The sequence below is a fragment of the Alteromonas sp. ABH4_452 genome, from assembly GCF_056311825.1.
On the sequence record NZ_CM149973.1, the window covers coordinates 2,878,157 to 2,935,827 of the forward strand.

The following is a 57,671-nucleotide window of genomic DNA, read 5'->3' on the forward strand; positions in this document are numbered from 1 at the left end:
TGTGGCGCCTGTACTGTCCATATAGACGGCATGGCACAACGCTCTTGCGTATTGCCTGTGTCCGCAGTTCAAGGCAAAAAGATTACGACTATCGAAGGGTTGAGTGAAAACGGCGACCACCCAGTTCAAAAAGCATGGGTAGAACATAAAGTTCCGCAATGCGGATTCTGCCAGTGCGGACAAATTATGCAGGCAGCAAGCCTGTTATCCACCAACCCAACACCGAGCGACGAAGAAATTGTCCAGAATATGTCTGGCAACATCTGCCGTTGCGGCACCTACCCTCGCATTCACAAGGCTATAAAGTCAGCATCGAAGTCAATAAGTGGTAATGCTGGCGTTAGCTACTTTGACCCAAGCAAAGCGGGAGAAGAAGCATGAGTGAAAACACCTATTTCGATATGAATCGTCGCAGCTTTTTAAAATCGACAGCTGCGGCAGGCGCTCTAGTTCTTGGTACTTACTTTATGGGCGGTGCTCCTCGCGCTATGGCAGGCGTGTTGGCTCAGCCAGCAGAAAACGCAAAGCGCGCAAACCTGTTTATTGCACTTCGCCCAGATGGCATGGTTGAGGTAACCTGTCACCGCAGTGAAATGGGTCAGCAAATTCGTACCGCAATTGCTCAAATTGTGGCAGACGAAATGGAAGCGGCTTGGGATAAGGTTATTGTTATTCAGGGCAAAGGCGACCCTAAATACGGTGACCAAAACACCGATGGCTCGCGCAGTATCCGCTTTAATATGCAGCGCCTGCGTGAAATGGGCGCCAGCGTACGCTATATGATGCAACATGCTGCAGCCAAGCGTTGGGGTGTTGAACCTACTAGCTGTGTTGCCGAGCAACATGTGGTAACCCACACTTCAGGTAAAACCCTTGCCTATAAAGACTTAATTGATGATGCACTGACTATTACGCCGCCAGAAGCAGATAAGCTTACCCTTAAAGATAGAAAAGAATGGCGTTACATTAATACAGGTATGGCGCACATTGACCTCCAAGATATCGTTACCGGCAAAGCCACTTTTGCCGCCGATGTTCGTGAGCCTAAAGCGCTTGTTGCCATTATTGAGCGCCCGCCTGTAGTGGGTGGAAAGGTAAAAAGCTTTAATGCTGACAAAGCTAAAGCAGTAAACGGTGTCGTTGACGTTATAGAAATGCCTGCCCCTAAAGGTGCACCTCAGTTCCAGCCTAAAGGTGGTATTGCAATTATTGCAAACAACACATGGGCAGCGTGGCAAGGCCGCAAGGCACTAGAGGTAACTTGGGACGATGGTGCAAACGGCGACTATAATTCACAAAGCTTTAAAGAGCAGTTGCTTAACACGGTAAATGCGCCACAAGCCCTTGTTAGAGAAAAAGGCGACGCGGTAAGCGTTTTAGAAAAAGCCAGCGACAAGCTTATTGCTGACTACTACGTGCCCCATTTAGCACAAGCCCCCATGGAGCCGCCATGCGCGACTGCCATGTACTACAAAGACCGCGTTGACGTATGGGCTGCAACACAAAATCCACAGGCTGATATGGAAACTGTGGGCGCTATGGTGGGTATGGACAAAGAAAAAATCAATGTTCACGTAACCATGCTAGGCGGCGCATTTGGTCGTAAGTCTAAGCCTGATTTTTCTGCTGAAGCAGCATACCTTTCAATGAAGACGGGCAAACCAATTCGCGTTCAGTGGACCCGTGAAGACGACATTCAACACGGTTTCTATCATGCAGTGTCGGCCCAACATGTCGAAGCGGCGTTAGATGAAAATGGTAAAATTGACGCATACCTTCACAGAACTGCTTTTTCTCCTATTGCTTCAACCTTCCAAGAAGGTGCAAACGCACCGTTTAGCTTTGAGCTAGATTTGGGCTTTACTGACAACCCTATTCTAACGCCAAATATGAAGTTAGAGCGCGGTGAAGCACCCGCAAAAGCACGTATTGGATGGATGCGTTCTGTATCAAATATTTTCCACGCGTTTGCCGTTCAGTCGTTTATCAATGAAGCGGCACACAAGGCAGGGAAAGACGCTAAGGATTACCTTTTAGAGGTTATCGGTCCTGAAAGAGTTATTGATGTTACCGAGCAAAAAGCCGAATACAATAACTATTGGGGTGATAAATCTGTTTATCCACTGGATACAGGCCGGCTACGTAATGTTATTGAGAAAGTGGCAGACATGGCTGGTTGGGGTCGAGAGATGCCTAAAGGCCGCGGCCTTGGCATAGCAGCGCACCGCAGCTTCTTAACTTATGTAGCTACCGTGGTTGAAGTTGAAGTGTCTGACGCTGGCGATCTCAACGTGATCAAGTCATGGGTAGCGATTGACGCAGGTACTGTAGTTAACACCGATACGGTTAAGAACCAAACTCAAGGTGGCTCGGTTTACGGTATTACGACCGCTATCAGTGACGGTATTACCTTTGATAAAGGTCGCGTACAACAAAGTAACTTCCACAACTACCGTGTACCGCGTATGAGCGATTCACCGCTACAAGTAGACGTAGAAGTAATCGAAAGTGATGCACCGCCAGCTGGTGTGGGTGAACCTGCAACGCCGGTATATGCGCCAGCTTTGTGTAATGCTATTTTCGCTGCGTGTGGTAAGCGTATTCGTCAGTTGCCTATCGGTAACCAGCTAAAAGCTTAGAAACTTACCTTTACCGCAAAAGGCTTTTTGCGGTAAAGGTGAAGATTGATAGAAAAAAGGGTAATCACCAAATGATGTGATTACCCTTTTTTTGAAAGCAGAACTGAAAGTTTCACTGAAAGTTATCCTGAATGATTACAAAAGATAGAGCTATTCTTGTAATCAATCAACGCTAGTTCCACTTCTAATTTGAAAGGCAATACTTATTCGTAGTTGCGTTCCATCCACATCAGCTGCATCTTAAGTTCGTTAATTTCTTTTTGAGCTTGCGCCAACTGCTCCACTACTGAGCCAGCCTGCATAACATTTTCTTCGGAATTATTTACTGAAACCGCGCTGTCATTATGTGCCATGAGAATTCAACCAAGTTATTTATTAATGAAAGATTCAAAGTGAAAGTCACTTTGAAATATTACATTTTAAATTACATAAAGTCATGTAAACAATGTTCAAAAGCGCATACTTTTAGGAAATAACCATAGTTTTTTTGAGGAATGTGAAGCTGGCATAAATCTTACTTAAACCGACACGAACTGTTACAGTTGCCCAAACAAAAAAAGAGACCCAAAGGTCTCTTTTTAACTCTTATCTACTGAGCGCTACACTGGCAAGTCACCTTGCAAATATAGAACTCTGCGCTTGTATTTTAGCCATGCTTTTCAGCAAGGTATAGCCATGTCTCGACCACAGTATCAGGGTTAAGCGATACGGAATCGATACCCTCTTCTACTAACCAGGCGGCGAAATCTTCGTGGTCAGATGGGCCTTGACCACAAATGCCCACGTATTTACCGCGTTTCTTCGCAGCTTGGATTGCCATTGAAAGCAGTGCTTTCACCGCTTCGTCACGCTCGTCAAATAAGTGTGCAATAAGGCCGCTGTCGCGATCTAGTCCCAGCGTTAGCTGCGTTAAGTCATTAGAGCCAATTGAGAAACCGTCGAAGATATCCAGGAACTTATCAGCAAGCAATGCGTTTGATGGTAGTTCACACATCATAATAACGCGAAGGCCATTTTCACCTTTCTTAAGACCCTGCTCTTCAAGAAGCTCGATGACCTGACGGCCCTCTTCTAGGGTACGAACAAACGGGATCATGATTTCTACGTTGGTTAAGCCCATCTTGTTTCGAACGCGTTTAATCGCTTCACATTCGAGAGCAAAACAATCGCGGAAGTCTTCAGAAATATAGCGGCTTGCACCACGGAAGCCCAACATTGGGTTTTCTTCGTCTGGCTCGTATTGATAACCGCCTACCAAGTTGAAGTATTCGTTCGATTTGAAATCTGACATACGAACGATAACTTTCTCTGGTGAGAAAGCTGCACCAATGGTTGAAATACCTTCTACCAATTTCTCGATATAGTATTCGGTTGGTGATTCGTAACCTGCGATCATGTCGCTAATTTCTTCTTTCAGCTCTTCAGGCTGGCTGTCGAAATTAAGTAGTGCTTTAGGATGCACACCAATCATACGGTTTATAATGAATTCAAGGCGAGCAAGACCAACACCTGCGTTTGGCAAGCGAGCAAAGTCGAATGCGCGGTCTGGGTTACCCACGTTCATCATCACTTTAAGCGGAAGGTCAGGCATGGCATCAATACGTGATGTCACTACGTCGAACTCTAGTTCGTCGCCATAAATGAAGCCGGTGTCACCTTCAGCGCAAGACACAGTAATCTTGTCGCCATTTTTGATGCTTTCAGTCGCGTTACCACAGCCTACTACCGCAGGAATACCTAACTCACGAGCAATGATTGCCGCGTGACAAGTACGACCGCCACGGTTAGTAACAATGGCAGACGCCTTCTTCATGATAGGTTCCCAGTCAGGGTCTGTCATGTCAGTTACCAGAACATCACCCGCTCGGATTTTGTCCATCTCTTCAATTGAATCAAGTACTTTCGCTACACCAGCACCAATTTTGTGACCAATTGCGCGGCCTTCAACAACGATGTTGCTTTGGCCTTTTAGTTGGAAGCGCTCAATACTTTGTGAGTCTTCACGGCTGCGCACTGTTTCTGGGCGAGCCTGAACAATGTAAAGTTTGCCGTCTGCGCCGTCTTTGGCCCATTCAATGTCCATTGGGCGCTTGTAGTGCTGTTCAATAATTTGTGCCTGCTTAGCAAGCTCCATGACTTCATCGTCGGTTAATGAGAAAGTTTTGCTGTCGGCAGCATCAATATCAACAATAGATACCTGTTTACCGTGAGCTTCATCATCTGAATACACCATCTTAGTAAGCTTGCTGCCTAGGTTACGACGAACGATTGCAGGTAAGCCTTTGTCTAGCGTTGGTTTGTGAACATAGAATTCATCAGGGTTAACCGCACCCTGTACCACCATTTCGCCTAAACCGAATGAACTGGTGATGAATACAACGTCCTCAAAACCAGACTCTGTATCGATAGTAAACATAACGCCCGATGAAGCGATGTCACTGCGCACCATGCGCTGAATACCAGCAGATAGCGCTACACCTTTATGGTCGTAGCCCTGGTGAACACGATAAGAAATAGCGCGGTCGTTAAACAGTGATGCGAATACGTGCTTGATAGCCACCAGCACGGCTTCATAACCTTTAACGTTTAGGAAAGTTTCTTGCTGCCCTGCGAATGACGCGTCAGGCATATCTTCTGCGGTAGCCGAAGAACGCACTGCAAATGATGCTTCTTCACCTGCATCACCTTGAAGCGTGACAAAGGCAGTTTTGATTTCTTCTTCTAATTTGCCTTGAAATGGCGTGTCGATGATCCACTGACGAATGTTTTTACCCGCTTCGGTAAGTGCATTCACATCGTCTACGTCTAGCGAGTCTAAGACTTCGTGGATACGCGCTTCTAGGCCGCTTTGCTCTAGAAACTCATTAAATGCTTCGGCGGTGGTAGCAAAACCACCCGGCACCTGCACACCGGCGTTCGCCAGGTTTGAGATCATCTCGCCTAATGATGCATTTTTGCCGCCTACGCGACCCACATCATGCATGCCCAGTTCTTGATACCAAAGTACGTATTCTTGCACAGCCCAAGCCTCCAGCTTTTTTATGTGTAGGGTATGAGGTTAATTTCAGGTTTGTGCTTTTTATCACCTGAAACTCATCAAATTGTTGTCGATACGTGGCGAAAACCACTGTTAACGCTGTCCATTACGTTTGACAGCAAACCTTTGAAATTTGCCGTCATTCACAAGAACCGTGTAGCTTTTCGACGAAATCATCTTAGAATGGGGAAATTCAGAAAGTAAACCCTTTATTACTTTTGTAATAAAATTACACCAATGTTAAGGATATGTTGTGCGCACAGCTTTTTATATTTCAGATGGTACAGCCATCACCGCAGAGGTCTTTGGCCACGCCCTGCTTTCTCTGTTTCCCGTTTCTTTCAATCACAACACTATTCCTTTCGTTGAAACTGAGGAACAAGCTCACAAAGTTTTGCAGCAAATTTCTGAAAGTTTTCAAGACACCGGAGAAAGGCCGCTCGTTTTTTATACAATTGTGAATGTAGATATTCGCAAGATAATCTCTAAATCCGTAGGCATTAACTATAATTTTCTCGATCAATTTGTCGCGCCACTAGAAAAAGTATTGGGTGTTCCTTCAAAACCAGAAAAACATCGTACACATAGTATCCACGAAACCACCTACGACATTAGAATTGAAGCCGTGAACTACGCGTTGGCTAATGACGATGGTTCTAACCTAAAAGACTACGACGAAGCCGATATCATACTTACCGGGGTATCCCGTTCGGGTAAAACCCCCACAAGCCTTTATTTAGCGCTTCAATACGGAATAAAAGCAGCCAACTACCCTTTCACAGAGGAAGATATGGGCGACATGCTAAAGCTCCCTCCTGCTTTACGTAGATTTAAACATAAGCTTTTTGGGCTAACGATTGCAGCGGATAGACTCCATCAAATACGTTCAGAGCGCCGTGCAAACAGCAAATATGCATCGCTGCCACAATGTCGAATGGAGCTTCGTGAAGTAGAGAACTTATATAGAAAGGAAAAGATCCCGTTTTTGAATAGCACTAAGTATTCAATTGAAGAGATCTCAGCAAAAATACTGGCAGAGACGGGGCTCAAACGTCGTAAATACTAAGCGGGCTTTTAAATTATCAGTAACTTTGTACGAAGCTGCGGTATTTACCCGCTGTGTTTTATAGAGCGCTCTTTTATGTCGCGGCGGTGCCTTTAACTTTTGTAAAGCAACGGGGCACCACATGACCTAGATTCTGGTCTAGTTGAGGCTAACCAGGCAAAAGCGCCCCCTGTCTTTGAGGTATTGCGTGGCCTTTTATCATTTACTATTGAAGCGTCATTTTTTGTTGCTTTCTACCCATTCTTCAAGAGCTACACCTGGGTCTTCTTCACCTGCAACAGATGATGCATAAGGGCTCGCAGCTTCTGCATCCTGATGTGAAACGTCCGCTTTACTATCAGATTGGTTTTCTTCACCTGAAGACAACGTCGTTTTTTCTCGTGAACTTTTTTCTTTTGCTTTCATACCTCTTATCAACTCCTCTACATAAGATAAAAACTTTAAAACGGTAGCAACGGCTGTTGAATTAAGGACTCCCTCGGCCCCCCCGCAGCAGCAATATTAATGCTGCGATGGCAAAACCAGTCAACTATCCCTGCTGTGAACCACAGCGGAATAATGAAATACATCAATATTAGCTGTGTAACGTCATTCATGACAAAACCTTCCACAATAAGTCTAAGCATTTAAAATGTACGAGCTTAAAAACTCGACATCAGATAACGTTGTAACGTTGAAAACAGAAGATTAGATTAAGAATGGTTACCATTTTTTAATGTCTAATAGGTAACAGCTTGTCTTATTGAAAAAAGTTGAAGTTATGCAGTTGGCAGGTTTTAGCGCTTACTGATAGAAAATGACTATCACGGATAAACAGTTACAATTCATCAATTTATCGATATTGTAAACAAATCAATTGATACAATATAACATTACACATCGTCTTAGGAGAAATAACATGTTCACAGAAGAAATGGTTCATAGCGCACTACAAACTTGGTGCGACAATGTAGTAGCGGTAGGTAAAGTGCACGCTGAAGGTGGCGATGTAAAAGCATTCGCATCACAAGTGCTGTCAGATAACTACGACTACGATAATGGAAAAGTACTCTTTAAACCTACGCTTACTTTCGGCTCGCAAACATTTCGCCCAACTAAAGAAGGCGCTTTATCTTATTTCGTAGGCGGTAATAGCGACTATCCAAACGATAATGGCTTTAAATTAAAGCCATGGGTGAAGGTTTGGTACAGCAAAGAAGACTTTATCTTGAATGGTGAACTTGCCATTGTTCAGTGTAACGTACACTTTATCGGCGAAGACGACAGCCATATCTTCGTAAACAAGAGCTTTGTTTTCAAACAATGTGAAGACGGAAAAATTCGTATTATCCTTCATCAATCTTCTCTACCTTATCAGCCTTAAAAGGTGGTTGATACGCTTTAACTAATTAATAAAAAGTCATGGCTTAAAGGCAGCCATGACTTTTTATTTTCGGCTATCCATTAATTATCTGTTTTCGACGTGTCTCTGCCTAGTGCTTGTTTAAGCTCAGCTAAATAGTTTTCGAAAGGCTTCCACTGTCCCATTCCTGTTTTGTAAATAGGTTGGCGAACCTGCTCAGAGCTTGGGGTCTTTATCACCCGTTTGGTTTGGTGAAACGCTAAGCATGCTTCTTCAAAGTCTAATCCACAAAAATCTAGAATTCGTCTAACCTGCCCTTCCAAATCATCCAGAACATCTTCGTGCTGTACAGTAAGAATTTCCCCAGGCAATACACTATGCCAATGATCCATAAGCTGTTCATAAGCATTATAGTAACGGCCAATATCGTCAAGCGAATAGCTGAACTCTTGCCCCTCACCGAATAACTGTTTAAAGCCACTAAAACAGCAGTCCATTGGGTTTCTGCGTGCATCAATAATTTTGGCGTTAGGCAGTATCTTTTTAATTAAGCCTATGTGAATGAAGTTATTAGGCATTTTATCAATGAAAAATGCCGCGCCCTGTCTGTAAGCTTTCGTCTGCTGAATATATTGCTCACCTAGTTTTGACAGTGTTTCTTCATCTAATGCTGATACATTTAATGGGTAAGGCGTAGTCTGATGACTAAGTGACGACGCTATCCCTAATATGTCATGCAGTTCCATCGTACCGTCCACTTGAGAGTGCGACGCGAGGATTTGCTCCAGAAGGGTTGAACCAGCCCGAGGAAGGCCAACAATAAAAATAGGAGCGGACTCCTGGCAGCCTTGCGCTTTGTCAAAGCTTTCCTTTGTAAAAGCCTGCTGCTGAGCCTGTAATGCCTTCTCAGTTTTAGCAATATCAAACTGTAGCGTACGCCTTTTAAGACTGTTGCCCCGTGCGTAGTACTTAAACGCGCGGGAGGCATTTGCTCTGTCTTCAAATCCCTTTCCTAAAGCAAAGCAAATATGAGTTTCATCATCCAATTTTGTCGCATCAGCATCTACCAGCGCGACCATTTGCCTAAGCAGGTCATCACTAAACCGATAGGTTTTTGTGTTCGCTAAGCTCCAGTACGCATCGCCAAAGTCCTTTTCAAATACAATGGCTTTTTCATAGGCCTGTATCGCTTCGTCAATATCACCTTTAGCTTTTAGGGCATGCCCAAGTGCTACCCAAACTGCAGGCCTATCCTCGCTTTCTTTTAATAACTCTTTATAAAGGTCAATAGCTTGCTCTAACTCACCAATACCAACCAGCGCGTGCGCCAAGCCTACTTTTACAGTGAAGTTGTCTGGTGATTGTCTGAGTCGCTTGTTCGCAACAGCCGCGGCATCAGGAAATTTACCCAGTTTAGATAACAGGTTTTGGTAGGCCGCGGCAGCTCTGTCATTTTCAGGGTAGAGAGTTACACAGCTTTCTAATAGGAATTCAGCGTCGCTATATACTTTCAATTGAATCCCAATTTCGGCAAGTAACATCATTGCTTCAGGGTGATGCTCATGACTAGCTAGAAATTGTCGGCATACTTGTTCAGCTTTGTGCAATTGCCCTTCGTGCATTAGATCTGTCGCACCTAATAACGGCTTGGGCAAAGATGTTAGAAATGCAATTTGCTGCTGACAAAGCGCTAGTGCTTGTGTTTGATCATCTGCTTTGTACACTTTTTCAAGCTGAAGCCATGCCGTTAATAACGCTGGGTTGAATCGTGTTGCCTGATAAAAACTATGCGCAGCCTTTTTGCGATCAGAAGCCAAGTAACAGTAGCCCTGTTCTTGGTAAGCCCGGGCGTAATTTGGGAAGTATGCAATGAGTTCATTTAACGTTTCGATGGCGCTGCTTACATCAGCCAATAGACGGTATGCTACCGCTTTTAAATATAGCACCTCTTTGAGGGTGTTTTGGCTTACCCCCAACGGGTCTTTAGCCCGTCGAAGTATGTCGTTGCATCCAGAAATGACGGCCTGATGCTGTGATTGCATAAGCCCTTGCTTTAACTGCTGTATTTCTTTTTGTTCTTCTTGTGTCATTAAAAACGCCTGTTTTTAAATTAGCGTAAAAACAAAAAACGGCGAACTCATAGAGCTAGCCGTTTCAAAGTTGGGGGCGAACACACCTTCATTTAGTTAAAACTTATGAAGGCGTGTTGCCCCGGCACCGTTGTGTGCTAATCGTAAATCGCCAATTTAGCCTTACTAACTTAACCTTAATAGTAATCGTATGAGAAACGAAGGCCAATAGTACGCGGTCTATTTGTTACTACCTTAGGCGTGAATTGCTGCGTATCAATATTCAAAATTGCACGCTCATCAAACACGTTATCAATGTAAAGTTCGGCTTTCCATACGTCGTTTGTTACACCAACAGCAAGGTTCGTCAGGATATACGACTCCTGTACGTAGCGGCCACCACGGAATGTTTCACCATTTGAATCGGTATAAGTGACCCCTTCAAACACGTCAGCTTCTTGTTCAATCTTAAGGCCTGAACCTGTGCCGTAAATAAGCGAAGTTGCATCTTCCATTACATAGGCATCCATCACCATACCTGCTAAGCGATCGCCGGTATAACTTACAGAGCCGTTCACATACCCACGCTTATCACCCTCAAGCTCGAAGAAATAACGCGCATTAATGTTTCCAGAGAATTTCGCTGAGTATGGAAGCTCTGAGCCAACACCAGCCGCGATACCTTCAAGTTCTGAGTTTACGCGAGTTAATTCGGTATCTAATACGCTGAAAGCAGCATTAATGATAAGGTCATCAGTAGCAAGCCACGTCATGTCAGCATCAATACCTTTGATCTCAGCATCGCCTACATTGTCGGTGAATACCAAGAACGAGATGTTAGTGGGGTCGAAGCGCGACGTTTGCAGTTCTTCAATTTCAGAATAATAGGCCGTAGCGTTTACTCGGAATTGACCATCAAAGAAGTCACCTTTAAGACCCAATTCGTAGTTATCTAGCGTATCGGTTGTTGAGTATACTGGAATACGGAAGTTTTCAAATTTACCAGACTGATTCGTTGCCAGGCCACCACCAACACGGTTAGTAACCGGAGGTCGGAAGCCTTCTGAGTAGTTAGCGAATAGTAATACGTCTTCGTTAACCTTCCAGTCTAGCGAGAACTTAAAAATAGTGTCGTCAACGGTTAGCACGCCGTTGTCGTCTAACAGGTCTACCTCTAACTGCCCGCTTTGAATAGCCGCTGCTACTGCATCAGGGTCTAGTCCAACGGCCGCAAGCTCGTCTGGGTCTTGTGTACCGAATGCACGAATACGTCGCGTTACGTCAACGGTTGACGTTGAGCCCACGTAGATATCATCGATTTCATACCAACGTGCGCCAATACTTGCTGTAATCGTGTCGGTAATATCATATTCCAGCTGACCAAATACAGCGATTTGTTCAATGGTATGCGTGATATCGTTGATAAAGCTCACTTCAGAAGGGAAAGGGCCACCATCACTATTAATGCCTTCATTTCCTACTAGGGTGCGTTGAAGGTTATCAAACCCGAATGTCGTCATTTCTGTGTTGGCAATCTTGAACTGCCCAACAGTTGCAACTTCTTGTTCGTCATAGAACAGTCCAGCCGTCACGCGCCATGGCGTATCCATGGTGGTATTGAAACGAATCTCGTGAGTATTACGGGTAGTAGATGTGTCTTCTTTATAATATTTGGTGGGGTCTAAGCAGCGCTCGTCTGCGGTGTTATCAGGCGTATCGTAGTGGTTACACACGTAATACGCAGAGAATAAGCCACCGTTTGTATAGCCTGTATAGTCCGCTAGCGTATCAATTTCGCGGTCTAAATAACCACCGGTATATACCACGTTTAGTTTTTCTAAACGCCCTTCAAGCGTCCACGTAGTTAACCCGAATTCGTCTTTGTTCTCTTCTTGCTGGAAACGCAGCGCAGAGCTTTCACCTTCAAGCGTAGGGTCGTAGGCAAATACACCTTCTGTGTCTAATGTCTGTTGGGTGTGCTGTACAAGTAAGTCCCAGTCGTCATTAAAATGATAAGACAATCCAAAACGTGCACCTGTGTACATAGCATCATTGAAGTCTTCTTCGACAAGGGCATCGTTTTGTGGAGAAACAACGGCCGCTTCGGTATTAGAATTGATATTGGGGTTGGTAATTCTGTTTGCGTCCATGCCCACCGGATCTGCTAATGGACCACCTGAGATGCGGTCAATAACCACAGCACTGCCAATGTAGCCACCCTCGCCCGGCACATTCATGACGTTGTCTATCCAACCGCCTTGTTTGTCGTTGTACGCGGCAACACGAACAGCTAGGTCGTCGGTAAGCGGCATATTGAAATACGCTTGTACCGAGTTGCTCATTTCACCGTCTTTAGTAAAACCGATGTTGGTATCGAAACCTGCAGCGAAACTCGTATGCTCAGGTTTGTTGGTGATTAAACGGATAGTGCCCGCCTGAGAACTAGCACCAAACAATGTGCCCTGTGGCCCAGGAAGTACCTCTACACGTTGAACGTCTGTAGCGTAAACATCTAAATTACGTCCAGCCATTGATACTGGCATTTCATCAAGATAGAAGGCAACGGACGGCTGAAGCGCCTGTACCGAGGACAGCATAATATTAGATTGGGTTGTTGCAGCACCACGAATGTAGATTTCATTCTGTCCCGGACCTGTGCCCTGAAATACCACGTTAGGTAAGAATTCAACATAATCTTGGAAATTGTCTATCCCAAGATTTTCTAGTGCTTTGCCGTTAAGTGCAGTTACGGCAACCGGAACGTCCTGAATCGACTCACTTCTTTTAGTGGCGGTAACTTCAATGGTTTCAAGTTTAGCAGGCGCGTCTGATTCTTGCGCAGCCAGAGAGGTAGATGCCAATGCAGCGATGATGGCACAGCTAAGCTGAGTTTTACGCATTTGTGTGTGTTTCCTTCAATTGGTTTTTATTCTTCGGACTGTGTTTACTTCATACACATATCAAAAAGATCATATATTACAATACAACAACTATAATTAATTTCTACACTAACGATTAATATTTAACCATAACGTAGTAAATAATAGCAGAAAGTCTAATATTGGAAGGTTATTTAGAAGACCCTGAGTGCGAGGCAATGAGCAAAGCTTTAAATTGCATATAAATCGAATTATTTCATCTGATATTTATTAAAAGTGCTCCATGCTGTATATTTCGCCGTAATAACCTAAGTTGAAATAAAAGGTGAAAGGAAATTACTGCGTGATTGAGAACGAAAAGAAATCTCCACTCAATAAGCCGGTGTTTATAACGTCTTCTGCGTTAATCATCTGCTTACTAATCTTCGCTGCGGGCACGCCCGAACTTGCAGACTCTGTCTTCCAAAAATTACAAAGTGTAATTGTTTCAAATGGCAGTTGGTTTTACGTTCTAACCGTTACTATCATTGTTCTAGCAGTGGTGTATTTGGGCATGTCTCGCTATGGCGAAATTAAGTTAGGGCCTGACCACGCCACACCAGAGTTTAGTTTTGGTACTTGGCTAAGTATGCTGTTTGCTGCAGGTATGGGCATTGGGTTAATGTTTTTCGGTGTAGCTGAACCATTAATGCACTTTATGTCTCCGCCCACGGCACAGGCAGAAAGTATAGATGCCGTGCGCGAAGCGATGAAAACGACCTTCTTCCATTGGGGTATACACGCGTGGGCTATTTACGCGGTGGTAGCACTCATACTCGGTTATTTTGCCTACCGCCAAAACTTGCCCTTAACCCTTCGCTCTGCACTTTACCCACTTATCGGCGACCGTATCTATGGCTGGCCTGGCCATGTAGTAGATATATTTGCAGTAACCTCAACGGTATTTGGTATTTCTACGTCGCTTGGCTTTGGCGCTTCGCAAGTTAACGCGGGCTTTAACTATCTGTTTGGTTTGCCCTCTAATACTGGTGTTCAAATTGCCATTATGGCAGGCGTAGTTGGTCTGGCGGTTATTTCGGTAACTACTGGTCTAGATAAAGGTATTCGTCGCCTTTCAGAAACCAACATGGTTCTGGCTATTATTTTGCTGCTAATTGTATTGTCTTTAGGTCCAACGGTATTTTTACTACAGGCCTTTATGCAAAACACAGGCGCATACTTGTCTGACATAGTGCGAAATACCTTTAATTTGTACACCTATGAAAAAACCGACTGGATTGGTGGCTGGACCATATTCTACTGGGGCTGGTGGTTAGCATGGGCGCCTTTCGTAGGTCTATTTATAGCGCGTATCTCGTTCGGCCGAACTATTCGCGAATTCGTTATGGGCGTTCTACTTATCCCTTCTGCGTTCACGCTATTTTGGATGACCGTATTCGGTAACGGTGCTATCGACCAAGTATTAGTGCAAGGAAAAGACGTACTGGCACAAATGGTTAACGACGATACCTCCGTTGCGTTATTTGTATTCTTAGAGCAGTTTCCATTTGCGTCAGTTCTTAGTTTTATTGCCGTGCTTATGGTAATTATATTCTTTGTAACCTCGTGTGATTCTGGCGCAATGGTAGTTGATATGCTTTGCTCCCACGGTGAAAACGATACGCCGTTGTGGCAACGCGTGTACTGGGCGCTTGGAGTAGGTATAGTCAGTTCAATACTTCTTTATGCTGGCGGATTAGGCGCACTCCAAACAATGACAATTGCAGCTGCCCTGCCATTTGCTATTGTGCTGCTCATCGCTATTTCCGGTTTGCTAAAAGCACTGAGGATTGAGTCTTACAAACGAGAAAGTCTACAGGTAATGGCCGGTACGCCTTTACATAACGATTCAGATAAAAACTGGAAAGACCGATTAGAAAACATCGTTACTTTCCCAGATGAAAATGCGGTTCGTCGATATGCAAACAAGGTGGTGATGCCTGCACTAACAGAAGTTGGTGAAGAGTTTAAGTCTCAGCAGTTTGATATAAAAATTGAAGATACTGCCGAAGCACTTATTCTGACCGTTGATATGGGTAACGACCCAGAATTTATCTATGCGGTATACCTGGTGCCGACAGAACAGCCTGAATTTGGTCCAAGCGATACAGCAACACTGGACGAAAACAAAAAGGCAACGTACTATCGCGCCGAGGTTCACCTGAGTGAAGGTGGTCAAAACTATGACATTATGGGTTGGTCGAAAATCTCAGTCATTAATGACGTAATCGATCACTACCATAAGCACCAACATTTTATTCATTTGCTTAAGTAACCAACTGGTTACGCATTTGTTGGAAGTAATATGCGAAAAGAAGAAGAACTATTAGTGGCACTACGGCGCGTTATTCGCGCTGTAGACCTACGCAGCAAGCAGCTAAGTAAACACGTGGGTTTGACAGGCCCGCAACTGTTAGTAATGCAAAATATCGAAGAGCGCCCTGGCATTATGGTGCGCGAAATTGCAGAGAATATTAATTTAAGCCCTGCAACTATAACCAATATTTTAGACAGACTAGAGTCTAGAGACTTAGCTACGCGCATTAGAAGTACACAGGACAAGCGTAAAGTGGGCGTGTTTTTGACCGAGCGCGGAAAAGAAGCGGTGGTAGACGCCCCGCGCCCGCTTCAGGAACACTTTGTCGAGCGTTTTTCTCAGCTAAAAGAATGGGAGCAAAGCCAAATGGTAGCTACCGTTCAGCGTATTGCTAGTATGATGGATGCTGAAGATATTGATGCCTCACCTTTCTTGGAGCTAGGCAGCATTTCAGAAAAAAGCTAATAGCTTCTATCTTTTCTAAAAAAATGGCCTTCAATATGAAGGCCATTTTTGTATCTGTAATAAACGTATATTGCATGATGCGAAACTAGGACTTCGCTTTCAGCGGGTTTACTTTTCCACCGGTAATTTTGTCTGCCCTACCTTCTTCTTTGGCCTTTTCAGCACGACGTTTTCGAATCTCTTTAGGATCAGCTATCAGCGGGCGATAAATTTCAATTCGATCGCCATCGTTAAGTGTATCGCGTAACTTAACAACGCGGCTCCATATACCCACTTTTGTGGCTTTTAAGTCGATTTCGGGAAACTGCTCAAGCACGTTAGACGCATTAATCGCCTCTTCTACCGTCGCATTTTCATGAATAGCAACATCAATGATAGTTTGCTTGGTGGGCAGTGCGTAGGCAACCTCAATATTGATGAGCTTATTACTCATGCGTACACACTCCGCGCTCGGTCTGTGAAAGCTGTAACCATACTAGTAGCTAAACTGTTGAACACTTTTCCGAATGCCATCTCTGCCAGCTTATTACTGAATTCAAATTCAAGGTTAAGCTCTATTTTACACGCTTCTTCAGAAAGCGCTGAAAATGTCCAGCCGCCAGTTAACGAACGAAACGGCCCGTCTATTAGCTGCATTTGAATACTTCTGCCTGGCTCTAGAACATTATGTGTTGTAAACCACTGTTTGATACCGGCTTTTGCAACAAGCAAAGATGCTTTCATGCTTTGCGCTGAAGTGTCGAGGATTTTACTATCGGTACAGCCTGGCAAAAACTCAGGGTAGGAAGCTACATCGTTGACTAAGTTAAACATGGCTTCTGCGCTATGAGCTACAAGCGCGCTTCTATGAATACTTGGCATTGATCCCACTACAATTAAAACTCTTGGAGGCATTGTATCACAGAAATTTTGTATCGCTTGTATTCGGTTTTGAACCAAATGCCCCAATATAAGATAACAATGACAACTAAAGACATTCCTTTGAACAATCAGTATAATAGCCAGCATGAAAAAGAATAAAGCCAACAAAAACACCTCAGGAAATATCGCGCAGAACAAAAAGGCGCGTCATGACTATTTCCTAGAAGACAAGTTCGAAGCCGGGCTTGAGCTTCAAGGGTGGGAAATTAAAAGTATTCGTGCCGGTAAAGTAAACATTACCGACGCGTACATCATTATCCAAAATGCCGAAGCCTATCTGGTAGGCTGTAGAATTAGCCCGCTAAATCAGGCATCTACCCACGTAATTGCTGCGCCTGAACGCGCGCGAAAACTCTTGCTTAAAAAGCGTGAGATAGATCGCTTAATGGGCGCCCGTGACCGCCAGGGCTACTCGATTGTTGCAACGTCTATGTATTGGAAAAAGTGTTGGGTGAAACTAGAAATTCATTTAGCTAAAGGTAAGCACGCTCACGACAAGCGCGACACTTTGAAAGATAAAGACTGGCAACGCCAAAAAGAAAGAATGATGAAACACAGCGTTTAACGCTGTGTTTTCATATGTGATGCTATAAAAGAAGCGTGATTTTGGCTGCGTATTAATATAGCAGCCTTCTGAAAATCCTTTCCTAAACGGTATTGGCGTTAGCCTACGTCTCGTTTGGTCATCTTCTTTCGATGCAGCATATCAAGAATAAGACTCCAAAGCGGTGACGGGTTTCTTAGCGTGGTTAGGTTATTTCCCAACCGCCTAAGCTGTCGTCGCACCATCGCCATATTAGCAAGGCTCGCCAACGATTTATCTTTCCAAGTACAGTGTGGAATAATGCCCGAGTAAGTCCATTCTTGCTGCCACTTCTTAGCTAGGTCGGGCGTAATGGCTAAAGCGCTGGCTAAGCCTACCATAGCGCAGCCTTGCTCTATCACCTCTTCTGCCACTTCGGCCCGTTTAATGCCGCCTGTGGTCATAAGTGGAATGTCGGTTTTACTCACCAAGGCCTGTGCAAATTCTAGAAAGTATGCCTCTCTGGCAAGGGTGGTATCGTCCCGGGTTTGGCCCTGCATAGCGGGCGCTTCATAACTACCGCCAGATAGTTCGACCACATCTACACCCAAGGCTTCTAAGCGGTTTACTACTTCACAAGCATCATCAAAAGAAAACCCATTCTTTTGAAAATCAGCAGAGTTAAGCTTTACCATAACAATGAAGTTTGAAGCGCACACCGCTCTAACTTGGCTGACTATGTTTATCAACAAACGTGCGCGGTTAATAATAGAACCGCCCCACTCGTCTTGACGCTGATTAGTAAGCGGAGATAAAAATTGTGTAAGCAAGTAGCCGTGAGCGGCGTGTATTTCTACGCCATCAAAACCAGCTTTTTCAGCTTGCTTAGCCGTTTCGACAAAGCGCTTGCATACATCATGGATGTCTTGGCAGGTCATTTCCCTGGGCTGAGCAAATAGCTTAGAGTGTTTACCCATATCCAGCGGTACAGCAGAAGGCGCTATAGCTTTGCCCTGCATGGCTTTAAATACTTGGCGACCGGGGTGATTAATCTGCATTATGGCTAATGCGCCATTTGACTTAATGATCTTCGCCCACTTTTGAAACGGCGCAATATCGGTATCTTTTTCTAGTGCAACGCCACCTGGCCCTGTCATAGCTGCTTTATCAACCATAACGTTACCTGTAATTACCATGCCTAAATTACCATGAGCCCAGTATCGATAAAGTGAATATAAAGACTCACCGGGAATGTTTCCCATGCTCGACATATTTTCTTCCATTGCAGCTTTAACAAGACGGTTTCGCGCTGTTACGCCACACGGCAGGGTATAAGGAGAATACAATATGGAATCTGAAGACATTTACACTACAAGCCTTTTAATTATGCTGACGTACTTTAATGGTTCTTGCCGCTAAATGCATCCTTACATAGGTACTTATTCCTTAAAAATTCGCTAAAAAATTATTAAGCAGATTGTTCTTTTAATTAAAACATAAAGCTCTCTTTAAGCTTTCTTACCCTTTTGTTCACACGGGCCCTTGAAATTCAGAGTATCTAACCACACATTAGTAATAAGTCGATAATAGACTCGCTGTTACGAAGGTAATTTTGTTTTCTAAGCTCGCATAGTAAGCTTTTGAAAACATAAGTGTTATTTTTGGTTGTTTTATAGCCAAACCCTTAAAATTTAAAGCGTTTTCTAAAAGAAAGCATTTAATGACGTAACATTTGTGCTATTATTGAAAATCACACTCGGGGCTGATTAGGATTCGACAGGATCTAGGAAGCCGGAGGTGCATGCAGAGGAGCGGTTGGCCTCTTAAAAAAGCCGCATTTAAATAGTCGCAAACGACGAAACTTACGCACTAGCCGCTTAATAACCGGTATAGGCCCTTCCACCCTAGTCTCTTCCTGCTAGCGGGGATTCGGAAGGTCATCCAAGTAGGATAGCGAGGGAACCTTGTCTAAGGGTGAACCGCGAAATAGTATTAGGCCAGCTGCAAGGAAATCCTGTTTGTCGGAGTTCCAAGCAGTTAAATAAATGACAAACTAAGCATGTAGTACCAAAGGTAGACATTTTCTGGACGCGGGTTCAAATCCCGCCAGCTCCACCAATTCAATAAATTAAGACGTCCTATGACGTCTTTTTTTATGTCTAAAACTCAGTAATTTCCCCACATCCAGTGCCGAAATGTGTGAACGCACACTTTGAAAACAATATTAATAATTTAGAAAAGTCGTTAGCGGCAGGTCAAATACACTAAACAGTATGTCACTGCTCACGCCCCCACCGACCACTAACACGCTTCGACGTTTTACTTGATAAAGTATCTTATTCGAAAGTTACTAAGCCCTAGTCTGCTTTGCGGTTTAGGCTGATTAAGCAGATAGCCAATAATAACGTCGCAATCATACCTGAAGCGCCAGCTACACCTGATGGTAGAAAGCCATCACGACCAAATATGATTAGTATCGTATTGGCAAACATAGCGACCATGCCTACTATAGCGGTAAGACCACCAATTGTTTTACCACCTTTTACCATCAAGAATAGGCCGAAAACGATGGCTGCTAATCCTAATAACAATTTCGCTGCGTAGTAAATCATGAAAGACAAAGACACTACGCCGCCAATTAAAGGTTTAGCGCCTTCTACTGCACCAGCAACTTGGCCGAAGGTTGAAAATAACGTTAGGCCAATACTTACCTGCACTATATTCAGAACGGCGCTAAAAGTAATAGCCGACCAGCCTAGCTGCGCGTTTTTTGCCTGCACCATAGCGGTACTAGCGAAAGCAGCTAGCATAGTAAAAATTACGGCTTCAAATCCCCAGGCATGCTGCCGTGAAAAGCTAATTCCGCTGCTGTAAAGCGCTGTAAAAACAGCCTGTGTTATTGCTAATAGCAGTAATAGTGATGCGGTTATTTGAATAGTGCGCTTATGAGTAAATTCCATTATGGCTCTCTTTTCTTTTAGATACGTAAGTAACATTTATTAATGTGGCTATAAGACAGGTAAAGCTAATTATTTATTTCACTAAATTTGGTAAAAATTGAAAATCATCTATAAAGAGAGGAAACTTAATCTATTGAGATAGCTCACTACCAATCGGCATGTCTTTTTCATTTAAATCTTCAACACTTTTCTAGTTAAGCACTGCTTTTTCCTTTAGATTGGTCATTCCACTCTCACTTAAGAGTAAAACGTATTCCCATCTAATTAGTTATAATATAACATTGCTCGCAAATTTCTGTTACAGCACGTTATACAATGCAAACAAATTCAGTAATATGCGCAGATGCGCTAACCGTGCGCGTTGAAAACCGCACGCTTTTAGACAATCTAAACTTCAACGTTGGTAAGGGCGAAGTTTTCGCGCTTTTAGGCGGAAACGGTGCCGGTAAATCTACTACACTTAAAACCTTTTTAGGTTTGATGAAAGCATCTAGCGGTAGCGCTACTGTGTTGGGGCACAACGCCACTACTCACCCTAACGATGTTCAAAAGTCAGTCGCTTACTTACCTGAATCTGTAACGCTTTATGGTCACCTTTCTGGCTTAGAAAATATCCGTTACTTTCTTTCTGTAGCTGGTGTAGAAAAATCAGACGAAGACATTTTTGCGGCACTTCGCAAAGTGGCGCTTCAAGAAGATTCATGGAATAAGGCGTTATCAAACTACTCAAAAGGTATGCGCCAGAAAACCGCAATTGCCCTTGCTTTACTGCGCAATGCACCAGTGCTGTTTTTAGATGAGCCCACGTCAGGCTTAGATCCTGCCGCTATTGACGAATTTAATGCGTTGGTTTCAGAGCTAGCGGCCAACGGAGCTACCATTTTTATGGTAACTCACGACGTGTATGGTGCTTGCCAGGTAGCTCACCGTATTGTGCTTTTAAGTAACGGTAAGCTAACCGGCTCTTTCGAGCGTGTTGGCGATACGCCTATTGATACTGAAGCGGTACACGCAGCATTTGCAGGGCGCAAAGCATGATATTTAATGTAGTTAAAACCATTTGTGCAGATCAGTGGCGATATTGGCTGCGCACGAAAGTCGCTGCTACGGTACTCTTGCTAGGTGCCATACTGACCCTTGCGGCATTGGTTGTGAATGCATTTCACATTGAAGAGGCCGCGCACGCTAGAGAGCACCTTCAAACTGAAGCGGAAGAGCGTTTTAAAGCACAGCCTGATAAGCACCCTCATCGCATGGTGCATTATGGTCACTATGTCTTTCGTGCCCCTACTCCATTAAGCGTAATCGAACCTGGGGTAGACACCTACACGGGTAACGCTATTTTCTTAGAAGGGCATCGCCAAAATAGCGCCATGTTTGCAGAGCAACGACAATCAGCCGGACTTACCCGTTTTAGCAGCTTAACCCCAAGCTTTCTGGCGCTAGTGCTTGCTCCACTGTTTATTATTCTCATTGGTTACGGCAGCGTATCGCGAGAGCGCGAAGCGGGAACACTTACCTTGTTGTTGTCACAAGGAACGACTCGCTGGCAGCTAATGTTAGGTAAGCTATTAGCGTTAATTGCAGCTAGCGGTTTGTTTTTACTCCCTCTGCTTCTGGCCTGCTTGTACGTGGCTTTTTCAAGCGAAAGCGCGCTTGTAGTACTGTTATTTTGTTTAAGTTACGCCGTTTACTTTTTGCTATGGGCTACCGTTGTAACTGCTTGTTCAGCGTTATTTGAGAAAAGTAGCGTTAGCTTCACCATGCTTATTGTTATTTGGATGGCCGCATGTGTGTTACTTCCTCGTCTTGGAAGCAGCGTAGCGACAAACGCCGCCCCCTCGATGGGCAAGCTTGAAGCGGATTTCAAAGTAGAAGAAAAGCTTCGTAGTTTAGGCGATGGTCACGACGTTAACGACCCTGCATTCAAAAAGCTAAAAGAAGATTTATTAGCGAAATACAATGTGGATTCCGTAGACGACCTTCCCGTTAACTTCCGCGGTGTTGTTGCCCAATTTTCTGAAGGTAGACAGGCGCAGGTGCTTAATGAGTTTGCCGAAAGCAGAATGGCAGAAGAGTTAGAGCAAGCACATATTGCACGTCAGTTTGGCTGGCTATCTCCTACCGTCGCCGTTCGCTCTATCTCAACACTGTTAGCAGGCACCAGCCTTGAAACCCACCATCGTTTTTTACGAGAAGCAGAAGCTCTTCGCCTCGAATTCGTGCAAGGGCTTAATAAAGTGCATGTTGAAAAGCTGGATTACAAACTCGACATGAACCGCAACGCAAGCGAAGAAGCGGCGGATAAAGCTGTTGTGGGTGCAGACAATTGGGCGTTGCTTTCGGAGTTTAATTTTAAGCCAGAAGCAGCAAGTACACGCATTTCATACGCGCTTATTTACTTTTTACAATTGTTTGTTTGGGTATGCATTACCGCCTTGCTTTTAAAAGCGGCTGTTAGGAGGTTAAACCCATGATGCGTTTTACCGATCTTAAACGTGAAGCTAATTTTGTGTTTGGTCACCGCCAATTAAAGCTTACGTTATTAGTCGTTTTTCTTTTAAGCACGGTGTCTTTGTGGTCGGGTTATGCAGAGATGCAGGAGCAACAAGCCACTATTGAACGTTTATTAGAAAAAGACCAAGTAGAGCGTGAAGCCGTTATCACTCACCAGTCTAACTATGGCATGGTTGCTTATTACGCTTTTCACCTGACTTATGCACCCCCTTCCCCGCTGGCTTTTGCAGCCGTAGGCGAAAGAGACGTATTTCCTTGGAAGCATCGCATACGCATGCTGGCATTAGAAGGGCAAATTTATGAGAGCGATACAGATAACCCAGAGCTTGCGTTTTTAGGGCGTTTCGATTTTGCCTTTGTGACCAGCGTATTGCTGCCGCTATTTATCATATTGCTACTTTACGATTTAAAAGCGAAAGAACGTGAAGCTCGTCGTTTTGATTTACTCAACGTAACTGCGCGTAATTCACATGCTATATGGACGGCACGAGTAATCGTCACATTGGTTCCTTTAGCGCTTGTTACGCTTGTTCCGTTTGTTGTGTTCGGGTTAATTAATGGTGCATCTTTGGCTTCTATATTAACCGTTTGCGCAATAGTAATAGGTAATATTGCGTTATGGAGTGCCATTGTTCTTGCGATTGGCGCCGCAAAACGTTTTGCAAATTTCAGTGCAACGCATCTTGCCTCTATTATGCTAGGCGTTTGGCTTGTAACCACCGTTATTGTGCCCGTGACCGCACACACGGTAATTAATGCGATGGTTGAAACACCTGAAGGCGGCGATATTGTGCTTACCCAACGCGAAGCGGTAAATAGCGCATGGGATAAGCCTATTGAAGACACTTGGACTCCATTCATTGCTACTCACCCGCAGTGGACCGACTACACAACATTTGACCCTGAAAGAGACAGCTCATTTAATTGGAAATGGTACTACGCATTTCAACAAGTGGGCGACCAAACGGCCAGCGAATTGTCGGAAGACTATCAAGCAGCCACACTTCAAAAAGACAATATCGCCAGCTACGTAGCCTTGCTTTCGCCGTCTTTGCTTACCCAACGTTTATTATCAAGCGCTGCTGATACTAACGTTGAAGCTATGGTGGGCTACGAAAACGACGTACGTGCTTTTCATAGGGCGCTGCGAGAATTCTATTATTACCACCTTTTTAAAGACCCTGAATTTTCTCAAGAAAGCTTTGAAGCTTTACCACAATTTACACCAAACATTAAAACCTCACACAAAAACCGCACAGGAAAAGAAGAATGAAAACTTGTTGGGTTAAATCATCACTTGCAGCCACTATATCGGCGCTGCTCAGCACATCGGCTTTAGCACAAAGCGATGACAGCCAAAATGAAGCTGATGTTGAGAAAATTACCGTACACGGTATGCATCGCGCGTATCAAGGGGCTTTTGAATATAAAGAAGTACCTGCTGCAGCACAAGATATAGACTTAGGCTTACTTAGTGATGCCGGTGCTATTAATTTGAATGACGCACTAGACCTGTCGGCATCTGTAGCACGCCAAAATAATTTTGGCGGCCTGTGGAATAGCTTTGCCATTCGTGGCTTTTCAGGTGACGAAAACTTACCTAGTGGTTTTTTGGTAAACGGTTTTAATGCAGGTCGAGGTTTCGGCGGCCCTCGTGACCTATCAGGCATCGATCACGTAGAAGTACTGAAAGGCCCGAAAGCGGCCCTGTTTGGCCGTGGTGAACCGGGTGGCGCAATTAACTTGGTAACTAAACGTCCTCAGTTTCGTGAAGGTGGTGAAGTTAAAGCCACTTACGGAAGCTGGGAGCAAATGCGTGTTGAAGCTGACGTACAAACCGTTGCAGGGGCGTCTGAAAATGTTGCCGTACGACTCGTTGGTTTTTATGAAGACGCGGAAAGTTTTCGCGATACAGTAGAAACCGAACGTTTTGGGTTTTACCCGTCGGTAACCTGGGAAGCGTCGGCAGATACTACGGTGACCTATGAGTTAGAGTACACCGAACAAAAGATTCCGTTTGATCGCGGTGTAGTCGCTATTGACGGCGAGTTGGGCCATCAGCCCATTGAAACCTTTACTGGCGATCCGAATGGCGACACTATTGATACCGAAGTTGTTGGCCATCAAATTGAGATTTCGCACAAGCTTGCTGATGACTGGAACTTACTGTTAGGTGCTGGGCTGCGCGATACTACGTTTGAAGGTAATGCGCTTGAGAATAACTTTGGCGGCCGTCAAACGCTATTTATCGACCCAGATCAAGCCTTGTTATCGCGCTTTAAACGCTATCGTAATTTCGAGACAGATTATCTGGTTTTACGTGGCGAAATTGCGGGTGAATTTGAAACGGGCTCACTGACCCATCGCGTAATTATTGGTGCTGACTACGACAAATTTGAAAACGACCAGGTCATTCTGCGCTATCGCCCGCCGTTTTTCTCAAATGATACTGACATCAACGATTTAGATTTAGATCAGTACCTTGTGGTCGATATATTTAACCCTGATTACACACCCCTTCCCGATGTTGAGCTGTCTGACAATCTAGACCGCTTTGAAGTTCAAAAAGCCTGGGGCGTTTACTTTCAAGACCAAATTAACATTACCGAAAAGCTTCAAATTCGTTTAGGTGGCCGCTTCGATAAGTTCGAGCAGGAAATTAATAATCGCTTAGCAAGTCCGGTAAACACGACCTCGCAAGATGATACCCGTTTCTCGCCGCAAGTGGGCGCCGTTTATGTGTTTAATGACAGCACAAGCGTTTATGCCACCTACGGCGAAGGCTTCCGTCAGTTAACAGGTTCAGACTATGCGGGTAATCCTTTCGAGCCGAACGAATCAGAATCTGCAGAAATTGGCCTTAAAACCGATTTAACGTCTATGTTCGACAGTGTGCGCGGCGACATCACGCTTTCACTGTTTAATATTGAACAAAGCAATATCCTAGTGTTTGATGACAGCGAAGAAGCATCAGACGGTTTTTTCTTAACTCCAGCAGGTGAAGCGCGAAGCCGCGGTATCGAGCTAGATATTAACGCTGAATTTGAAAGTGATATTTCGCTATGGGTGTCCTACACCTTTGTTGATGCAGAAAGTACAAATGATGCAGCAGATGCTAACTTTGTTGCAGCCATTGAGTCTGGCGACCCGCTCATTAACGTTCCAGAAAACCAGCTTAGTATTCAACTGAGTAAAGGTTTTTCTTTGGCTGATATGCCAGTGCGCATAGGTTCTGGGCTGTTATACGTTGATGAACGCTTGGGGCAAACCGCCACGGACTTCTACCTACCTAGCTATACTACAGTACGAGCGTTTGCTGAAATAGAGCCAGTTGAAAATCTATCAGTTAAAGTGGCTGTAGATAACCTGTTTGATAAAGAGTTTTACACTAACTCGTTTGCTGACGTATGGGTTGAACCTGGTGCACCGCAGCGTTTTAGGCTAACAGCTGCCTATCGTTTCTAAGCGCCTACGGCGCTTAGCTATCATCGAAGCTATTTAAGGCACTGCTTTTACGCAGTGCTTTTTTTTAAAACCAATGAATTAAAAGTATATTTTTTCTATACATACACTACAAAAGACTAACTTATTGTCATTAAAAGTTTTATCGAAATACACTATAATTCACATATTGTTATTCTCGCGGCTTTCAAATGAAATATTCCATTCTCTCATCATCTATTTGTCTAGCATTTTCTGGTTACGCGATGGCGCAGAGTACACCTTCAGAATTTGCAGAAATGAGCTTTCAAGATTTACTTAATGTAGATATAACTGAAACAGATATCGATACCTCCCCCCGCAAATGGTCGGTGTCTTTGCAATATAAAGCCGCCGAATTTGATGGATACATGATTGACGACAGTGATGTATCTCGAGACGAAGTACTTTTTGTACCCGGTGAAGAAGCGCGAACTGATGAAAACTTTCCTGTACTTCCGACTGTCATAAATCAGTATGCAAAAGTTATTCAAATAGGTTATCAACTTCAACATGATTTCAAGCTAGGACTACAGATTCCGTTGATAAGGCAAGAAACTGACCATATCAGCGTAGTGCCAGGTTACGATGAATTTCTAATTTCATCTGAAGGATTAGGAGACGTGGTAGTTACAGGTCACTATGAATACCTATCGAACGAGCAGTACAGCGTATGGATAAGTGGTGGCATCAGTTTTCCTACTGGCTCTATTGATGAGCAGGGAGACACGCCGCGCGCAGCGGGTGATCAGCAACTTCCCTATACGATGCAACTGGGGTCCGGCACTTTCGACTTACCTTTAGAAATTGGTTATCGTAATAAAGGGGATTATCCTTTCTCTGTTTCACTATCTGCAAGAATACGTACCGGTTCCAACGACCGTGATTATCGCTTAGGTAATAATTATGAACTAAATGGTAAGTACAATTTTGTTTTAAACGAAACAAGCACCCTCTTCACCGGCGCCGAGATAAGTTACGCAGATTCTATACATGGGCAAGACGACGAAATTACCGTAGATGGTGCTTTCCCCTACCCGGCTGGCATAACTAATCCTGATTTATACGGTGGGACAAAAGTAAGGTTATACGCTGGACTGAACTATACGGCTACTGACTGGTTACAAATACAGATAAATGGGAGTAAACCTGTATATCAGAACCTGAATGGCCCTCAGCCTAAAGAGTTGTGGCGATTTGGCTTTCAATTATCAACCTTGTTCTAAGCTAAAAACGTGACGGCAAAATTGACTCGTTTTTTACAAAAGTTCTCGTGGTTGCTCTTATTGCACTGCCTTCTTGTTCCCGCAGCACTAGCTGAGCTTCAAAAAGTAGACAAGTTGAAAGCTGCTTATATGTATAACTTTACTAAATTTATCACATGGCCCAAAGGTAACGCTGTTCCCATCTCCTTCTGTATTCATAACGATCAGGAATTATTAACTTTCCTGAAAGCACTAGTGGAATCTAGAGAGCCAAATAGTAAGTCATTGCTTGTTTTAGACAGCGTTGATGCCCAGTCTTGCGATATACTGTATTTGACTGAAAGCGATGATCTTTTAGAGCAGCACCTAAGCCATAGTGTAATCATATCTGATATTAATAACGTATTAGCGCTCCCTGTTGTCTTCAGGTTTTATGAAGAAAATCAGAAATTGCGTTTTGAAATTGATGTAGCAGAGGCTGAGCGGTTAAATGTAAAAATAAGTGCCAAACTTCTTCGAGTCGCGAGGATCAAGTGATGTTTAAACGTTCCTCGTTCTTTACAAAACAACTTCTAGCCGTCCTAGTCGTTAACTTTTTCTCCTTGTGCTTGGTAGCTGGTTTGCTTTACAACAACTTCGTCGCCGATTACAAAAGTAACTTGGTAGATGTATTAGACAACCAATCGACTCTTCTCGCCTCAGCAACAAGTACATCGGTACTATTTAGCGATGCCGATACCACGCAAGAATTGCTTGATGCCGCGTCTAAACTACCCGCGATAAAGAGTGCAAAAGTTTATGACGACGCCTATACCGTCATTGCAAGCTACACTATGGATGACTTTCGGGATGATGTATCTCCCTCAACCGTTAAAGAAGGCGCAACTTTCGGTAAACACCTGATTTATTACCTTAAGCCCATAGAGTTTAACGATGAAGTAATTGGTTATCTCATACTTACCGCAAGCACTACCTCGTTAGAAGAACAACAGCAGCACGCTATGTATGTCGTATTTGGTGTGCTCACTATAAGCATGCTATTTACTTACCTCTTTCACTGGCGACTTCAAAGGTTTCTATCAAAACCCATTCAACAGCTTATTTCTCTTGTTAAGTTTGTAGGAAGCAAACGTGAATACTCTAAACGCCTTCCTGACAAGAGAGATGATGAACTCGGTGAACTGTTTGGAGGTGTTAACCACATACTGGCCACTGTAGAAAGCCATCAAGCTCAGCTGAAAGCCCAGAACACAGAATTAGAGCGTGTAGTAGAACTGCGCACTAGGCAGCTATACCAAAAAGCGAATTACGATGCGCTAACGCAACTTCCAAACAGACATTTGTTTGTAGAGAAATTAGATGAAGCCGTAAACAAAGCTAATGCCCAAAACGCTGCGCTTTCTATTTTATTTCTCGACCTAGATAGGTTCAAACTCATTAACGACACACTAGGTCATGATATCGGCGATGAAGTCCTGATTATTGTTGCGAAAAAGCTAACAGCAATAGTTACAGAAAAAGATTGTGTCTGTCGCTGGGGCGGTGATGAGTTTGTAATCATGCTAGAGGGTGTTGCCGAACATAATGAGCTTGTTGCTTTATCTTCTGAAATTATCGAAAGCCTTAGCCAGCCTATGGCGATAGGTAGCAACCAGCTTCACATTTCAACCAGTATTGGTATTGCACTGCATCAAAGAAATTTAGAAACGGGAATAGAAATATTAAAACATGCAGATACAAGTATGTATCACGCTAAAGAGAAAGGCCCTGGGCACTATAGCTTTTTTAATATTGAAATGCTTGAAGAGTCTTTGGTACGTCTATCTTTAGAAAGTCGAATTCGACAGGCCATTAAACTTGAAGGGGCATTCTCGCTAGTCTATCAGCCCCAGATTTGTATACGCAGCGATAAAATTATCGGTCTAGAGTCGCTGATACGCTGGAATGACGAGGGCACTGAAATCCCGCCGTCCCAGTTTATACCAGTTGCTGAGGAAGCAGGTTTAATTAACCCTATTACTACTTGGGTACTTTCTGAGGTGTGTAGGCAGATTCGAAACTGGCTAGATGCAGGGCTAAATTTGGTGCCAGTGGCGGTTAATTTGCCTGCAAGCTTTTTGATACAGCTAGACTGTGCAGAGCAAATTAAGGAGGTATTAAGTAAGTATCAAGTCCCACCACATTTACTGGAAGTTGAGCTAACCGAAAATACGTTTATTAGCTCTACGGACTTTGCATTAACCTCTCTTAAAAAGCTGAAAAAAATTGGCCTTAACATTTCCATTGATGACTTTGGTACTGGCTATTCTTGCCTTAGTTACATAGGTACACTTCCTATCGACAAGCTCAAAATCGATGGCAGTTTCGTTTCTCAATTAGGGCAATCAAGCTCTAACGACGGAATTGTTAACACCATTATAATGCTTGCAAAGAGCTTAGAGTTGACCACTTTGGGCGAGTGCGTAGAAACTAAAGAGCAGCAGCAGACCCTTGCTAAAATGGGCTGTGACTCGGTCCAAGGCTATCTGCACTATAAACCGCTTAAAAGCAGTGAGATAGCGCCTTTGATGTCTCAACATTGATATAGTGAATAAACACCAAGCCGCTAACAACCTGTTAAGAGCACGGCCATTCGCTTTCATTAAGTAAGCCTTTTTCTATAAGCCTGCTTCGACGGTCCTCAATAGCTAATTTCAGTTCATCTCTAACTAATCTTACTGCTGGGGTGATCAAATGTCGGCTGGGTAACATTATCCACATTTCAGTTAATGGAACCTGATACTGATGCAACACACGCTTTAATCTACCGCTTAATAAATCTTCAGATACATCGATGGCCGACTTTTTGGCAATGCCCATTCCATCAACGCACCAGCGCCTAACAATGTCTCCGTCATTGACAGCGCGGTTGCTGCGCACTTTTACCTTAATTCTTTCACTTTCTTTCACCAATTCCCATGTGTTATGAGTTTGATCGTAAAGTTTATAGAGCAAGGCATTATGCTGAATAAGGTCGTTTGCTGTTAGTGGTTCGTCGTACTTTTCAATATATGCGGGGGATGCACAGATAACGTGTGGAATGTTGCACACTTTAAAACCATACATTTGTGATTCTTTTACTGCTTCTTTAGTCATTGCACGAAGAGCAACATCAACACCGTCGCGATAAAAATCTACTCGGCTATCGCTTACATGTAGTCGCAACGAGAGTTCGGGGTTTTCACTCTGTACTTTATTCAGTAGTTTGCGCATTAAATTGCGTCCCATCTCTGAAGACATCGCCATGCGAAGCTCCCCATTAACACTTTGCCTTTCCTCTGTAATGAGCGATAAACCTTGCTGGAGCGTGTCTAGCGCCTGTTGAGCCATAGGTAAGTATTGTTCCCCTTCGTGGGATAATCTAATTTTGCGTGTACTCCTTACAAATAGCGCTACACCAAGCTGCTCTTCTAAACGTTTAATAGCCATGCTTGCAGCAGATGAACTGATATCAAGCTTCTTAGCCGCTGTCGTAATCGAATTAACTTCAGCGACTTTCACAAACACAGAAAGGTCTTCGGTTTTCATTCTTTCCTCACAGGTTTAGCCCACATATGCCTTTTTAAACTTAAAAAGAAAAGGGAAATGGATCACGTTTATTATCCACGTTTTCGGGAAAGTCCTTATCGATTTTGGTCGTTTATTATCCGTTAACCAACGAATAAACTGTCATTCATTCGTTAATGACGTAAGTAGTAAGGATAAACAGGAGCTTTATATGAAACATACTGCATGGCAAAAACTAACCATGGCCTCGCTAATTGTAGGCGCTTGTGCTGCTTTTATACCCAGCGCCTATGCTGAAACCAAGGTGATAACTGCAGAAAATGTTGAGTGGGGCTATTTGAATCCGGCACGGGGTGACAAAAGCCCGGGGGCGGCCGACCTGTGGGGAGATAGAACCAAAGACACAGCTACCGGTATGCTAGTGCGATTTAACAAAGGCTTTGAATCGCCGCCACACATTCACAATATCACCTATCGCGGTATTGTTATTGAAGGTGAGATGCACAATGACGACCCAAGTGCCGCTAAAATGTGGATGCCAACGGGTTCGTTTTGGACTCAGCCTGCAGGCGAAGATCACACTACAGCTGCAAACGACAAAACCAACCTGATTTATCTGGAAATTGATGAAGGTCCGTATTTAGTTAAACCGTCAAAAGAACATTTCGACAATGGTGAACGACCAATCAATATTCATGCAGATAATATGATATGGCTGCAAGAGAGTGACCTGGTCAACATTGCGGCTGACGGCGTATCCGCCACCTATCTATGGGGCGATACCAATAGTGTTTACGGTACTTTAGTTAAACTGCCAAGCGGCTTTGAAGGCTCAATAACATCTAACGGTGATGAATTTAAGGCCGTAGTAATAAAGGGCAGCCTAAACTATAAGCAAGGTAGTAAGGCTAAAGCACTTGCCCTTGATGCGGGAAGCTATATTGAATCATCTACGCCAGCAACACACGAAGTCCGTAACGCGAGTGATGCTGACGCCATCGTTTATGTTAGAAGTTCATCTAAGTATCAAGTAAAGAACTGAAGTACACGGCAATAATCAGGAGGGCTGCACTTAATGTGCAGCACCACCAAACTATCGCAATACTGGTGATTTCGATACTCGTCAAAGCCACGCATAAGGATGCAATATGTAGCGTCCAGCCTAAAAACTTGGTAAAGGATGAAGAGGGTAATATTCGTAACACCCGCGCTAATATCCTACTCTTGCCTGCCTGCTTAGCGTGTTTATTCATTGCTAACATCAAACACAAGAAGCCTAACAGTTGTAGTGTAAAAACCAGCGTTATCATTACTGCTCCTTATTTATGTAAGGGCTAGGCGCAGAGCTTTTTGTGGTCATTTCCCTATTCGTAAAACGTTGGCCTATCCTCTTTGCTGCCCAAAGCAAGATGATACCTGAAACGAAAAATGCAGGAATGAAGCTTAAATAAACGCTATCCAAATATTCGATACTGTTTGCTATTCGGTCTCTAAATAACACGAGTTCTATAGCAACGGTGACAAAACAAAGCCCGCTTGCTAGCGCGAACTGCTCCTTCCAAGCAACTGAAGCTTTTGCTCGCCAAAATGCGTGCACCGCACTTAATGCCCACACCGTGAAAAATGTGTTTACTTCTAATTGGGCGCGACCTGCAACATCGTGCCCTATCAACTTGTTAGCAACAAAAAACGATAGGCTGGCTAATATTAAGCCAGCGACAGCCGCCACATTGCCTTTTTCCACAAGCGCCAACGTAAACGGGTTTTGCTTAGCGCTTTTTTTCCGCTGAGTGACCCAAATGGTATTGCCAGTGGCGATAAGCGCGCAGCCTAAAATGCCTATACTAAATAGCAACCATCGCATGCCAGTAGGGGCAAAGTTAGCCTGATGAAGCCCGTATAGAATACGTCTTATTTGAGCTGGAATGGTTTCGTCATCGTAGCCTTTAAGCGATTTACCTGTATAGGTTTCAAATACTAAACGGTCTGCACGGTTTGATACTGTTGTGGCCTTGCTGCGTTCTACGATGATGCGGCTATTTTTATACCCTACACCTTCAACGGTAATTCTTGCTATTGGGTTGGGCTCGCGCCACTGGTTAGCAATTTTTTCTAGTATAAGGACATAGTTCGGCATAGGGGGCGGCGTGGAGGGCGGTACGTTTAACAAATGATCGTTACTAATGACTTTTTCATCAAGTTGTAGGCTGGGCAACGAAGGAATAATCTGGCGATTTACGCCTCGCTCTCCCCGCTCAAAGTTAGCGTTAGCGGTATAGGGCAAATACATGATTGCGTAGATGAAAATGCCGCTTAGGCAAATCATAATACAAAAGGGAATAGTGAGAATTCCGGCAAGGGCATGAAAGTCGGTGGTCCACTTTTGTAGCTTTTGAGAGCGAAGCGTGAAAAAGTCCTTAAAAAACCTGCGGTGTGTATAAATTCCAGTAAAAATAGCAAGCAACATTGCCATTGCGGCGATTCCCGCAATGTATCGCCCGCCATAGCCTCGAAGTTGCAATGTGTAGTGGAAATTCCTAAAAAACAGTCCACCTTTTGTTTCTGTTTCATTTTCAACTGAAGCTAGCTGGTTGTTAAACGTTACGCTTTGCCTTTGCTTACCCTCACGCCATTGCACACTCCATAGTGCAGAACGCTCTGAAGGCAAGGCTATTCGCCACTGGTCAGCTTCACCTGCATGTTTATTTAAATAAGTAAAAGAATGGTCGATCATCGATTGCTGACTTTGAGAAATGCTCCCTCGTTCAGGCATCAGATAGCGCGTTATTTCCGGTGTGAAATAGCTTAGCGTGCCAGTAAAAAATATGGCGAAAAGCAACCAGCCAAGTACTACACCTAAATAGGTGTGCAACCAGATCATACTTTTTCTGAATGTAGCTTTCATAATGGGGTGCTTAAAGGTGAAACTAACGGTAGCGCTAAGAAGAGAATGGCAGAAAAAGCAATTAAAGACGCGCACCACTTCTTCGTATTCTTAATAGCAAAGCTCGCGATAAATACAGCAAAAAATACGAAGTAGCTTGCCATACTGCCACTTAGTATTGCCACTCCCTCTTGCTGCTTAAACATGTGGAAAAATATATAAGCGAAGTAAAAGCTTATTAGCGCAGAAACGGCATAGCCGCCCAGAATGGCGGCTATGCTACGCAGCGCAATGTCTACGTTGTTATTCAATGTGCTTACTCTTTTTTAGAAGCGATATGCAACTGAAAGTTTCGCATTACGCTCTTCGCCAGGCAGACCACCTAGGTACATAGCACTGCTGTAATAGTCAGTATTATCAAGGTTACGAATATTCAACTGTACGTCCCAGTCGTCCGACACATAGCTAACTGCCGCATCCCAAACTGTGTATGAATCTACGAACGCGTAGTCTACTCCAAATGCCGATGCTGAGATGGTACGCTCGTCTTCATAGGTTACACCAACGCTGAACTTAACCGGTGCAGGTAGCGCTTCAAAGCTATGGCTATAGGTTAGCCAAGTACTTGCAAATTTCTCAGCAATACCTTTGGTTTGTTCTTCATCAGTGCTCGATGCAAATGCACCTGGTTCAGTACGCGGCTCTTGGTAAGTACCGTTTGCATTAAGCGACCACTGCTCATTGATATCGAAGTTAATGTCTATTTCAACACCCGTAGTACGGTCTTGCTCGTCATAGTAAAACTCTGGAACATCAATGTTGTAAGACGGATCTTCAATATTATCTTCATACAGTGGGTTGGTGTATTGAAGGTTTGTACGCGCTGTATCAAACACAACTACCGAGCCAATGACCTGTTCGTTTAGGGCGGTAAAACGCACGCCTAAATCCCACGACTCTGATTCAGAGTCAGGTCGGTTGTTTTCTTCTGATAGAGAACCTAGTGTGCTGTATGCAGTGCGACCTTTTGAGTGGTTAATGAAAGTACTTAGACTGTCGCTATACATGTAGGTTAAGCCTAGGTTGTAGGTGAAACCATCATCGTTTGCATCGTACTCTGGATTACCGTCGCTGAATTGGTTTTGATAGGTCTGTTTCACGCCACCATATGCACCGCCAATTCGCGCGGTAAAGTTATCATTCAAATACAGGACTTCTTGGAAGCTCACGCCCCAGCTAGATACCTCTTTATCGTATTTACTACGAAGCGCTGGATTATAGTCTTCAAATGTACCTGTAGGCCAATTCGGGTTACGAATATCTAAGATGTAAGGTACGGCATCGCTTCGTGTATCGTCTGCATCCCAAATAGACCATTGGGTATATTCCACATCCATATTCTCGTAGTTAGCACTGAATAGATGCTCACCACGAATATCCCCTAGCGACCAAGTGTTGGTCAGGTCAATAAAGTATTGCCAAACACTTTCTTCTGCTTCAATTTTGCGGTATTCCTGTCGGCGCGCTGCGTACGGATACAGCACATCGTCAATAACAAGCGGCGCACGAGGCTCTAAATTGGTAGTGCCGTTGCGGTCAACATAGACATAGTTGTAAGCACTCGTCTGGCGAATGTACGAGGTCTCATAGGTACGGTATTGCAGTTGCTGAGTTAAAGACCAATCGTCGTTAATCACTAGGTCTTGGCGAAGCTTCACGCGGAACTCTTCACCTTCATTAGGACGTGAAATTGGTGATATAAGGCTGGTATCGCCTAAGTCAAAAGGCTGAACGCCATCGGTAGAAACTAGTGTTGCAGCTAATTCATCACGCTGAGCATCGGTAAGCTGTAAACCACCTGACTCTGCAGTATCGTTAACCAAGTCAGCGCCAGTAAAGCTTCCTGCGTCAGTATCAAACATGGTCAAGTCGATTAGACGAACCGGATGACCTACCGAATCAATTTGTACAGCGTCGTCAATATATGCCGCAGACAATAGGAACTGGTTGTCACTTGATGCAATGTATTTAAGCGACGTATAAAGCTCGCTTCGCTCATCGCTAAGCCCGCGATAGCCGTCAGACTGTTCACGGTTTGCTACAACGCGATAAGCAAGGTCCTTATTAATTGCACCTGTTGCGTCAGCCATTATTGAATAGCTATCCCAACTACCTACAGATGCTTTAACCTCATAGGCTTCTTGGAACTGCGGCTTCTTCTCAATAAGGTTGATAATACCACCCGCTTCGCCCATGCCGTATAGGCCAGTAGCTGGGCCTTTAAGCACTTCAATACTTTCAATATTAGTCATTGAGCGGGTTGGGTTATAGCTGTTGCCCAAGTCAGCACCAGCGTAAATGCCGTCAAAAGTGTAGTTAACACCAAGACCGCGAATCGCTAAATTATCACCTACACCGTAGTTGTTACCGTCTTGGCTCAAACCACTAATGTTGCGAATACTTTCTTGCAGCGTATCAACACCCTGCTCTCTTAGTAAAGTACCGTCAACAACAACGATAGCCGCTGGCGTTTCCATTAGGCTCATATTTGATTTAGTGGCCGTACCCGACTCTAGAATAAGTCGATTGTGGCGACCGTAAACGGTAATGACGTCTAAGTTTTCTTCTGCACTCTGTGCTTGAGAGTCTACAGGTGTTTCAGCATCGTTTTCTTGCGCCAGTGCCGGCGTGGCAGTAACTGTAGACGTTACTGATAAAAGAGAGAGAAGAATTGCATTAGCAACTTTACTTTTTTTGTGTGAAGTGTGGTTCATTTTCCGCCCAAATCTAAATGATAATAGTTATCGCTTTTAATGAGGACGCGAATCTTAAGTGGGGAGGTTTAGTAAATCAATATTAAAATAGACTTTAGTTCAATTTTTCTTAAAAAATACTTAAATTCTGCACATTTTAACGTTTTACACACAATTACTTTTTAATAATCAAACAAAGTTGATTTAAGTTGAACGGCCTTTTGCACCGCAGTCGGAGACCGTTATAGCTAAGCGCTTTTAATTTATTTTGCGAGGATAATCAGGAATTACTAAGATTTAATAGGTAAGTGCCCTAAAATCGCCGAGCACGACAGACCAATCGCTAATGTTATCGCCACGCTAGTAAAGGTGCCGAGCAGTACATACTCGGTAAGTTTTCTATCCTGGTGCCTTGTTAAATCACCGAAACGGAAAATAGATTTAGCTGCAATAAGAAACCCTATAGCGGAAAACTGATTTAACAATACAAAAGTTAACATGAGTACACGTTCTAAGTAGCCAATACGCTGCCCTGCCAGCGACAAGGTTTGTTGTGCTTCAGTGGTTATCGTAGGCGTATCATTAGGATGGGCTGATGAGGGTTTGTTAGTTAAAACTTCACTGCTCCAAGGGGACAGCAGTTGCTTTATAATAATTGAGCTGGGTTTAAGCACGGCTAAATAGGCAAGAAGCACCGCTAAATGTTGTGCACCTAGTATCTTTAGTAGCGCTAGTGCGCTGTGCCATTGGTTTGTGGCATATAAAAACACGCTCAAGATCACAGCCACGTGAGCAAGTTGATCGATGACAAACGCGGTCGTATTTTGAGAGCAATAAGACTTAATCACGTCAATTTTAAAATGGGAAACCGCTATTACAAGCGTAGCAATGCCTATTGTAGCCATGCTGTCGATGCCGGATAAAAACACAAGTGCGATAAAGGCGAGCGCACCATGTAATAGTGCATGTAAATACAAAGGTAACGCCAACGCGTGTCGCTCGTTTCTTTGCTTTACCCATGAATAGGGTTGAAAATAAAAGTCGGCAAGCAAGTGTGCAAGTAGTAACCCCACCAATAGTTCAGGCTGTGCAAAATCGGGAACGGCGTTAACGATAGCGCCTTTTGATGTTTCAGCTATCATTCAACGCTCCAGTTATGGCGGTAATCATTTAAGGTTTTCCACTGCACGTTTTGCTTCCTTGTTGTTTTATTTTACTTTCAATTGCTCTGTAATTTTTTGCTATTCGTTTTTTATTACTCGATTTTTTATTACGTGTTCTTTGTTACTGAATTCTTCGTTTCTCGAGTCTTCGTTATTGGGCGGCAATAGCGTGCTTCATATATTCAAGGTATTCAGCAACAAGCTTGTAATTACTCGCGTTAAGAATTCGACTCACATTGCTTCTATTTTTATCAAGTAATGCCGCTATATTCTCATGACTTTTGTCCGCGGCTTCAAGATAGGCCAGTAAAGTTTCTGATTGGGTTTGGGTTAAGCCGCTTACGTGAGTATCTGCAAAGCGCGTAAGTAACTGAGTTTTGCTTTCTAGCTCAGTATTGCTGCTAGAAAAAGCAACGTAATTGGGTTTAATCGAATCAAGCCCCCGCCCTGATAAAACAAAGGCTTCACCCGTGCCTGTTTTCACTTCGTTAGGACGAAAATGTGCTTCACCCACTGCTACGCTTATTCTTACATCAACGCTTGGCATGCGTGCTTTTAGCGCTAAACGTAAACCTAATGCAATGTGCATACTGTACTGGGGTTGGTTCACCGCCAGCTGAAATGCGTCGCCGCGATAAATGTCAAAATGGCCTTCATACTGCTTAGCGTAATACGATAACTGCTGTTTTAGCGCAGTGAGGATATCTCTGAAGTCTTCGTCAGTATAAGACTGAGAGTCTGTAATATCGCCGGTCAGCACGCCAGCATAACTCTTTTGTTTACTATTTATTGCGTTGTTTTTGTTCGTGTTCACTTTGCGCCGCCGTGATCTTTCTTTATTACAAGAAACGCTTCAACTTGTTATCACTATGACACGCCTAATCATCAAATTCAAAAACAATCACACTTTAAAATGTGATTAAAAATAATCACAAATGGAAATGTGACTAATTTATACAACTTTTGTGTAAGAAGATAAGCTTGCTGGGTAGCTAAACTATGGGTGCAGGTGCTTCACGCTTACATTTGTGCGCGACGGCGCAATTAAAACGTTGCGCAATTTCTACCTGAATTTTTGGCGCGATATAGCGCAGAATCAACGTCTTCGACGAATGAGGTTGCATTATAGTATTCTTTTTCTACACCCTTCTTTTTTGTTGATTGACGGCTATTAAAACAAGCCATACCAATACTGACCGTAAGGGTGCCTTTAATTTTTGATTTTTCATGGGCTATTGATAGCTGCGACACATTGCGAAGAATTCTAGCGGCAATACATTCTAAGGCGTCACTATCTGTGCTCGGCAGGATAATAGCAAACTCTTCCCCACCGTAGCGCGCTACTAAATCGTCGTTACCCAAACAACTGTTAGAAAGCGTCTCTGCTACTCTTTTCAGTACGTTGTCGCCAGCAACGTGCCCGTAGTAGTCGTTATATTGTTTAAAATAATCCACGTCTATCAACAATAAACTAATGGGAATATCAGCTTCTTTACAGCGCACGATATCGGATTTTATCGTTGCATCAAATAAGCGCCTATTCGCAAGCCCCGTTAATCCGTCGATATTTGCTAAGCGTTCTAACTGCTTATTCGCTTCAAGAAGCTCAATTTGCATTTTTTGTAACGCTTTTCGGTTATGCAAATTTTGAAGTGTATTACCAAGCATTTCACCTATACGACGCAAATACTCAATATCGAACGCTTTCCATGAATAAGGGGCGCCGATAATATCGCACCCGATAAAACCATACACTTTTCCGTCAACCATAATACGTGAGCAAAGAAGAGAGTAGATTCGCTGCTCTTCAAAACTAGCTTTTTCCAAAGACGCGGACTCTGGAAGTGTTGAAACATCATCGACCTTAAACAACCCATTAGAAATATGGCTCATAAAAAACGGCATGGAATCAGTTGGAATATTTTGCAGCTCACTGATGTAGGGAATAACTCCCGCCGCAACCCACTCATGGGTATTTGACATTAATTCGCCATCGTCGCTGAATTCAAACAAGTAACATCGATCTACGTCGCAAAACGCGCCGAATGCGGCGAGTGCTTGATCGATAATACTATCAAGCTCGCTAACGTTGGCATTGATTAACTTGGAAGAGAAATTAGTAAGAAGCTGGTTAAAAGTAATATGCTGATTAATTTTTGAGTCTTTTTGTCCAAGATCTAGAAGCGCTGTCATATCGGTTTTGATATTAAGAACAACCCAATTGTCCGTAGTGGTAGAAACAATATTGCCATCAACAAAACAATTCATGGTTCTAGAGCTTGTTTGAAGTCGAAAATAACTAGCGACATCTATCCCCGACTCAACAAGGAAAAATGGGTCGTCTACTTCCGCCACTTCTTCTTTCGAATTTTGGTCAAAGAACGTAAATAAACGACTTTCCGATTTCTGTAAGTCGATTATTCCAAAACATTTTTCAAAATACTGGCTAGCATAAATATCAGAACTACCAGCACGTTTAAATAATATGCTCGATGGTATTTGGCGAAAAATAGATATGACTTCGTCTTTATTCAAGGTCTTTCTCGATAGGAAACGCACTTTAAAAATAGCAGCACTTCAGCAACTGTAAAACGTTGCATAGTCAGAAAAGGTGAAAAACTTAACAAATAGTTTATTAAACTTATTTAAGGTGTGCCCGTAACTAAATAGGAAAATAGGCATTGCAAAAAGGACTAAGCGTAAATAATGACCGACTCAATAGTTGATCTTTTAGACGAAATGTACGATGAACAGAGCGATAAGACTTCATTAGGTGAAATTATAGAGCGCTTTGAAGGTCGTGGTTTTGGGCCCCTCCTCTTAGTGCCTGCACTCATTGCTTTGCTCCCTACTGGCGCCATTCCAGGCGTACCCACATTATGTGGTTTAACGCTATTTTTTATTTGTATACAAGCTGCTGTGGGTAAGAAAAGCCCATGGCTACCAAAGGCGCTTACCAAAAAAGAGGTAAGCTCGGATAAATTGGAAAGCGCCATAGATACTGCTAAACCTTACGCTAAAAAGTTCGAAAAGCTACTTAAACCCCGTATCACATTTTTATCAGATACGCCGGTAAAGAATATTATCGCTGGATATTGTGCGCTTGCAGCACTTTGCATGATCCCATTAGAAGCACTTCCTTTTGCCGTTGCCCTTCCTGCTTTCGCCCTTTGTATTACTGCTTTAGGAATGACTAACCGCGATGGTGTATTTTTGTCTATTGGCATTTTGCTGCAGCTAGGTACTGGGTATTTAGTTATGCAAGCGCTCAGCGTGATGTAATTAGCCCTACTTCTTCTACTCGCTTTTCAATTAAACTTCCTAACGGAAAATTTCTCCTATCAAAGAGGGAATTCACAAATACTGACCTTGTATTTATTGCCCACTTTTTTTCGCCATTCTTCTTTTTTTAAAACCGTTATTTACGTACTATTCTTTTCTTATAAAGCCTGTACTTTAGTACAGGCACTTTGCTCCATGTATTTGAAACAAGTACTTAGTGAGACATAACTACATAAGAAAATATAGGCTGTAAAAATCTATGAAGAGAATGTTAGCGGTATCTCTTGCGTTATTTTCGTTTGCTACTTTTGCTGAAAACTGTGTATTTAGCTGCCCTATTGGCTTAGGCGGGCAAACTATCACTCGCTCTATTTATACGTTAAACAACAATCCGCAAACAAAGTTTGCCAACTGGGTGGCTTATCACGTAACGCCTGACACCATCGACGGCCCTTCGCGAAGCAGAAACTGGAAAGCTGACCCTGAACTTGACGATGAGAGTACGCTGGAACCTAACGATTACAAAGGTGCATGGCGAAATATAGGCACAGATAGAGGGCATCAAGTCCCCCTAGCCTCTTTTAGCAACTCACCAGACTGGCGTGAGCTCAACTATCTTTCTAACATTACCCCACAAGACTCTGATTTAAACCAAGGTCCATGGGTTAAATTAGAAAATGCTGTGCGCAGCCTTGTGAGAACAGGGCAAGATGTGTATGTGGTTTCAGGCCCACTTTACGAAACATTTTTTGCAGCCTTACCCGGTGCAGATGAACTGCATAGTATCCCTAGCGGTTACTTTAAAGTTGTCGTAAGTGAAGTTGACGGTTTGGTGGAAGCCTCTGCGTTTATCATGCAGCAAAACGCCTCTCGCCGCGATGATTACTGCGCCACGCAAGTTACCATTGATGAAGTAGAAGCAAGATCTGGGTTAGATATTATGCCAGTTTTACCCGATGAAAGTGAGCAAACCATTGAAGGCAAAATTGGTAGATTAGCGATGCGACTTGGCTGCGGCTAAGCTACTCGGCCCTAATTAAGTGTGTAGCTGACAGAGCACGTTATTTTGACACGCTAATAAGCAGCCTTTTCGTTTGCTAACTAATTGCTTTTAAAAGGTTGCAGTAGCAAGGCGCGAATCGAAGCATTTTCTTTTATCGCAGGTACATCCTGTTGGCCTATGGAAAGTGTTTCGTCGCTTTGCTTCGCTCTTGGGGTAAAGCTTTTAAAAAGCCTGTCCCACCAAGATACACTAAAGCCATAGTTAGAATTTGATTCTGCCTTTGCTTGGCTATGATGTATACGATGCAAACGCTGGGTAATGAGCACCCATCCAATTCTGTCATCCCACTTTTGCGGCAATCGAATGTTCGCGTGGTTAAATAGCGCAAACCCATTTAGTGCAACTTCGAAGATAACTATAGCAATGGCTGGTATGCCTAATATCGCTACTGCCAAAGCCTTTACGCCTAGGCTAATAGCAATTTCCACGGGGTGAAATCTAAGACCTGTAGTGGTATCGACATGGCTGTCGGCGTGATGCATTTTGTGAAAACGCCATAAAAGTGGCACCGTATGAAACAATCGGTGCTGCCAGTAAATAAGCATATCCAGCAGCAGTACACTTACTACCACTATTCCAACAAATATAGCGTTGCCGTTTTGAGTAATATTCGTTGGTTCTGGGGACGACCAAGTACTGTCGGCTTGACCTGACGCTAGGTTAAATAGCCCAACGCCCTCTTGCTGAGCCCATATCGACACGCCTACTAAGGTTGCAGGAAGTAAAACTCTCGATACAAGTGCCCCTAACACCACCATGGAAAGGTTACCTACCCAACGTGTTTTTCTATTTAGCACGGCATTACGCGCTGGAAACATGGCTTCCAGTACTGCCATAAAGGCGAAGATACCAAGAAATACACTTAGGCGAATAACAGACGCATTATCCACTACAGCTCTCTTTTCGATTCAATTTCATGTTTACTTCCTAACGACTAATTACGCTTTGCACATAGAAAAGGCGCAGTTGTTCTGCCTACCCCTTATCAGTTTTAACGCCCTAAATCTTATCATTTGTCGAACACTGACTTTGTTCTTCTACTTTATTTAAGGTGCTAAACCCACCCGCAATTCGAGTGACCACCGTTACGGCACAAGCAGCGGCAAAAATATATGCTAGTACAGCAAAGTGTTCAGGCCAGATGCAAAAAGCAAGAAACACAAGAATCGTTTCTGTGCCCTCGGTTAACCCTTGCATATAGTAAAAGCTCTTGTTAGCGAACTGGGGTCTGTCGATATGAAATTTTTCAGCTGCAATGGCAAAAGCCAAAAAGCTACTGCCCGTCCCGATAAACGTGGCAAGTAACACCATTGCTGGTATGCCCCAGTTATTAGGATCAGCAATACCAAATGCTAACGGAATAGATGCATAAAACAAAAAGTCTAGGCATATATCAAGAAACCCACCTGCACTGCTGCTACTTTGTTGATAGCGTGCTAACTCACCGTCAATACCGTCAAATACCCTGTTGAGTACAATGCAGCTAAGTGCCATTCCCCACCAGTTAAGAATAATAAAGGGGACGGCAAGAATACCCAAAACAAAGCCTGCCACGGTAACTTGATTCGGGCTGATGCTTCTTGCATTCAGTGATGTGATCAAGGGCTTTAATAGCGGTTTAATAAAGGGGGTAATTTTCGCATCTAGCATGGTAATAACTCTATTATTTGACCGCCGGCAGCAAGGGCGTCTTCTTTGTCGTGTGTTACAAGAACTGCAGGAATGTTTCGCGCTTTAAGCTGCTTAAATGTCCAGCTTCGAATTTGCTCACGAAGGGCGAAATCTAGCTTACTAAAAGGCTCATCTAACAATACGACGTCAGGTTGCGAAGCGAGCGTTCTTAGTAGAGAAACACGGGATTGCTGCCCGCCTGATAATGAAGTGACTGCACGCTCCCCTATGCCTGCTAAGTCGACAGCGCTAAGCATTTCTTCGATAGCCTCCATTTTAGCCTTTCGATTTGTATGACTGTCTTTAGGCATGGCAAAGGCAATATTTTCTGCAACCGTCATGTGCTCAAATAACAAAGCGTCTTGAAACATGATACCGACTTTACGTAAATGAGCCGCTTTATCGTTTACTACAACACCGTTAATTTTAATGATACCGCTAAAACTAAACGGCCCATGAAGTTGGCCGGTAATTGCCTGCAGCAAAGTAGACTTTCCGGCTCCACTTGGCCCCATTACCGTTAAAATTTCTCCATCTTTCACACATACATTCACTTTTAATAGTGTGCTTTGTGCATGAGAAACCACTAGGTTTTCTAAACTAAGCGCCATGTAATACTGCTCTACTCTTTTTCTCTAAAGTACGTAATTTGTTACTTGGTTTTACTAACGCGGCGGGTAAATACCACGCCATCACAAAGCCCACTAAAGGCATAATCGCTTGGATAATAACGAATACCGCCGTTAAGCGCGTACTGCTTCCCGACACTGAAGCCACGGCTTCTGTAGTCATAGTGGCAATAGTGCCCCCGGAGGCCAATAACGTAGGTAAGTACTGGCTGAAGCTAATAGCAAGCCCCAGCGCCCACGCCACCATAATGGCTGAAAACAGGGATGGTAATTTAATATGGTAGAACACTTGCCAAGGCGTTTTGCCTAGGCTTTGTGCAACCATTGCGTAGCGAATATCGAATTTGCGATAGGCTACCGCCATAGACAAAAACACGTAGGGCACCACATAAACCATATGAGCAATATAAGTATGAAACCAAACAGCGTCTTGCAGCACGAGCTGCTGAAACCAAACCAGTCCATATAAAAAAGCCACACCAGGGACCAATAACGGCAAAAATAACGAGATAGAAAACGCCCTGTTAGCATTGATACCTGCGGGTTTAAGCAGCTCACTTTCCAGTGTAAATAGTACTAACCCCAATGCTGAGGTGCTTACCAATATTCCTAGCAATAAACTATTGGAAAGTGGCGTCGCAAGGGTTTCAAGTGCCGTTTCCCAGTGCAATAGCGTTGTACCTTCTGGCAACAAATTGGGGTAGTACCACTGCTTAGCAATTGAGTACACAAGTACCGAATAAACCACCGCGCCAATCAAGGCAATGTATAGCACTACAGCACTATAAGCGGCGCCTTGCACAAGGCGATCAAAAAAACGCCGGTTCCCTTTCGCAAGCCTTTTCCTTCCCGCATATATCACTATACGTTCGACACCTAACAACAGCAGTAAAGCCAAACCACTAACGGCAACCTGAAGCACGGCTGCACTGCTTGCCAATAGGCGCATAGATAAATCGATATGATTAAACCAATGCATAATGGCTACGGCCAAAGTGCTGGGGTTATTCCCTCCTAATATGAGCGGAATTTCCACGTTAGAGGTGGCAAAGACCAACACTGCTAATATAGGTAATCTGATTTGTACGAAGACAGTGGGCATCACAAGCTTAAAAAAGGTTGCCACGGGGGAATATCCAAGCGCTGTGCCCACTTTGATATAGCCAGAAAGCTTACTTTTCACTAATGGCTGGGACATCACGCTTAACGCCATTAAGAGAATGAACGGTAGCTCTTTTAAACTTAACGCCAGCAGTACGCTTAGCCCCCAAGAGTCATAGGGGAAAAAAGCGTCGCCGGCACTAGGAATGACAGAGTTCGTTCCAACTGCAGCTATTCGAGCAAATATGCCTGACGGGCTAAGTACAAATAACAAGGCAATGGCAGCAGCGGCGTGAGGAAAAACAAGAAACGGACTTAATAAACCTTGAATTTTGTTTAGCCAATTCGATTGATAAAATGAAGCTAGTAATAAAAACGCGCCAGCCATGGCCAGCAATGTAGACCCCACCCCGGTAAAAAGTGAAAGCCACACCATCTGCCAAATATCATCAAGAGAAAATAGCGTTCTAAAAACGTCTAGTGAAAAGCTGTTTGCGCCTATTGCAGGAAAATAGCCTAACGCCGGAAACGCTACGCCAACCAACCCAGCCAAAACAGGGATGCACAGCAAAAGTAATAAGCACCAGCGTGCAATTTGCGTAAATTGAGCGAACATCAATAACGCGCTCCATAGCGTTCGTACCATGCCTCTCGCAGCGCATTGGTCCAGCTTGAATGAGGCTCGGCCAGCAGGATCGTTGCTTGCGATTTATCTAACGCTGATGGGTGAGTATTACTTTCAACAAACAGTGCTTGGTCTGGCGCTGAAAGGCTTTCAATATCAAGCACGGTGTCGTCGCCCCACACTTCTACCTTCTGTTTTTTAGCTTGTGCCTGCGGTGAAAGTAGAAAGTTAACCACCGTTTTGGCCGCCGCTTTGTTTTTTGAGTTATAAGTAAGGCCTACAAAGTGAACGTTTGCCAGGCTACCGTCTTGCATAACATAGGTACGAACATCGTCAGGTAAATCGAAACGCGTTACCGCAGAAGGAATTTCTGAAGCGGTAAAAGAGAAGGCCATTGAAAGCTCACCTGTACCCACCAAACGTTGTAATTGGGAGGCTTGACGTAACATGTGCTTACCCTGTTGCCACATAGTAGGATGCAGCGCGTCAAGATACGCCCACAAACTCGGTAAAATCGCATTGAGCGATTTATCATTCGCTGGCTGATAGAAAAGGCTTCGCTTATCTTTATTAAGTGCAAGCGCTGCATACTTAATAAAACTAATACCTAAATAATCACTCGGTACTGGGTAGGTAAATCTACCTGGGGATTTTTGGCTAAATCGTAGCAGTTCTTCAATGGTTTTTGGCGCCATAAGCCCTAGCGTATTTAAGTGTGCGCTACGGTAGTAAAAAACCATAGATGCTTTGCCCCAAGGCGCCTCCATTCCTAACGTTGGCTCACCGAAGTCTGTTGTTACAGCGGGGTTTTGATCTGGGTTAGTTAGGCTAAAATTGTCAAGTTCTCCGACCCACGAAGTACTTAGCAGGTCGTGCTTTTTCATCGCAGCGAAATTTTCGCCGTTTATCCATATAAGGTCTACACTCCCGTTTTTGTGGTTTCCTGCCGCCTTTTCTGCAAGCACTCGAGACACTGCATCACTGGTGTCGGCCAGCTTCACATGTTGTAGTTCTATGTTAAAACGAGTTTTCACTTGTTCCGCTACCCACTGAAGGTAGCCATTGACCTGGGCGCTACCACCCCAGGCATGAAATCGAACAAGAGGCGGTTTTTCGCTGGCTGCTTCATCGCTGGTTTGGCCCAACGCAGGCTGGGCTACAACAAATACGGAAAAAATAACCATGCAGGTAAAAAAGAATACCTGCATGGGGGTAAACAAGGGTCTATTTGTACTTAACTGTGCCGCAGCTTGCCAACCTGAATTCATTTGCGAAGCATTCAGGGCTCTAGCATTAGCGTTAGCGTTAGCGCTACTGTGCCGCATTAAGCGCCCAGTCATAGTTTAGGTATTCGATATCTGCAGTGTCATTTTTTAACGCTGAAACTTGCGCTTCAGTTAATTGCATTGCGTCTTTATACAGCAAGATAAACTCGTTGAGCGTTGACGTATCACGCCACTCGCCGTATTTACCTTCAAAATCCTCACTGTACCAATCAAATATTTTTGATAAATACAGTGTGCCTTCGCTCATTTTATTACGAGAGGCGTCAGCCAAAAATCGCTTAGTTTGTGCCTCTAACTGCGAATCTAGTTTGTCTGCTGTGTATGCTTCTTCACGAAGCGCTGGGCAACCTACGCTGGCGCAATTCACCGCAAAATGTATGCGAGGCTCGTTATAGTTTTTTATGGTTTGGTTTGTACCGCGAATAAGTTCGTGTTCAATTTCATCTAACGTGCGGGTTTCGCCTAGCAGTGGCGCTATTTCTTTTTTCCAAGGCGAAGAAAAGAAACCGCCTAAATCACGAATTGAGTCAATAGCTGGGTACTCAGTTAAAATAAGCTCAATGGTATAGGCGTTGTAAGCATTAATAAGAAAAGCGAGCTGTTTATCCTTACCCCATGAGTCGAATGTTCTTTGCTCAACCTTAGATAAGCGCGCTAAATACCCGTTAAGCTTAGTCCGCTCTTTTTTAAAGCCATCGTAATTAACCTGTGTACTTGCGCCGTTAGAAATCGGCGTGACGTACTTACCTAACAAATTATCAAACGTGCTATGTAGGCCCTCTTCAGCATTAGCATAGAAACTTGCGCTTGCAGCAAGCAGCGCTATGCTGCCTGCTGCAATACCACGTGCTACTGCACTATTACGTGATAAACGGGCAATTTTACACATGAACGACGATTGAGTAGTTTTCACTTCTATCACCCTCTGCGCCATGTGTGGAATTTCTCAACGTAGCTTAAAAGTTTTTCAGGAGCATTAGCGCGCTTCCAGTTCCCCGCTGCGTATTTCGCACCTTCTGCCCATGTCGGGTAGGCGTGAATAGTGCCAAGAATTTTGTTTAACCCTAGATCGTGTTTCATGGCAATAACAAACTCAGACAGCAAATCACCAGCGTGCTCAGAAACAATAGTAACGCCCAGTATCTTGTCTTCACCCGGCGGCGTAAGCACCTTTATAAACCCTTTACGCGCACTTTCGGCAACCGCGCGATCGAGTTCGGCAAATTCGTAACGCGTTACTTCTACATCAATATCTTGTTCTGCAGCATCACGCTCACTAAGACCTACTCTCGCCACTTCAGGGTCGATAAAGGTTGTCCAAGGAATAACGCGATAATCCACTTTAAACTTTTTGAAGGTGCCGAACAGTGCATTTACCGCCGCATACCATGCCTGGTGAGCGGCTACGTGGGTAAACTGATAGGGCCCTACCACATCACCTGCTGCAAAGATGTTTGGCATAAGGGTTTGCAAGTATTCATCGGTTTCTATGGTTCTATCGAACTGAATTCCCAAATCTTCAAGACCAAACCCATTAAGGCGCGCTTTTCGACCAACCGCCACAATCACTTCGTCATAAGCGATAGTAGACTCAACACCTTCTTTAGCTACCACTAATACTTTTTCACCATCTTTCGTTTCAAAGCGCAGTGCGTCATGAGATGTCAAAACATTCACTCCGCTCTCTCGCAGTACAGATTCAGAATATTCGGCTACATCCGCATCCTCGCGGCCCATTAAACGGGGTGCACGTTCAACTTGCGTAACCTCACTACCCAAGCGAGCAAAGGCCTGCGCTAGCTCACAGCCAATAGGCCCACCACCCAACACTATTAAGCGCTTTGGCGCTTCTTCAAGGGAAGCAAACTTAGTCCATAAAGTATCAGATGTGACATAACCGCTTTGTTCAATACCAGGCAGGTCCGGAACAAAAGGCGCTGCTCCCGTGGCAACAACAATGTTTTTAGTAGTTAGCGTTTGCGTGCCGCCATCATTCTTTTTAATCTCTACTGTCCAGGGGTCGATGATCTTTGCATAGCCTTTCACTACATCAACGCCCAAACTGGTGTAACGCTCTACACTGTCGTTGGGTGCAATAGCCGCAATGACTTCGTGCACACGGGCCATCACTTTTTTAAACGACATAGCAGGTGTTACCGGCTCTAAACCATAGTTATCGGCATGGCGCATTTGGTTTGCTACTTTCGCCGTTTTTATAATGGCTTTACTGGGTACACAGCCATAGTTAAGGCAGTCGCCCCCCATTTCCCCTGCTTCTACCAGCGTTACTTTTGCTTTTACTGCGGCGGCGATATAACTGGTAACCAACCCACCTGCACCGGCGCCTACCACAACTAGGTTACGGTCAAATTTCTTTGGTTTCTTGTAGCCTTTATAGACGCGGCGGCGATTCACTAGTGCCACAATGCCTTTAGCTATCCATGGAAATATACCTAGCAGAACAAATGAAAAGATAAGCCTTGGCGATACGATGCCTGACAGGCTATCAATTTGCGCAAGCTGCGTACCAGCGTTTACATAAACAGCGGTGCCAGCAAGCATACCTATTTGGCTTACCCAGTAAAATGTCCAGGTTTTAAGTGACGTCAGCCCCATTAACAGGTTGATTAAAAAGAACGGAAATACCGGTACTAAACGCAGCGTAAATAAGTAAAACGCACCTTGTTTTTCTACGCCCTCATCTATCTTTTTAAGCTTTTCTTTAAACTTGTTGCGTACGGTATCTCGTAGAATGAAGCGCGCGACTAAAAAAGCTAACGTAGCACCAACACTTGATGCGAACGACACTATAACTAAGCCCTGAGCAAGCCCAAACAGTGCGCCTGCAGCTAAGGTTAAAATTGCTGCACCTGGCAGCGACAGTGCGGTAACCGCCACGTAGATTGCGAAGAACACGCCAATGCTTAATACCGGGTTTTCTTCTATTTGCGCTTGAAACGTTCCCAGTGAGTCCTTCATGCCTTGAAGGGTTAGATAGCTATTCAAATCAAAATAGAAAAAGCTAAATATAGCGGCGACGATAACCCCTAAAAGCGCTATTTTCTTAAACATAAAAATCCTTAGCGCTTAAAACGCGTATTGCATGGTAACTTGAGCGTGACGAGGCACGTTTGGCATAACTAAAGTCGCACCAAAATATCCGCCTTCAAAAAGCGGCTGCCAATTTTCTTCATCAGTCACGTTAATAACATCTAAGCGTAAACGAAGATCATCGCTAACTCGGTAATCAGCATTTAAGTCTATAGTGTACTGATCGCGAATATGCACGGTCTGTAAAAAGTCTAACGGGAAAGACTTGGTGTATAAAGCACTCGCACCAAGCTGAACATCATCCGTAACCTGCCACCCAGCATTAATAGATGCTATTTGCGGTGGAATACCTTGCACTCGGCTGTTCGATGCAGGGAACGCAGCAAACGATGGCGATCCCACTCCCGTGCCCTCAATAATATCTGGACGACTGTTATCAAACGCATCTATGACCTGCGCCGTACCTTGGAACGCTGCAGAGTCATCAAAACGCGCGTCTAAATAACTGTAGGCCGCATTAACCCATACGTCGTCGCCTTGGTAAAACATTTGCAATTCAAACCCTTTGGTTTTCACGCCGCTATTGCTGCCATCGCGGTTGCGTAAGCTACGGGTTTGTTCGAACACTGCCGCTTCAGCGTACCATTTGCTGTTTGGCGCGTATTTTACCCCTGCTTCATACAGAGTATTTTCGGTAGCAAAATTAAGCGGGTTAATTTCATTATTACCGCCCAATACTGTGCCACCCGCCATACTGTTTGATGTAGCATCGTTTTCGGAAAACGCAGCATATAAGTTGATGTCACTGGTTAGTTTGTAAACCGCGCTTAACTGATAGCTAGTTAACGTATCGCTATAGGTATCAGACGCGGCCGTTACTCCCTCAGGCGCTAGAGGGTCACGGGCTTCAACATCGTAATAATCTATTCTAACGCCGGCAATGGTTGAGAATTTGTCTGTCCATGTAGAACGTTGCTGCAGTGCCAACCCTGTTTGCCATGTTGTGGAATCAGTGGTGTCTGACAGGTTGAAATCGCCGCTTCCATCCCCGTCCAAATCATACTGAGCCCCCGGAGATACGAATACACCAGGACGTAACTCGACTAAACGCGCTTTTTGCGCGTCGGTAAGCGGAATAACGCGGTTTGAAATAGGCCCGGTTAAGTCAATCGGATTGTCGGCCTCTGTGGTAAACTGGCTATAGCCCAGCACGTCGTTATAGCGAAGCGCTAAGCCTACGGTAGTAAGTTGGTTATCGTTCCACTGGTAATCCACTTCAGTGCGATTTTCAAACGTATCTGCGCCGTCAATAATCTCTACAAAGCTATTTTGCGCAATTTCCTCACGTTCAAGATACTGATAATAAGTCATGTTGCGAAGCGCCACGTTATCAGCCACTTTGTATTCTACATTACTGCGAATAACTGTGGTTTCAGCACCATTGATGTCGTCAGGGTTAGTAAATACGCGATTGCGGGGAATAACCACTTCACCGGTTGGTGAAATAATGGATCCAGCGCCCGGAACTGAACTACCATTAGGCTGAGTGCCTTGCCCAGTAATATAAATACCGTTGTCGATAAGGTCTTGCGTTGGGCGGTTTATACCTGCGTTGTCTGGATAGTCTGTGTTGTAATATTCAGCGCTGATATCCCAAGTGAGTGCGTCGCTCGGTATATAGCGATATGCAACAAATAGGTTTGTACTATCGCGCTCAGCAAAATCATAGAAGCTGCCGTGATCTAGATACTCAGCACTGAAGCGAATGCCGCTTTTCCCTTCTTCTATTGCTGTGCCGTAATCTACTTGGGCTGAATACTGATCCCAACGCCCGGCGCGAAGGGTAACTTTACCCTTGCTTTCTGTGGTTGGCGCAACCTTAGTTTGAAGGTTAACAAAGCCACCATTGCGCTGCGTACTACCAAACAATACGGGAGAAGGCCCTTTCACTACGTCAATTTGCTCTATGCTGTTAAAAGATAACGGCAATCCAAAACCATTATTACCAGCCTGACGACGCACGCCGTCTTGAAAAAGTTCGCCTAACTGACCGCGAATACTTGGCAAGCTGGGTGTACCGAAGCCGCTTGAAGCGTAGGCATTAGGGGCTGCCTTTACGATATCGTGTAAATCATTAATGTTAAGAGCTTCTATCGCTTCTGCCGACAATGACGTTACTGCACGAGGGGTTTCTGCTGCACTAAAACCGCTACCAAATAACCCTCTTAACGTATTGTCGCCCGGGTTTAGCGTGTTTACGCTTTGTTGATTGCCTGTTACTTCTACGACTTCAATATCTGATACTTGCTGGGCAGCTAAAGACTGACTGATGGCAAGCGCGAGTGTGCTAACGGCTAGGCCGATTATTCTTTTCATTAACGATTCCGTATTTTTATTTATTATTCGACTAGACCGATACGTGTCACAAAAAATTTCAGTACATTTAATTTTTAAAAAATTTTAGAAAACATTAAATTAGTTGAAATTTTTATTTTGAACGGTCGTTCTAGTATGCTTGCACTATTATACTTTTGGAGCATGTATGCAAAACAACACAGATATTCAAAACCGACTCGAGTGGTCACTACTTTCTCTTCGCGTAACCATTTTTATCGTTATGTTCGTTTGGACCTTAGATAAGTTTGTCAATCCAGCTCACGGCATGGCTATTTTCGAAAAATTTTACGGTATAGGCGGAGTACCTGAAATGGCCGTCTACATCATGGGCGCATTACAGCTAGCACTGGTTTTAGCATTTCTAGCAGGCCTTGCGAAAAAATATACCTACGGCCTTATTTTCATTCTTCACGGCGGCTCTACCCTTTCGTCTTTCCCGCAATATCTAGACGCCTTCAATCACCTGCTGTTTTTTGCCGCATGGCCTATGTGGGGTGCGTGCTTTGCACTGTTCCTACTGCGCGATGCTGACACTAAGTTTGCCTTTGGCAAGTAGTGACTATTCGTTGAATTAGTACGCTATATCGACTCACAAGACGCATGAACTAGATATACTCGCTAGATAGGCTGCCTGCTAAAAAATTAGCGCTCGAATGTTTCTCGTTATCGAATTCATAGGGCGCGAGGGCCTCGCCTTTTTAGCATTAGGTTTATTTTTTGGCAGCAGCATACAGTTGCTGCCATTCGCCCTCTTGTACCGGCATTATTGATAACCTTCCGCCTTTCTTAACTAAAGGCAGCTCATTAATACCTTCCATCGTTTTAATCACTGAAAGTGGCAATACGTTGGAAAATTTTTCTACAAACTTCACATCTACACGATACCAACGAGGGTTTTCTTCACTAGATTTAGGATCGTAGTATTTTGACTCAGGATTAAACTGTGTGGTGTCTGGGTACCCGTCATTCACCACTTCTGCAACACCTGCAATACCCACTAGCTTGCAGCTGGAATGGTAGATAAACACCTTATCGCCTAGCTTTACGCCGTCACGCAGAAAGTTGCGAGCTTGGTAGTTTCTAACGCCGTCCCACGGTTCAATTTGGTCGGGACGGTTTGCCAAGTCGTCTATAGAAAATGCATCAGGTTCTGTTTTAAATAGCCAATACGCCATGTTTTTATTCATTCTCTTAATATTTGAGCACTTACTAAAGCGTTTATAAATAAAAATACGCCGTACGTGCTCTATTATCTTTTTAACTAACGACAGTATACAAAGCGCTTTTATTTAATGACAGTGCTATACCTTAGCTTGGCTAAGACTGCTATAATTACGCACTTAATCTGAGCTTACGCCTATTTTGAGTTCAGCAATTCCCTGATTTATCTAGATGTGATTACTATGCAAGCCACCATTAAGGCCGACCGCGGTCTGTTTTCTTACCCTAAATATTGGCCACACTGCCTGGGTACTGCGCCTTTTCTTCCCATGTCAAAAGAGGAAATGGATGCCCTTGGCTGGGACAGCTGTGACGTTATTTTGGTAACCGGCGATGCATATGTCGATCACCCTAGTTTCGGTATGGCGGTTATTGGTCGAGTACTGGAAGCCCATGGTTTTCGCGTTGGCATTATTTCTCAGCCAGATTGGAAGAGTAAAGACGACTTCATGAAGTTGGGTAAGCCCAACCTGTATTTTGGCGTAACAGCCGGAAACATGGACTCTATGATCAACCGCTATACGTCTGACAAAAAGCTTCGTCACGACGATGCCTATACCCCAGGCAATGTAGGCGGTAAGCGTCCTGACCGTGCTGTAACTGTTTATGCACAGCGCTGCCGCGAGGCATTTAAAGGCGTACCTGTGATTGCAGGCGGTATTGAAGCCAGCTTGCGTCGTATTGCGCACTACGATTACTGGAGCGAAAAAGTACGCCGCTCAGTACTGTTCGACTCTAAAGCCGACATGCTGTTTTTCGGTAACGCCGAGCGCCCGCTTGTTGAAGTCACCCATCGCTTGGCGGCAGGTGAAGATATTGCCGATTTACGCGACATTCGCGGTACCGCAATCATCGTTAAAGAAGCCTTACCAGAATGGCAAGGTGTTGACTCTACCTCTCTAGATAGACCCGGTAAAATTGACGCCATTCCAAGCCCCTATCAAATGGAGCCCGAGTGCGACTCGCAGGATAAAGATACGAAAAGCAGTGAAGCACCAGAAGCATCGCCCATTGTTATTCAGCCTGCGCAGAAAGAAAAAGAAAAGCGTAAGCCTTGGGAGAAGGTGTACGTTAAGCTGCCAGCGTACGAAACGGTAAAAGATAACAAGGTCTTATACGCCCATACATCGCGTATTTTGCACCAAGAGACCAACCCAGGTTGCGCTCGTGCACTGATGCAGCGCCATGGCGACAGACACATTTGGATTAACCCACCCGCCATGCCGCTTGAGACAGAAGAGATGGACGCGGTATTTGACTTACCGTATCAGCGTGTTCCTCACCCTGTATATGGCGATGCCAAAATTCCTGCGTACGATATGATCCGTTTTAGTATCAATATCATGCGTGGATGCTACGGCGGCTGTACGTTCTGCTCAATTACCGAGCACGAAGGCCGTATTATTCAAAGTCGTTCTGAAGATTCGATTATTCGTGAAATTGAACAAATACGCGACACCGTTCCTGGCTTTACTGGCGTAATTTCAGACTTAGGCGGCCCAACGGCGAACATGTATCGCCTTCGTTGTAAAAGCCCGAAGGCTGAAGCGACTTGTCGTCGCCCTTCCTGCGTGTACCCAAGCATATGTGCACATATGGATACCGACCATAAGCCAACGATCGACTTATACCGCCGTGCTCGCGAATTGCCTGGAATTAAAAAGATTTTGATTGCGTCTGGCGTGCGTTATGACTTAGCGGTAGAAGACCCAGAATACGTGAAAGAGCTAGCCCTTCACCACGTAGGCGGTTATTTGAAGATAGCACCAGAGCACACCGAAGACGGCCCGCTTTCGAAAATGATGAAGCCGGGTATGGGCAGCTATTACCGCTTTAAAGAACTGTTTGATAAGTACTCACAAGAAGCAGGTAAAAAGCAGTACCTGATTCCTTACTTTATTGCGTCGCACCCGGGTACCACCGACGAAGACATGCTAAGCCTTGCGATATGGCTAAAAGAAAACAAATTTAAGCTGGATCAGGTTCAGAACTTTTATCCGTCGCCAATGGCAACGGCCACCACCATGTACCACACAGAGGTAAATTCACTTCGCAAGGTGACTAAAGAAAGTGAAGAAGTACCGTCAGCGAAAGGTGAAATTCACCGTAGACTACATAAGGCTATGTTGCGTTATCACGACCCGAAAAACTTTGCGCAAATTCGAGAAGCACTTAAACGTATGGGTCGTGAAGACTTAATAGGCCGAGGCCCTCAACACCTTGTTCCGCCAGAAACGGCAGATGAAAAACGCCAAAAAGCGCAAAAAGGCCGTCGTGGCGAACGCGCGCTTACCAAACATACCGGGCTTCCACCCACGTTTCAGGGTAAAAACGGGAAAGGCAAAAGCCGAGACGGTAGCGCGGTAAATAAAAGCCGTCGTAATACAAACGGCAATAAGCAAGGTAGCGGCAATAGGCAAGATCAAGCCAACGGTAATACCGCCAATCGAAATTCCGGTAAAGCTTCTAAGGCGAATAATGGCGGCGGAAACAATCGTGGCCGCTCTCAAAAACAGCCAAGCATGCATAAACGTTAAGATAACAAACGCTAAAAATAAAAAAGCCCGATGCTTTTCAACATCGGGCTTTTTTTGTGATTTTTAGCAATAGCATTGCGGTATTTCAATTTACTATTTTAGTATCCAAACTATATGTACCCAGGCTATATGTACCCAAGCTATACGTTTACATTCAGTCGTGATTTGGGTAGCACTCCACATTTTCAAGTTTAGCAAGCTCACCAGTTTGATCATTTCGCAGCAAGCAGTGCTTGCCATCACTTAGTAACGTAAAGCTGTACACAGGGTTGTCATGCCTTCCTTCAACGGGTAAACCTCTGCTATCTACCTTCGCTTTCCGTTCAATTGTAATGCTTGAAGCGCTGCTAAATGCATTATCAGCAACAGTGATGGATATACCGCCGAACCAGTTGCTGATGGTATTTTCAATAGTTTGCTTTTGGCTTGCACTCGTGCTGTTAGTGATTGCTTTATGCAGCTCAGTCTCCTTGGTTGCAGCACAGCCAGATGCCGATGATAGCGCTATAGCAAGGGCTGCAACTGTCAGCCCTTTGCTTTTGCCTTTACCGAATAGAGCCATCATTCTTGTTCCTTGATAACAAGCTGATTGATCTTGTTGTGTAAAATAAAGTTTTCTCTGCGCTTTTCAGGCGTATCGATAGGAATAAGCTTTTCACCCACTAGCGCGCTTTGATTACTGCGCAGTGCGTTTACATCAGCCGTGCCGTTACCCGATACCACTTCAGGGCATGCGCCCGTAGCTGCAAATTCTAGTGCTGCAGACAACATACCTTCATTCGGGTCGCCTAAACTAGCAGTAAAGTCATCTTCAACTTCACATCCTGGCAGTTCAAAATCAAAGTTTGGAGTACTGGTTGGCATAAAGCCGTCGGCATAATCACCAAAGCCTTTATTGTTCACTCCTTGGAACTGAATAGTGAAGTAAGTTTCACCACAGTTGTCTGTAGGATAGAAACCATAAGGCTTACCGCACGTTGTAGAGCCAATTTGTACCACCTCT

General features: G+C 44.2%; 47 protein-coding genes and 1 other RNA gene (2 of these 48 running past the window's edge). 20 read left to right on the forward strand and 28 right to left on the reverse strand.

The window, feature by feature from the left end; genetic code table 11:
* Together ACYX4N_RS12370 and ACYX4N_RS12375 are read left to right on the forward strand one after the other, a co-directional pair.
* Nucleotides 1-381 carry the 3' portion of a (2Fe-2S)-binding protein gene (locus ACYX4N_RS12370; RefSeq protein ID WP_474807073.1) on the forward strand. It extends 126 nt beyond the left edge of the window, so only the last 381 of its 507 coding nucleotides appear in the window; its start codon lies beyond the left edge, outside the window; the stop codon is at nucleotides 379-381.
* Nucleotides 378-2,639 carry a molybdopterin cofactor-binding domain-containing protein gene (locus ACYX4N_RS12375; protein WP_476054225.1) on the forward strand — a complete coding sequence of 754 codons (2,262 nt, stop codon included), beginning with the start codon at nucleotides 378-380 and terminating at the stop codon, nucleotides 2,637-2,639. The genes ACYX4N_RS12370 and ACYX4N_RS12375 overlap by 4 nt, the downstream gene beginning before the upstream one ends.
* Before the next feature lie 203 nt (nucleotides 2,640-2,842).
* Here ACYX4N_RS12375 and ACYX4N_RS12380 read toward each other — a convergent pair whose 3' ends face one another.
* Both ACYX4N_RS12380 and ppsA read right to left on the reverse strand, forming a co-directional pair.
* Nucleotides 2,843-2,992 (reverse strand): hypothetical protein, encoded by a 150-nt coding sequence (locus ACYX4N_RS12380; RefSeq protein ID WP_474856211.1) that lies wholly within the window; start codon nucleotides 2,990-2,992, stop codon nucleotides 2,843-2,845.
* 293 nt (nucleotides 2,993-3,285) lie between these two features.
* Nucleotides 3,286-5,658, reverse strand: coding sequence for a phosphoenolpyruvate synthase (ppsA, locus tag ACYX4N_RS12385; protein WP_476054226.1), 2,373 nt, complete (start codon nucleotides 5,656-5,658; stop codon nucleotides 3,286-3,288).
* Between the two features lie 271 nt (nucleotides 5,659-5,929).
* Here ppsA and ppsR point away from each other — a divergent pair, with 271 nt between their 5' ends.
* On the forward strand, nucleotides 5,930-6,742 hold the full coding sequence (ppsR, locus tag ACYX4N_RS12390; RefSeq protein WP_049586695.1) for a posphoenolpyruvate synthetase regulatory kinase/phosphorylase PpsR: 813 nt from the start codon (nucleotides 5,930-5,932) through the stop codon (nucleotides 6,740-6,742).
* 216 nt (nucleotides 6,743-6,958) lie between these two features.
* Here the strand turns inward: ppsR and ACYX4N_RS12395 are convergent, their stop codons facing one another.
* Entirely contained in the window at nucleotides 6,959-7,147 is a 189-nt protein-coding gene (locus ACYX4N_RS12395) for a hypothetical protein (RefSeq protein ID WP_476054227.1), read from the reverse strand.
* Nucleotides 7,148-7,640: 493 nt separating this feature from the next.
* On the opposite strand from ACYX4N_RS12395, the gene ACYX4N_RS12400 reads away from it, so the two are divergent.
* Nucleotides 7,641-8,105 carry a hypothetical protein gene (locus ACYX4N_RS12400; RefSeq protein ID WP_474807083.1) on the forward strand — a complete coding sequence of 155 codons (465 nt, stop codon included), beginning with the start codon at nucleotides 7,641-7,643 and terminating at the stop codon, nucleotides 8,103-8,105.
* An 80-nt stretch (nucleotides 8,106-8,185) separates the two neighbouring features.
* On the opposite strand, the gene ACYX4N_RS12405 is transcribed toward ACYX4N_RS12400, so the two are convergent.
* Together ACYX4N_RS12405 and ACYX4N_RS12410 are read right to left on the reverse strand one after the other, a co-directional pair.
* Nucleotides 8,186-10,174, reverse strand: coding sequence for a tetratricopeptide repeat-containing sulfotransferase family protein (locus ACYX4N_RS12405; protein WP_476054228.1), 1,989 nt, complete (start codon nucleotides 10,172-10,174; stop codon nucleotides 8,186-8,188).
* 176 nt (nucleotides 10,175-10,350) lie between these two features.
* The gene (locus ACYX4N_RS12410; RefSeq protein WP_474807086.1) at nucleotides 10,351-13,053 is read right to left on the reverse strand and encodes a TonB-dependent receptor; all 2,703 of its coding nucleotides are present in this window, start codon (nucleotides 13,051-13,053) and stop codon (nucleotides 10,351-10,353) included.
* 322 nt (nucleotides 13,054-13,375) lie between these two features.
* Here ACYX4N_RS12410 and ACYX4N_RS12415 point away from each other — a divergent pair, with 322 nt between their 5' ends.
* Together ACYX4N_RS12415 and ACYX4N_RS12420 are read left to right on the forward strand one after the other, a co-directional pair.
* Nucleotides 13,376-15,346, forward strand: coding sequence for a BCCT family transporter (locus tag ACYX4N_RS12415; protein WP_474831859.1), 1,971 nt, complete (start codon nucleotides 13,376-13,378; stop codon nucleotides 15,344-15,346).
* 30 nt (nucleotides 15,347-15,376) lie between these two features.
* Nucleotides 15,377-15,853, forward strand: coding sequence for a MarR family winged helix-turn-helix transcriptional regulator (locus ACYX4N_RS12420; protein ID WP_012518305.1), 477 nt, complete (start codon nucleotides 15,377-15,379; stop codon nucleotides 15,851-15,853).
* A gap of 85 nt (nucleotides 15,854-15,938) precedes the next feature.
* Here the strand turns inward: ACYX4N_RS12420 and ACYX4N_RS12425 are convergent, their stop codons facing one another.
* Both ACYX4N_RS12425 and ACYX4N_RS12430 read right to left on the reverse strand, forming a co-directional pair.
* Nucleotides 15,939-16,286 carry an RnfH family protein gene (locus tag ACYX4N_RS12425; RefSeq protein ID WP_179983285.1) on the reverse strand — a complete coding sequence of 116 codons (348 nt, stop codon included), beginning with the start codon at nucleotides 16,284-16,286 and terminating at the stop codon, nucleotides 15,939-15,941.
* Complete coding sequence (locus tag ACYX4N_RS12430; RefSeq protein WP_476054229.1) at nucleotides 16,283-16,714, reverse strand: type II toxin-antitoxin system RatA family toxin; 432 nt, start codon at nucleotides 16,712-16,714, stop codon at nucleotides 16,283-16,285. Before ACYX4N_RS12430 ends, ACYX4N_RS12425 begins: the two co-directional genes overlap by 4 nt.
* A 145-nt stretch (nucleotides 16,715-16,859) precedes the next feature.
* On the opposite strand from ACYX4N_RS12430, the gene smpB reads away from it, so the two are divergent.
* Nucleotides 16,860-17,339, forward strand: coding sequence for an SsrA-binding protein SmpB (smpB, locus tag ACYX4N_RS12435; protein ID WP_179983283.1), 480 nt, complete (start codon nucleotides 16,860-16,862; stop codon nucleotides 17,337-17,339).
* Between the two features lie 98 nt (nucleotides 17,340-17,437).
* Here smpB and ACYX4N_RS12440 read toward each other — a convergent pair whose 3' ends face one another.
* Nucleotides 17,438-18,661 (reverse strand): NADH:flavin oxidoreductase/NADH oxidase family protein, encoded by a 1,224-nt coding sequence (locus ACYX4N_RS12440; RefSeq protein WP_476054230.1) that lies wholly within the window; start codon nucleotides 18,659-18,661, stop codon nucleotides 17,438-17,440.
* 394 nt (nucleotides 18,662-19,055) lie between these two features.
* Between ACYX4N_RS12440 and ssrA the strand changes: the two genes are divergently transcribed.
* Nucleotides 19,056-19,415: a transfer-messenger RNA gene (gene ssrA, locus ACYX4N_RS12445) on the forward strand.
* Between the two features lie 239 nt (nucleotides 19,416-19,654).
* Here ssrA and ACYX4N_RS12450 read toward each other — a convergent pair.
* Entirely contained in the window at nucleotides 19,655-20,257 is a 603-nt protein-coding gene (locus tag ACYX4N_RS12450) for a thiamine biosynthesis protein ThiC (protein ID WP_476054231.1), read from the reverse strand.
* A gap of 315 nt (nucleotides 20,258-20,572) precedes the next feature.
* Here ACYX4N_RS12450 and ACYX4N_RS12455 point away from each other — a divergent pair, with 315 nt between their 5' ends.
* From ACYX4N_RS12455 to ACYX4N_RS12485, 7 genes are all read left to right on the forward strand, one after another.
* Nucleotides 20,573-21,295, forward strand: coding sequence for an ABC transporter ATP-binding protein (locus ACYX4N_RS12455; RefSeq protein ID WP_269916491.1), 723 nt, complete (start codon nucleotides 20,573-20,575; stop codon nucleotides 21,293-21,295).
* The gene (locus tag ACYX4N_RS12460; RefSeq protein ID WP_476054232.1) at nucleotides 21,292-22,734 is read left to right on the forward strand and encodes an ABC transporter permease; all 1,443 of its coding nucleotides are present in this window, start codon (nucleotides 21,292-21,294) and stop codon (nucleotides 22,732-22,734) included. The genes ACYX4N_RS12455 and ACYX4N_RS12460 overlap by 4 nt, the downstream gene beginning before the upstream one ends.
* A complete protein-coding gene (locus ACYX4N_RS12465) occupies nucleotides 22,731-24,047 on the forward strand; it encodes a DUF3526 domain-containing protein (RefSeq protein ID WP_476054233.1) in 1,317 nt (438 codons plus the stop codon). Before ACYX4N_RS12460 ends, ACYX4N_RS12465 begins: the two co-directional genes overlap by 4 nt.
* Nucleotides 24,044-26,239: a TonB-dependent siderophore receptor gene (locus tag ACYX4N_RS12470; RefSeq protein ID WP_476054234.1), complete on the forward strand. Its 2,196-nt coding sequence runs from the start codon at nucleotides 24,044-24,046 to the stop codon at nucleotides 26,237-26,239. Before ACYX4N_RS12465 ends, ACYX4N_RS12470 begins: the two co-directional genes overlap by 4 nt.
* Before the next feature lie 188 nt (nucleotides 26,240-26,427).
* Complete coding sequence (locus ACYX4N_RS12475) at nucleotides 26,428-27,480, forward strand: hypothetical protein (protein ID WP_476054235.1); 1,053 nt, start codon at nucleotides 26,428-26,430, stop codon at nucleotides 27,478-27,480.
* Between the two features lie 9 nt (nucleotides 27,481-27,489).
* Nucleotides 27,490-27,996, forward strand: a complete 507-nt coding sequence (locus ACYX4N_RS12480) for a YfiR family protein (RefSeq protein ID WP_476054236.1) — start codon at nucleotides 27,490-27,492, stop codon at nucleotides 27,994-27,996.
* Entirely contained in the window at nucleotides 27,996-30,041 is a 2,046-nt protein-coding gene (locus ACYX4N_RS12485; protein WP_476054237.1) for a bifunctional diguanylate cyclase/phosphodiesterase, read from the forward strand. Before ACYX4N_RS12480 ends, ACYX4N_RS12485 begins: the two co-directional genes overlap by 1 nt.
* A 34-nt stretch (nucleotides 30,042-30,075) precedes the next feature.
* Here the strand turns inward: ACYX4N_RS12485 and ACYX4N_RS12490 are convergent, their stop codons facing one another.
* Nucleotides 30,076-31,026, reverse strand: a complete 951-nt coding sequence (locus ACYX4N_RS12490) for a LysR family transcriptional regulator (RefSeq protein ID WP_476054238.1) — start codon at nucleotides 31,024-31,026, stop codon at nucleotides 30,076-30,078.
* A gap of 190 nt (nucleotides 31,027-31,216) precedes the next feature.
* On the opposite strand from ACYX4N_RS12490, the gene ACYX4N_RS12495 reads away from it, so the two are divergent.
* Nucleotides 31,217-32,047: a DUF4437 domain-containing protein gene (locus ACYX4N_RS12495; protein ID WP_476054239.1), complete on the forward strand. Its 831-nt coding sequence runs from the start codon at nucleotides 31,217-31,219 to the stop codon at nucleotides 32,045-32,047.
* Here ACYX4N_RS12495 and ACYX4N_RS12500 read toward each other — a convergent pair.
* From ACYX4N_RS12500 to ACYX4N_RS12530, 7 genes are all read right to left on the reverse strand, one after another.
* Nucleotides 32,025-32,315: a DUF3325 family protein gene (locus ACYX4N_RS12500; RefSeq protein ID WP_476054240.1), complete on the reverse strand. Its 291-nt coding sequence runs from the start codon at nucleotides 32,313-32,315 to the stop codon at nucleotides 32,025-32,027. The genes ACYX4N_RS12495 and ACYX4N_RS12500 overlap by 23 nt on opposite strands.
* Nucleotides 32,315-33,886: a PepSY-associated TM helix domain-containing protein gene (locus ACYX4N_RS12505; protein WP_476054241.1), complete on the reverse strand. Its 1,572-nt coding sequence runs from the start codon at nucleotides 33,884-33,886 to the stop codon at nucleotides 32,315-32,317. Before ACYX4N_RS12505 ends, ACYX4N_RS12500 begins: the two co-directional genes overlap by 1 nt.
* A gap of 20 nt (nucleotides 33,887-33,906) precedes the next feature.
* Complete coding sequence (locus tag ACYX4N_RS12510) at nucleotides 33,907-34,200, reverse strand: hypothetical protein (protein WP_476054242.1); 294 nt, start codon at nucleotides 34,198-34,200, stop codon at nucleotides 33,907-33,909.
* A 15-nt stretch (nucleotides 34,201-34,215) separates the two neighbouring features.
* Nucleotides 34,216-36,663: a TonB-dependent receptor gene (locus ACYX4N_RS12515; protein ID WP_476054243.1), complete on the reverse strand. Its 2,448-nt coding sequence runs from the start codon at nucleotides 36,661-36,663 to the stop codon at nucleotides 34,216-34,218.
* Between the two features lie 269 nt (nucleotides 36,664-36,932).
* On the reverse strand, nucleotides 36,933-37,784 hold the full coding sequence (locus ACYX4N_RS12520; protein WP_476054244.1) for a DUF3307 domain-containing protein: 852 nt from the start codon (nucleotides 37,782-37,784) through the stop codon (nucleotides 36,933-36,935).
* 172 nt (nucleotides 37,785-37,956) lie between these two features.
* Nucleotides 37,957-38,619 carry a hypothetical protein gene (locus ACYX4N_RS12525; RefSeq protein ID WP_476054245.1) on the reverse strand — a complete coding sequence of 221 codons (663 nt, stop codon included), beginning with the start codon at nucleotides 38,617-38,619 and terminating at the stop codon, nucleotides 37,957-37,959.
* A 230-nt stretch (nucleotides 38,620-38,849) separates the two neighbouring features.
* Entirely contained in the window at nucleotides 38,850-40,340 is a 1,491-nt protein-coding gene (locus tag ACYX4N_RS12530) for a sensor domain-containing diguanylate cyclase (RefSeq protein WP_476054246.1), read from the reverse strand.
* A gap of 171 nt (nucleotides 40,341-40,511) precedes the next feature.
* Here ACYX4N_RS12530 and ACYX4N_RS12535 point away from each other — a divergent pair, with 171 nt between their 5' ends.
* Nucleotides 40,512-41,087 carry an exopolysaccharide biosynthesis protein gene (locus ACYX4N_RS12535; RefSeq protein ID WP_476054247.1) on the forward strand — a complete coding sequence of 192 codons (576 nt, stop codon included), beginning with the start codon at nucleotides 40,512-40,514 and terminating at the stop codon, nucleotides 41,085-41,087.
* A 259-nt stretch (nucleotides 41,088-41,346) separates the two neighbouring features.
* On the forward strand, nucleotides 41,347-42,108 hold the full coding sequence (locus ACYX4N_RS12540) for a DNA/RNA non-specific endonuclease (protein WP_476054248.1): 762 nt from the start codon (nucleotides 41,347-41,349) through the stop codon (nucleotides 42,106-42,108).
* A gap of 80 nt (nucleotides 42,109-42,188) precedes the next feature.
* On the opposite strand, the gene ACYX4N_RS12545 is transcribed toward ACYX4N_RS12540, so the two are convergent.
* The 8 genes from ACYX4N_RS12545 to ACYX4N_RS12580 all read right to left on the reverse strand — a co-directional run bounded on the left by ACYX4N_RS12545 (nucleotide 42,189) and on the right by ACYX4N_RS12580 (nucleotide 52,889).
* The gene (locus tag ACYX4N_RS12545; protein WP_476054249.1) at nucleotides 42,189-43,040 is read right to left on the reverse strand and encodes a sterol desaturase family protein; all 852 of its coding nucleotides are present in this window, start codon (nucleotides 43,038-43,040) and stop codon (nucleotides 42,189-42,191) included.
* 109 nt (nucleotides 43,041-43,149) lie between these two features.
* Nucleotides 43,150-43,800: a CDP-alcohol phosphatidyltransferase family protein gene (locus ACYX4N_RS12550; RefSeq protein ID WP_476054250.1), complete on the reverse strand. Its 651-nt coding sequence runs from the start codon at nucleotides 43,798-43,800 to the stop codon at nucleotides 43,150-43,152.
* Nucleotides 43,794-44,432: an ATP-binding cassette domain-containing protein gene (locus tag ACYX4N_RS12555; protein WP_476054251.1), complete on the reverse strand. Its 639-nt coding sequence runs from the start codon at nucleotides 44,430-44,432 to the stop codon at nucleotides 43,794-43,796. Before ACYX4N_RS12555 ends, ACYX4N_RS12550 begins: the two co-directional genes overlap by 7 nt.
* Nucleotides 44,422-46,167: an ABC transporter permease gene (locus ACYX4N_RS12560; protein ID WP_476054252.1), complete on the reverse strand. Its 1,746-nt coding sequence runs from the start codon at nucleotides 46,165-46,167 to the stop codon at nucleotides 44,422-44,424. Before ACYX4N_RS12560 ends, ACYX4N_RS12555 begins: the two co-directional genes overlap by 11 nt.
* Nucleotides 46,167-47,501, reverse strand: a complete 1,335-nt coding sequence (locus ACYX4N_RS12565; protein ID WP_476054253.1) for an ABC transporter substrate-binding protein — start codon at nucleotides 47,499-47,501, stop codon at nucleotides 46,167-46,169. The genes ACYX4N_RS12560 and ACYX4N_RS12565 overlap by 1 nt, the downstream gene beginning before the upstream one ends.
* Nucleotides 47,488-48,351: a DUF547 domain-containing protein gene (locus tag ACYX4N_RS12570; protein ID WP_476056445.1), complete on the reverse strand. Its 864-nt coding sequence runs from the start codon at nucleotides 48,349-48,351 to the stop codon at nucleotides 47,488-47,490. The genes ACYX4N_RS12565 and ACYX4N_RS12570 overlap by 14 nt, the downstream gene beginning before the upstream one ends.
* A gap of 29 nt (nucleotides 48,352-48,380) precedes the next feature.
* Nucleotides 48,381-50,534: an FAD-dependent oxidoreductase gene (locus ACYX4N_RS12575; protein ID WP_476054254.1), complete on the reverse strand. Its 2,154-nt coding sequence runs from the start codon at nucleotides 50,532-50,534 to the stop codon at nucleotides 48,381-48,383.
* 15 nt (nucleotides 50,535-50,549) lie between these two features.
* Nucleotides 50,550-52,889 (reverse strand): TonB-dependent receptor, encoded by a 2,340-nt coding sequence (locus ACYX4N_RS12580; RefSeq protein WP_476054255.1) that lies wholly within the window; start codon nucleotides 52,887-52,889, stop codon nucleotides 50,550-50,552.
* Nucleotides 52,890-53,055: 166 nt separating this feature from the next.
* Here ACYX4N_RS12580 and ACYX4N_RS12585 point away from each other — a divergent pair, with 166 nt between their 5' ends.
* Nucleotides 53,056-53,466, forward strand: coding sequence for a hypothetical protein (locus ACYX4N_RS12585; protein WP_474856149.1), 411 nt, complete (start codon nucleotides 53,056-53,058; stop codon nucleotides 53,464-53,466).
* 154 nt (nucleotides 53,467-53,620) lie between these two features.
* Here the strand turns inward: ACYX4N_RS12585 and ACYX4N_RS12590 are convergent, their stop codons facing one another.
* Nucleotides 53,621-54,085: an EVE domain-containing protein gene (locus ACYX4N_RS12590; protein ID WP_476054256.1), complete on the reverse strand. Its 465-nt coding sequence runs from the start codon at nucleotides 54,083-54,085 to the stop codon at nucleotides 53,621-53,623.
* 228 nt (nucleotides 54,086-54,313) lie between these two features.
* On the opposite strand from ACYX4N_RS12590, the gene ACYX4N_RS12595 reads away from it, so the two are divergent.
* Nucleotides 54,314-56,668, forward strand: a complete 2,355-nt coding sequence (locus ACYX4N_RS12595) for a YgiQ family radical SAM protein (RefSeq protein ID WP_476054257.1) — start codon at nucleotides 54,314-54,316, stop codon at nucleotides 56,666-56,668.
* Between the two features lie 154 nt (nucleotides 56,669-56,822).
* On the opposite strand, the gene ACYX4N_RS12600 is transcribed toward ACYX4N_RS12595, so the two are convergent.
* Together ACYX4N_RS12600 and ACYX4N_RS12605 are read right to left on the reverse strand one after the other, a co-directional pair.
* Complete coding sequence (locus ACYX4N_RS12600) at nucleotides 56,823-57,233, reverse strand: hypothetical protein (protein ID WP_476054258.1); 411 nt, start codon at nucleotides 57,231-57,233, stop codon at nucleotides 56,823-56,825.
* Nucleotides 57,230-57,671 carry the end of a S41 family peptidase gene (locus ACYX4N_RS12605; protein WP_474807170.1) on the reverse strand. It continues 1,214 nt past the right edge of the window, so 442 of the gene's 1,656 nt are visible here — the last part of the coding sequence; its start codon lies beyond the right edge, outside the window; the stop codon is at nucleotides 57,230-57,232. The genes ACYX4N_RS12600 and ACYX4N_RS12605 overlap by 4 nt, the downstream gene beginning before the upstream one ends.

Excerpts from the sequence above, each read along its gene's own strand:
- ACYX4N_RS12375 (WP_476054225.1), top strand. The coding sequence starts at position 378 with ATGAGTGAAAACACCTATTTCGATATGAATCGTCGCAGCTTTTTAAAA.
- ACYX4N_RS12380 (WP_474856211.1), bottom strand. The coding sequence starts at position 2,992 with ATGGCACATAATGACAGCGCGGTTTCAGTAAATAATTCCGAAGAAAAT.
- ACYX4N_RS12395 (WP_476054227.1), bottom strand. The coding sequence starts at position 7,147 with ATGAAAGCAAAAGAAAAAAGTTCACGAGAAAAAACGACGTTGTCTTCA.
- ACYX4N_RS12400 (WP_474807083.1), top strand. The coding sequence starts at position 7,641 with ATGTTCACAGAAGAAATGGTTCATAGCGCACTACAAACTTGGTGCGAC.
- ACYX4N_RS12405 (WP_476054228.1), bottom strand. The coding sequence starts at position 10,174 with ATGACACAAGAAGAACAAAAAGAAATACAGCAGTTAAAGCAAGGGCTT.
- ACYX4N_RS12410 (WP_474807086.1), bottom strand. The coding sequence starts at position 13,053 with ATGCGTAAAACTCAGCTTAGCTGTGCCATCATCGCTGCATTGGCATCT.
- ACYX4N_RS12420 (WP_012518305.1), top strand. The coding sequence starts at position 15,377 with ATGCGAAAAGAAGAAGAACTATTAGTGGCACTACGGCGCGTTATTCGC.
- ACYX4N_RS12425 (WP_179983285.1), bottom strand. The coding sequence starts at position 16,286 with ATGAGTAATAAGCTCATCAATATTGAGGTTGCCTACGCACTGCCCACC.
- ACYX4N_RS12430 (WP_476054229.1), bottom strand. The coding sequence starts at position 16,714 with ATGCCAAGTATTCATAGAAGCGCGCTTGTAGCTCATAGCGCAGAAGCC.
- smpB (WP_179983283.1), top strand. The coding sequence starts at position 16,860 with ATGAAAAAGAATAAAGCCAACAAAAACACCTCAGGAAATATCGCGCAG.
- ACYX4N_RS12440 (WP_476054230.1), bottom strand. The coding sequence starts at position 18,661 with ATGTCTTCAGATTCCATATTGTATTCTCCTTATACCCTGCCGTGTGGC.
- ACYX4N_RS12450 (WP_476054231.1), bottom strand. The coding sequence starts at position 20,257 with ATGGAATTTACTCATAAGCGCACTATTCAAATAACCGCATCACTATTA.
- ACYX4N_RS12455 (WP_269916491.1), top strand. The coding sequence starts at position 20,573 with ATGCAAACAAATTCAGTAATATGCGCAGATGCGCTAACCGTGCGCGTT.
- ACYX4N_RS12460 (WP_476054232.1), top strand. The coding sequence starts at position 21,292 with ATGATATTTAATGTAGTTAAAACCATTTGTGCAGATCAGTGGCGATAT.
- ACYX4N_RS12465 (WP_476054233.1), top strand. The coding sequence starts at position 22,731 with ATGATGCGTTTTACCGATCTTAAACGTGAAGCTAATTTTGTGTTTGGT.
- ACYX4N_RS12470 (WP_476054234.1), top strand. The coding sequence starts at position 24,044 with ATGAAAACTTGTTGGGTTAAATCATCACTTGCAGCCACTATATCGGCG.
- ACYX4N_RS12475 (WP_476054235.1), top strand. The coding sequence starts at position 26,428 with ATGAAATATTCCATTCTCTCATCATCTATTTGTCTAGCATTTTCTGGT.
- ACYX4N_RS12485 (WP_476054237.1), top strand. The coding sequence starts at position 27,996 with ATGTTTAAACGTTCCTCGTTCTTTACAAAACAACTTCTAGCCGTCCTA.
- ACYX4N_RS12490 (WP_476054238.1), bottom strand. The coding sequence starts at position 31,026 with ATGAAAACCGAAGACCTTTCTGTGTTTGTGAAAGTCGCTGAAGTTAAT.
- ACYX4N_RS12495 (WP_476054239.1), top strand. The coding sequence starts at position 31,217 with ATGAAACATACTGCATGGCAAAAACTAACCATGGCCTCGCTAATTGTA.
- ACYX4N_RS12500 (WP_476054240.1), bottom strand. The coding sequence starts at position 32,315 with ATGATAACGCTGGTTTTTACACTACAACTGTTAGGCTTCTTGTGTTTG.
- ACYX4N_RS12505 (WP_476054241.1), bottom strand. The coding sequence starts at position 33,886 with ATGATCTGGTTGCACACCTATTTAGGTGTAGTACTTGGCTGGTTGCTT.
- ACYX4N_RS12515 (WP_476054243.1), bottom strand. The coding sequence starts at position 36,663 with ATGAACCACACTTCACACAAAAAAAGTAAAGTTGCTAATGCAATTCTT.
- ACYX4N_RS12520 (WP_476054244.1), bottom strand. The coding sequence starts at position 37,784 with ATGATAGCTGAAACATCAAAAGGCGCTATCGTTAACGCCGTTCCCGAT.
- ACYX4N_RS12535 (WP_476054247.1), top strand. The coding sequence starts at position 40,512 with ATGACCGACTCAATAGTTGATCTTTTAGACGAAATGTACGATGAACAG.
- ACYX4N_RS12540 (WP_476054248.1), top strand. The coding sequence starts at position 41,347 with ATGAAGAGAATGTTAGCGGTATCTCTTGCGTTATTTTCGTTTGCTACT.
- ACYX4N_RS12550 (WP_476054250.1), bottom strand. The coding sequence starts at position 43,800 with ATGCTAGATGCGAAAATTACCCCCTTTATTAAACCGCTATTAAAGCCC.
- ACYX4N_RS12555 (WP_476054251.1), bottom strand. The coding sequence starts at position 44,432 with ATGGCGCTTAGTTTAGAAAACCTAGTGGTTTCTCATGCACAAAGCACA.
- ACYX4N_RS12560 (WP_476054252.1), bottom strand. The coding sequence starts at position 46,167 with ATGTTCGCTCAATTTACGCAAATTGCACGCTGGTGCTTATTACTTTTG.
- ACYX4N_RS12565 (WP_476054253.1), bottom strand. The coding sequence starts at position 47,501 with ATGCGGCACAGTAGCGCTAACGCTAACGCTAATGCTAGAGCCCTGAAT.
- ACYX4N_RS12570 (WP_476056445.1), bottom strand. The coding sequence starts at position 48,351 with ATGTGTAAAATTGCCCGTTTATCACGTAATAGTGCAGTAGCACGTGGT.
- ACYX4N_RS12575 (WP_476054254.1), bottom strand. The coding sequence starts at position 50,534 with ATGTTTAAGAAAATAGCGCTTTTAGGGGTTATCGTCGCCGCTATATTT.
- ACYX4N_RS12580 (WP_476054255.1), bottom strand. The coding sequence starts at position 52,889 with ATGAAAAGAATAATCGGCCTAGCCGTTAGCACACTCGCGCTTGCCATC.
- ACYX4N_RS12585 (WP_474856149.1), top strand. The coding sequence starts at position 53,056 with ATGCAAAACAACACAGATATTCAAAACCGACTCGAGTGGTCACTACTT.
- ACYX4N_RS12590 (WP_476054256.1), bottom strand. The coding sequence starts at position 54,085 with ATGGCGTATTGGCTATTTAAAACAGAACCTGATGCATTTTCTATAGAC.
- ACYX4N_RS12595 (WP_476054257.1), top strand. The coding sequence starts at position 54,314 with ATGCAAGCCACCATTAAGGCCGACCGCGGTCTGTTTTCTTACCCTAAA.
- ACYX4N_RS12600 (WP_476054258.1), bottom strand. The coding sequence starts at position 57,233 with ATGATGGCTCTATTCGGTAAAGGCAAAAGCAAAGGGCTGACAGTTGCA.